At 70.9% G+C, this 57671-nt stretch carries 45 protein-coding genes and 2 tRNA genes (1 of these 47 running past the window's edge); 24 read left to right on the top strand and 23 right to left on the bottom strand.

What is annotated here, in order from left to right:
* A protein-coding gene (locus ABZT49_RS31165; RefSeq protein ID WP_355292070.1) for a DUF2244 domain-containing protein crosses the window boundary here: on the top strand, window positions 1-248 show its final stretch. The gene continues 289 nt to the left of window position 1, outside the view; only the last 248 of its 537 coding nucleotides appear in the window; the start codon falls outside the window, past its left edge; it ends in the stop codon at window positions 246-248.
* Between the two features lie 174 nt (window positions 249-422).
* Here the strand turns inward: ABZT49_RS31165 and ABZT49_RS31160 are convergent, their stop codons facing one another.
* On the bottom strand, window positions 423-2759 hold the full coding sequence (locus tag ABZT49_RS31160) for an ATP-dependent RecD-like DNA helicase (protein ID WP_355292106.1): 2337 nt from the start codon (window positions 2757-2759) through the stop codon (window positions 423-425).
* 238 nt (window positions 2760-2997) lie between these two features.
* Between ABZT49_RS31160 and ABZT49_RS31155 the strand changes: the two genes are divergently transcribed.
* Both ABZT49_RS31155 and ABZT49_RS31150 read left to right on the top strand, forming a co-directional pair.
* Entirely contained in the window at window positions 2998-3222 is a 225-nt protein-coding gene (locus ABZT49_RS31155; protein WP_355292068.1) for a DUF2188 domain-containing protein, read from the top strand.
* Window positions 3223-3225: 3 nt separating this feature from the next.
* The gene (locus tag ABZT49_RS31150) at window positions 3226-3861 is read left to right on the top strand and encodes a hypothetical protein (protein ID WP_355292067.1); all 636 of its coding nucleotides are present in this window, start codon (window positions 3226-3228) and stop codon (window positions 3859-3861) included.
* A gap of 108 nt (window positions 3862-3969) precedes the next feature.
* Here the strand turns inward: ABZT49_RS31150 and ABZT49_RS31145 are convergent, their stop codons facing one another.
* Window positions 3970-4803, bottom strand: coding sequence for an FkbM family methyltransferase (locus ABZT49_RS31145; protein WP_355292065.1), 834 nt, complete (start codon window positions 4801-4803; stop codon window positions 3970-3972).
* A gap of 179 nt (window positions 4804-4982) precedes the next feature.
* Entirely contained in the window at window positions 4983-5624 is a 642-nt protein-coding gene (locus ABZT49_RS31140; protein ID WP_093566862.1) for a DedA family protein, read from the bottom strand.
* Between the two features lie 290 nt (window positions 5625-5914).
* Here ABZT49_RS31140 and ABZT49_RS31135 point away from each other — a divergent pair, with 290 nt between their 5' ends.
* The 8 genes from ABZT49_RS31135 to ABZT49_RS31100 all read left to right on the top strand — a co-directional run bounded on the left by ABZT49_RS31135 (window position 5915) and on the right by ABZT49_RS31100 (window position 21047).
* Window positions 5915-7306, top strand: coding sequence for an MdtA/MuxA family multidrug efflux RND transporter periplasmic adaptor subunit (locus ABZT49_RS31135; RefSeq protein ID WP_355292063.1), 1392 nt, complete (start codon window positions 5915-5917; stop codon window positions 7304-7306).
* Between the two features lie 223 nt (window positions 7307-7529).
* The gene (locus ABZT49_RS31130; RefSeq protein WP_355292062.1) at window positions 7530-10649 is read left to right on the top strand and encodes an MdtB/MuxB family multidrug efflux RND transporter permease subunit; all 3120 of its coding nucleotides are present in this window, start codon (window positions 7530-7532) and stop codon (window positions 10647-10649) included.
* A gap of 274 nt (window positions 10650-10923) precedes the next feature.
* Complete coding sequence (locus tag ABZT49_RS31125) at window positions 10924-14208, top strand: efflux RND transporter permease subunit (RefSeq protein ID WP_355292060.1); 3285 nt, start codon at window positions 10924-10926, stop codon at window positions 14206-14208.
* A 239-nt stretch (window positions 14209-14447) separates the two neighbouring features.
* A complete protein-coding gene (locus ABZT49_RS31120) occupies window positions 14448-15908 on the top strand; it encodes an efflux transporter outer membrane subunit (RefSeq protein WP_355292058.1) in 1461 nt (486 codons plus the stop codon).
* A 179-nt stretch (window positions 15909-16087) separates the two neighbouring features.
* Entirely contained in the window at window positions 16088-17707 is a 1620-nt protein-coding gene (locus ABZT49_RS31115) for an ABC transporter ATP-binding protein (RefSeq protein ID WP_355292057.1), read from the top strand.
* Window positions 17704-18912 (top strand): phosphopentomutase, encoded by a 1209-nt coding sequence (locus tag ABZT49_RS31110; protein WP_355292055.1) that lies wholly within the window; start codon window positions 17704-17706, stop codon window positions 18910-18912. The genes ABZT49_RS31115 and ABZT49_RS31110 overlap by 4 nt, the downstream gene beginning before the upstream one ends.
* A gap of 43 nt (window positions 18913-18955) precedes the next feature.
* Window positions 18956-20326, top strand: coding sequence for a cytochrome P450 (locus tag ABZT49_RS31105; protein ID WP_355292053.1), 1371 nt, complete (start codon window positions 18956-18958; stop codon window positions 20324-20326).
* A gap of 82 nt (window positions 20327-20408) precedes the next feature.
* On the top strand, window positions 20409-21047 hold the full coding sequence (locus tag ABZT49_RS31100) for a TetR/AcrR family transcriptional regulator (protein WP_355292051.1): 639 nt from the start codon (window positions 20409-20411) through the stop codon (window positions 21045-21047).
* A 38-nt stretch (window positions 21048-21085) separates the two neighbouring features.
* On the opposite strand, the gene ABZT49_RS31095 is transcribed toward ABZT49_RS31100, so the two are convergent.
* Both ABZT49_RS31095 and ABZT49_RS31090 read right to left on the bottom strand, forming a co-directional pair.
* Window positions 21086-22561, bottom strand: coding sequence for a SulP family inorganic anion transporter (locus ABZT49_RS31095; RefSeq protein WP_355292049.1), 1476 nt, complete (start codon window positions 22559-22561; stop codon window positions 21086-21088).
* Between the two features lie 340 nt (window positions 22562-22901).
* On the bottom strand, window positions 22902-25544 hold the full coding sequence (locus ABZT49_RS31090; RefSeq protein WP_355292047.1) for an MMPL family transporter: 2643 nt from the start codon (window positions 25542-25544) through the stop codon (window positions 22902-22904).
* Between the two features lie 407 nt (window positions 25545-25951).
* Between ABZT49_RS31090 and ispH the strand changes: the two genes are divergently transcribed.
* Both ispH and hpnH read left to right on the top strand, forming a co-directional pair.
* On the top strand, window positions 25952-26917 hold the full coding sequence (gene ispH, locus ABZT49_RS31085; protein WP_355292045.1) for a 4-hydroxy-3-methylbut-2-enyl diphosphate reductase: 966 nt from the start codon (window positions 25952-25954) through the stop codon (window positions 26915-26917).
* 122 nt (window positions 26918-27039) lie between these two features.
* Window positions 27040-28194, top strand: a complete 1155-nt coding sequence (gene hpnH, locus ABZT49_RS31080; RefSeq protein WP_048449925.1) for an adenosyl-hopene transferase HpnH — start codon at window positions 27040-27042, stop codon at window positions 28192-28194.
* On the opposite strand, the gene ABZT49_RS31075 is transcribed toward hpnH, so the two are convergent.
* The 4 genes from ABZT49_RS31075 to ABZT49_RS31060 form a co-directional block, all read right to left on the bottom strand.
* On the bottom strand, window positions 28117-28857 hold the full coding sequence (locus ABZT49_RS31075; protein WP_355292043.1) for a phosphorylase: 741 nt from the start codon (window positions 28855-28857) through the stop codon (window positions 28117-28119). The genes hpnH and ABZT49_RS31075 overlap by 78 nt on opposite strands.
* Window positions 28858-28963: 106 nt before the next feature.
* Entirely contained in the window at window positions 28964-29527 is a 564-nt protein-coding gene (locus ABZT49_RS31070; protein ID WP_355292041.1) for a DNA-binding protein, read from the bottom strand.
* Window positions 29528-29529: 2 nt separating this feature from the next.
* Window positions 29530-29862, bottom strand: a complete 333-nt coding sequence (locus tag ABZT49_RS31065; protein WP_407943604.1) for a hypothetical protein — start codon at window positions 29860-29862, stop codon at window positions 29530-29532.
* 97 nt (window positions 29863-29959) lie between these two features.
* Window positions 29960-30853 carry a 3'-5' exonuclease gene (locus ABZT49_RS31060; RefSeq protein WP_355292039.1) on the bottom strand — a complete coding sequence of 298 codons (894 nt, stop codon included), beginning with the start codon at window positions 30851-30853 and terminating at the stop codon, window positions 29960-29962.
* A gap of 472 nt (window positions 30854-31325) precedes the next feature.
* Here ABZT49_RS31060 and ada point away from each other — a divergent pair, with 472 nt between their 5' ends.
* A complete protein-coding gene (gene ada / locus ABZT49_RS31055) occupies window positions 31326-32444 on the top strand; it encodes a bifunctional DNA-binding transcriptional regulator/O6-methylguanine-DNA methyltransferase Ada (protein ID WP_355292037.1) in 1119 nt (372 codons plus the stop codon).
* A gap of 234 nt (window positions 32445-32678) precedes the next feature.
* A complete protein-coding gene (locus ABZT49_RS31050; protein ID WP_093566849.1) occupies window positions 32679-32894 on the top strand; it encodes a hypothetical protein in 216 nt (71 codons plus the stop codon).
* A gap of 22 nt (window positions 32895-32916) precedes the next feature.
* Here the strand turns inward: ABZT49_RS31050 and ABZT49_RS31045 are convergent, their stop codons facing one another.
* The 7 genes from ABZT49_RS31045 to ABZT49_RS31015 all read right to left on the bottom strand — a co-directional run bounded on the left by ABZT49_RS31045 (window position 32917) and on the right by ABZT49_RS31015 (window position 40131).
* Window positions 32917-33633 carry a ribonuclease activity regulator RraA gene (locus ABZT49_RS31045; RefSeq protein WP_355292035.1) on the bottom strand — a complete coding sequence of 239 codons (717 nt, stop codon included), beginning with the start codon at window positions 33631-33633 and terminating at the stop codon, window positions 32917-32919.
* A 243-nt stretch (window positions 33634-33876) separates the two neighbouring features.
* Window positions 33877-34350, bottom strand: coding sequence for a hypothetical protein (locus ABZT49_RS31040; protein WP_355292033.1), 474 nt, complete (start codon window positions 34348-34350; stop codon window positions 33877-33879).
* 79 nt (window positions 34351-34429) lie between these two features.
* On the bottom strand, window positions 34430-36049 hold the full coding sequence (locus tag ABZT49_RS31035; RefSeq protein ID WP_355292031.1) for a dipeptide ABC transporter ATP-binding protein: 1620 nt from the start codon (window positions 36047-36049) through the stop codon (window positions 34430-34432).
* Window positions 36046-37158 (bottom strand): ABC transporter permease subunit, encoded by a 1113-nt coding sequence (locus ABZT49_RS31030; RefSeq protein WP_355292030.1) that lies wholly within the window; start codon window positions 37156-37158, stop codon window positions 36046-36048. Before ABZT49_RS31030 ends, ABZT49_RS31035 begins: the two co-directional genes overlap by 4 nt.
* The gene (locus ABZT49_RS31025; RefSeq protein ID WP_355292028.1) at window positions 37155-38078 is read right to left on the bottom strand and encodes an ABC transporter permease subunit; all 924 of its coding nucleotides are present in this window, start codon (window positions 38076-38078) and stop codon (window positions 37155-37157) included. The genes ABZT49_RS31030 and ABZT49_RS31025 overlap by 4 nt, the downstream gene beginning before the upstream one ends.
* Window positions 38075-39688, bottom strand: coding sequence for a peptide ABC transporter substrate-binding protein (locus tag ABZT49_RS31020; protein ID WP_355292026.1), 1614 nt, complete (start codon window positions 39686-39688; stop codon window positions 38075-38077). The genes ABZT49_RS31025 and ABZT49_RS31020 overlap by 4 nt, the downstream gene beginning before the upstream one ends.
* An 8-nt stretch (window positions 39689-39696) precedes the next feature.
* Window positions 39697-40131: a heme-binding protein gene (locus tag ABZT49_RS31015; protein ID WP_109974789.1), complete on the bottom strand. Its 435-nt coding sequence runs from the start codon at window positions 40129-40131 to the stop codon at window positions 39697-39699.
* 146 nt (window positions 40132-40277) lie between these two features.
* Between ABZT49_RS31015 and ABZT49_RS31010 the strand changes: the two genes are divergently transcribed.
* On the top strand, window positions 40278-41108 hold the full coding sequence (locus ABZT49_RS31010) for a hypothetical protein (protein ID WP_355292025.1): 831 nt from the start codon (window positions 40278-40280) through the stop codon (window positions 41106-41108).
* Window positions 41109-41152: 44 nt separating this feature from the next.
* Window positions 41153-42133: an alginate O-acetyltransferase AlgX-related protein gene (locus ABZT49_RS31005; RefSeq protein WP_355292023.1), complete on the top strand. Its 981-nt coding sequence runs from the start codon at window positions 41153-41155 to the stop codon at window positions 42131-42133.
* Here ABZT49_RS31005 and purU read toward each other — a convergent pair.
* From purU to ABZT49_RS30975, 6 genes are all read right to left on the bottom strand, one after another.
* Window positions 42123-42986: a formyltetrahydrofolate deformylase gene (purU, locus tag ABZT49_RS31000; RefSeq protein WP_355292021.1), complete on the bottom strand. Its 864-nt coding sequence runs from the start codon at window positions 42984-42986 to the stop codon at window positions 42123-42125. The two genes, ABZT49_RS31005 and purU, sit on opposite strands and share 11 nt — an antisense overlap.
* Window positions 42987-43123: 137 nt before the next feature.
* Window positions 43124-43777 (bottom strand): class I SAM-dependent methyltransferase, encoded by a 654-nt coding sequence (locus tag ABZT49_RS30995; protein ID WP_355292019.1) that lies wholly within the window; start codon window positions 43775-43777, stop codon window positions 43124-43126.
* A complete protein-coding gene (locus ABZT49_RS30990) occupies window positions 43774-45642 on the bottom strand; it encodes an ABC-F family ATP-binding cassette domain-containing protein (protein ID WP_355292017.1) in 1869 nt (622 codons plus the stop codon). The genes ABZT49_RS30995 and ABZT49_RS30990 overlap by 4 nt, the downstream gene beginning before the upstream one ends.
* A 692-nt stretch (window positions 45643-46334) precedes the next feature.
* Window positions 46335-46410 (bottom strand) — tRNA-Phe (locus ABZT49_RS30985).
* A gap of 84 nt (window positions 46411-46494) precedes the next feature.
* Window positions 46495-46570 (bottom strand) — tRNA-Phe (locus ABZT49_RS30980).
* Window positions 46571-46687: 117 nt separating this feature from the next.
* Window positions 46688-49081 carry a DNA topoisomerase gene (locus ABZT49_RS30975; protein WP_355292015.1) on the bottom strand — a complete coding sequence of 798 codons (2394 nt, stop codon included), beginning with the start codon at window positions 49079-49081 and terminating at the stop codon, window positions 46688-46690.
* Window positions 49082-49296: 215 nt separating this feature from the next.
* Between ABZT49_RS30975 and ABZT49_RS30970 the strand changes: the two genes are divergently transcribed.
* The 6 genes from ABZT49_RS30970 (at window position 49297) to ABZT49_RS30945 (ending at window position 56484) form a co-directional block, all read left to right on the top strand.
* Window positions 49297-50286 carry a metalloregulator ArsR/SmtB family transcription factor gene (locus ABZT49_RS30970; protein WP_355292013.1) on the top strand — a complete coding sequence of 330 codons (990 nt, stop codon included), beginning with the start codon at window positions 49297-49299 and terminating at the stop codon, window positions 50284-50286.
* 35 nt (window positions 50287-50321) lie between these two features.
* The gene (gene metF / locus ABZT49_RS30965) at window positions 50322-51236 is read left to right on the top strand and encodes a methylenetetrahydrofolate reductase [NAD(P)H] (protein ID WP_355292011.1); all 915 of its coding nucleotides are present in this window, start codon (window positions 50322-50324) and stop codon (window positions 51234-51236) included.
* Between the two features lie 105 nt (window positions 51237-51341).
* The gene (gene metH / locus ABZT49_RS30960) at window positions 51342-55091 is read left to right on the top strand and encodes a methionine synthase (RefSeq protein ID WP_355292009.1); all 3750 of its coding nucleotides are present in this window, start codon (window positions 51342-51344) and stop codon (window positions 55089-55091) included.
* Window positions 55092-55151: 60 nt separating this feature from the next.
* Window positions 55152-55409, top strand: a complete 258-nt coding sequence (locus tag ABZT49_RS30955; RefSeq protein ID WP_355292007.1) for a hypothetical protein — start codon at window positions 55152-55154, stop codon at window positions 55407-55409.
* Window positions 55410-55475: 66 nt separating this feature from the next.
* A complete protein-coding gene (locus ABZT49_RS30950) occupies window positions 55476-55901 on the top strand; it encodes a hypothetical protein (RefSeq protein ID WP_355292005.1) in 426 nt (141 codons plus the stop codon).
* Between the two features lie 88 nt (window positions 55902-55989).
* Window positions 55990-56484 (top strand): DUF3016 domain-containing protein, encoded by a 495-nt coding sequence (locus ABZT49_RS30945; RefSeq protein WP_355292003.1) that lies wholly within the window; start codon window positions 55990-55992, stop codon window positions 56482-56484.
* Between the two features lie 112 nt (window positions 56485-56596).
* Here the strand turns inward: ABZT49_RS30945 and ABZT49_RS30940 are convergent, their stop codons facing one another.
* Window positions 56597-56809: a hypothetical protein gene (locus ABZT49_RS30940; RefSeq protein WP_355292001.1), complete on the bottom strand. Its 213-nt coding sequence runs from the start codon at window positions 56807-56809 to the stop codon at window positions 56597-56599.
* A gap of 156 nt (window positions 56810-56965) precedes the next feature.
* Here ABZT49_RS30940 and ABZT49_RS30935 point away from each other — a divergent pair, with 156 nt between their 5' ends.
* Window positions 56966-57511, top strand: a complete 546-nt coding sequence (locus tag ABZT49_RS30935; protein ID WP_355292000.1) for a formaldehyde-activating enzyme — start codon at window positions 56966-56968, stop codon at window positions 57509-57511.
* The last annotated feature ends 160 nt before the right edge of the window (window positions 57512-57671 follow it).

Here is a 57671-nt window from a genome sequence, read left to right as displayed (position 1 = left end):
TGGTGATCAGCCAGATCGAGGTGCTGGTCGCCCGCGTCAGCCACCGCGGCGAGCGGGCCGAGTGGCGCTTCAACCCGCTCTGGACCCGGCTGCACAAGGTCGAGGACGAGGAATACGGGCTTCTGTCCCTGTCCTTCGTCTCGCGCGGCCAGCGGGTGCTCGTCGCCCGCGACGCCTCGCCGACGGAACGGCAGGTGGTGGCCGACGGGCTGACGCGGGCGCTCGCCGAGGTGAAGAAGGGGTATTGAGCCGTCGATCTGAAATGGTACGCGCCTTCTCAGTCGAGTGAAGCGCCCGGCACAAGCATAGCCAACTCTCCGCGTCATCCCGGGGCTCGCCGAAGGCGAGAACCCGGGATCCATAACCGCTGAGGTTCACGAAAAAGGCGACTAGCGTTCCGCTCTATCCTGTACCATCGGCGGTTATGGATCCCGGGTTCCGCTCCGCGGCCCCGGGATGACACGGTGGGCGTCATGACCGACTTCTGAGTCGCGGTCCGCTCCGCTCCAGTCGTCCGGGAAAGGGGAGGGAGTGGTCGCGGCCAGGCTCCGTCGGGAACCGCCGGCCCGCTTCCTCGCCGGCTTCCGCAACCACTCCGCCAGTTTCGTGAACCGCGGCCGTGCCCCACCCCGCACGGCGATCGCCACCGCCCGCGTCTGCGCCACCAGCACCACCAGCCGCTTGCCCCGGGTCACGCCCGTATAGAGCAGGTTGCGGGCGAGCATCGTGTAGTGCTGGAGCGCGACCGGGATCACGACCGCCGGATATTCCGACCCCTGCGACTTGTGAATCGTGATCGCGTAGGCGGGGCTCAAGGCGTCGAGCTCCTCGAACGGCCAGGTCACCTCCCGCCCGTCGAAGCCTGCGACCAGCAAGCCCGCCTCGGGATCGACCCGCAGCACCACTCCGAGATCGCCGTTGAAGACCTCGCGGTCGTAGTCGTTCTGCCCCACCATCACCCGGTCGCCGGGGGCGAAGACCCAGCCGAACCGCTCGACCGAGACGGCCGGGTTCGGGTTCAGCACCCGCTGGAGCGCCTGGTTGAGGTGGCGGCTCCCCAGGGCCCCGCGGGTCATCGGGCAGAGCACCTGCACGTCCCGGACCGGATCGAGGCCGAAGCGGCGCGGGATGCGGCGCGTGACGATCTCGACCAGCTTCTCGGCCCCGATCTCGGGATCGTCGATCCGCACCACGAAGAAGTCGCCGTCCGGCGTGTCCGCACCCTCCGGCATCTGCCCGGCATTGATCCGGTGGGCCCCGGTGACGATGCGGCTTTCGGCCGCCTGGCGAAAAACCTCCGTCAGGCGCGCCACCGCGACGCGGCCCGAGGCGATCACGTCGGCCAGCACCCGGCCCGGGCCGACGGAGGGCAGCTGGTCGACGTCGCCGACGAGCCAGAGGGCAGCGTGGCGCGGCAGGGCCCGGGTGAGGGCGTTCATCAGCGGCACGTCGATCATCGAGGCCTCGTCCAGCACCAGGAGGTCGCAGGCGAGGGGAGAATGCTCGTTGCGCTGGAAGCCGCCGTGGCGCGGGTCGATCTCGAGCAGGCGGTGGATCGTCTTCGCCTCGCGCCCGGTCTGTTCGCTCATCCGCTTGGCGGCCCGGCCGGTGGGGGCGGCGAGCAGTACCCCGGCCCCCGCCTCGTCGAGCATCCGCAGGAGCGCGTCCAGCGTGCTGGTCTTGCCGACGCCGGGCCCGCCGGTCATCACCGCGACCTTGGCATCGAGCAGCGTCGCGGCGGCGGCGCGTTGCGAGGGCGAGAGCGGCCGGCCGGTCGCGGCCTCGACCCGCGCCAAGGCCGCCGGCGCGTCGATCGCGTCCCAGGGCAGGGGCGCGTCGTCGAGGGCGACCAGCCGCTCGGCGATCGCCTGTTCCGCCGCGTGCAGGCCGCGCAGGAACAGGTGGGGCACGTCTTGAATCGTGTCCATCACCACCGACTCGCCGCCGATCTCCTCGACGAGGGCGGTGCGCAGGAGGCTCGCATCGACCGCGAGCAAGTCGGCCGCGCGCGCGATCAGGTCCGGCACCGGCAGGGCGCAGTGGCCGTCATCCATCGCCGCCTGGAGCGCGTAGGCGAGGCCGGCGCGCAGGCGCTCGAGCGCGGTCGGCGACAGGCCGAGCTTGGCCGCGATGGAATCCGCGGTGCGAAAGCCGATGCCGCGCACGTCGCGGGCCAGCCGATAGGGATCCTCGGTCATCACCTGGACCGAGTCGGTGCCGTAGGTCTTGTAGATGCGCACCGCCCGGGCGGTGCCGACGCCGTGGGCGTGCAGGAAGACCATGATCTCCCGCACCACCTTGTGCTCGGCCCAGGCCGCCGTGATCCGGGCGGCGCGGGTTGGGCCGATCCCCGACACCTCGGTCAGGCGCTCAGGGTTCGCCTCGATCACCGCGAAGGTGTCGGCCCCGAAGGCCGCGACGATGCGCTTGGCCATCTCGGGGCCGATGCCGCGCATCTGGCCCGAGGCGAGGTAGCGGCTGATGCCCTCGACGCCCGTCGGCGGCGTCGCCGCCAGCGTGTCGGCGCGGAATTGCAGCCCGTGCTCGCGGTCGCTGACCCAGGCGCCGGTGGCGGTCACCCACTCGCCCGCCGCCACCGCCGGGGCGTGCCCGATCACCGCCACGAGGTCGCGCCGGCCCCGCGCCTTGACCTTCAGGACGCAGAACCCGCTCTCGGTGTTGTGGAAGGTGACGCGCTCGATCGACCCGGCGAGGGCATCGGGGGAGCGGGAGCGCGGGGGAGCGGCGAGGGCGGCCATCGGCACCCTGGAAGATCGGGAGGGGGCGGGAGTCCCGCAAGGGCGACGGGGCGGATGCGCGACGCCGGACCGGGCCGAATTCGGGTTCGGGAACGATGGGCGAGGCGTTCGCCGCACCGTGAGGGCACGGGGCCGGCCTCCCGTGGTCGACGCGCCTTGCGGCAAGGCTCGTGCTGGAACCGGATCCGCAACGCATGTAAGATGACGGGAGAGATTTCTGACCCGAGGTTCGTGAGCGATGACCAAGAAGGGGCAGCATGTCGTTCCAATGGGCGGAAAGTGGAGCGTGATAAGATCCGGTGCTTCGCGCGCCTCTGCCGTATTTCCCACTCAGCAAGAAGCAATCGAGCGTGGCAAGAAAATTGCACGTGCGCAGAAGACAGAATTATACATCCATGGCAAGGATGGCCGAATTCGCGAGCGGAATTCTTACGGCAACGATCCCCTCCCGCCGAAAGGCTAGGACTTGCCGGATCCCGCGTTCGAAGAGTGCGTTTTCATCAACTGCCCCTTCGACGCCGATTACGACGCGATGCTGCAGGCGATACTTTTCTGTATCGTCTATCTCGGCTTCACGCCCCGCATAGCCAAAGAGAGGAATGACTCGGGCGAATACCGTCTCGACAAGATCAAAAGTCTTATTGAAGGATCAAAGTACTCGATCCACGATCTGAGTCGGATTCAAGCCAGTGAGAAAGGGGAGTATTATCGGCTAAATATGCCGTTCGAACTAGGTATCGATTATGGCTGTCGGCAATATTATGGTAAAGATCGAAATCAAAAAAAGATACTCGTTTTGGAAGAGAAAAAATTCCGATACCAAACTGCAATTTCAGATTTAGCGGGATGTGATATCGAGGCACATAACGGCGAAGTTGACGTTGCGATTCGAAAGATTCGCAACTGGTTGTTGGGTGCAGCCGGCATCCAGCAAGCGGATGGTGCCTCAGGTATATACATCGCATACACCACCAAATTCCAACAATGGTATTTCAAAAGACAAAAATCCGCAGGATTCTCCGACGCTGATATCACCGATTATCAGACGTCGGAACTGCTCGCGGCGATGAAGGAGTGGGTCGCACTCGGCAAGCCGGTCTAGCGTCGTACGGATGCAACCGGCAGCGGGCGCCGGGTCGACGCTTTTGCCAGAGAGGCGGCCCGCCGATCCGGCGATGTCGCGGTGCTCGACGAGGATCGGGCCCTCCCGCTACCCCTCCCGCTCGAAGATCAGGTTCAGCCGGGTCTTGGCGATGCGGCGGTAGCCGTGGCGGGTGAGGAGGGCGGAGAGGTCGGTCTGCCATAGGTCGGTGCCGTCCTCGACGACGAGGAGGCGCGGGAGCAGGGACGGGGGCGCCTGGCGCAGGAACGGCTCGAGGATCAGGTCCTCGGCGCCCTCGACGTCGAGCTTGACCGCGTCGAGCCGGGTCAGGCCCTCACCGCGCACCAGGTCGAGGAGCGAGACCGCCGGCACCCGGATCGCCGCGCCCTCGCTGGTGCCCACCACCTTCAGGCTCGATTCGCCGCGGTTGCGGGGATCGACGAACAGGGTCATCTCGCCGGCCTTGTCGGCCACCGCGCAGGCCACCGCCTTGATGCTCCCGAACGGGTTCTGGGCGATGTTGAAGGTGAGCTTGTCGAAGATATCCGGCTGCGGCTCCACCGCCAGGATCCGCGCCCCGGGGCCGGCGGCGGCGGCCACGAACAGCGCGTATGCGCCGACATTCGCCCCGATATCGAGGAAGACGCAGTCCGGCCCGATCCGCTCGGCGAGAATCTTGCGCTCCAGCGGATCGAAGAACTGCGGGGTGAAGAGCACCTTCTTCTCGCAGTTGTTGTTGTAGGGGTGCAGCCGCATGCGGGCGCCGTAGCGCTCGACGTCGAGGGGCCGGCCGCGCAGCAGGCGGATGGCGCAGCGGCGCAGGAACAGGGCGAGGCGCCGGGCGCGCCAGCTCTCGTCGGGCAGGCGTTCGGTGCGCGAGACGATCCAGCGCACGAGCCCGGCGGGCGCGTAGGTGCCGAAGGGATGGGTGGTCTGTGTCATCGGGCCGGTTCGACGCCGCGGCGCACCGCGGCCGCCCCGCGCGGCGGCGGGGCGGATGAGGAAGTATCGTGGCGCGTCTCATGCCACCCGCGGGCGCGGGCGGCAATGTGCGATGCCACCCGGCGGGCGGGGCGAAATTGTGCGAGGCCACCCCGCAGGCGGGGCAGCCATGCGCGGTGTCAGGCGAGGGGCCCGGGAATCGCCGCTTCCGCCTCGTCCGTCAGCCGTGCCTCGTGCCGGCGCACGAACAGCCACAGGGCGATGCCGCCGAACACCACGAAGGCCAGCAGCCCCAGGCCGATCGGCCCGACGACGTGCTCGATCGAGCGGCCGCACAGATAGGCGCCGAAGCCCATCAGCGAGGCCCAGGCGATGCCGCCGGCGGCGTTGAACAGGAAGAAGCGGCGGGCGTCGAACTGGTTCACCCCGGCGAGCAGGGCCGCGTAGGCGCGCAGCATCGCGGTGAAGCGGCCGAAGAACACGATCTTGCCGCCGTGGCGCTGGAACAGGTACTGGCCGAGCTTGAGCCGGCGGTGGTCGAGGGCGATCTTCGAACCGTGCTTGAGCAGCAGCGGCATGCCCCAGCGCCGGCCGACCCAGTAGCCGACATTGTCGCCGATGATTGCCGCCAAGGCTGCTGCCAGCACCACGAGCCCGATGCGCAACTGCCCGGTCGAGCCGGCATAGACGGCCGCCGAGATCAGCGCGGTCTCGCCCGGCATCGGCACGCCGGCGCTCTCGAGGGTGATGACGAAGAAGATCGCCCAGTAGCCGTACTGGGAGATCAGGTCGGCGATCGGCAGGTCGTGAAGGAAGTGCATTCTGGTACCGTGGACGATCGATGCAGGGCGGCGCCGTGTCGCGCCCCCACCCCCTCAGATAGGCGTGGGGATCGTGGCTCTTCCAGGGCGCCGCTCGGGCGGCGTTCAGCAATCGTGAGGCAACATCGCGGTCGTACTGGCGACGCATTGCCGTGCGGAAAGGCGGGATGGGGCATCGATGGCGGGGCTTCGGGGGCGACGTGCCGCAGGCGGCGTTCGCAGGGCCGGCACGACATGAGGGGCATCGCGGGGGCGCTGCGTCAGGTTTCTAGTCCGGGTTGTCCAGGTCGATGAACGAATTGTCTCCCATCCGCACCGACGACGCGGTCGAGGCGCCGCGCCGCCGGCGCGGCCGCGGGCTGGTCTGGTTCCTGGTCCTGCTGGCGCTCGCGGGCGGCGGCACCTGGGCCTATCGCACCCACTTCCCCGATGGGTTCAAGCGCCCCGAGACGCAGCAGGCCGCCACCGGCCGGCGCGGCGGTCGCCGCGGCGGGGGCGGGGAGGGGCCGCAGGCGGTCGGCGTCGCCATGGTGCAGAAGGGCGAGATGCCGGTGGTGCTGTCGGGCTTGGGCACCGTGACCCCGCTCGCGACCGTGACGATCCGCTCGCAGGTGAGCGGCTACCTCACCCAGATCGGATTCCGCGAGGGCCAGACCGTCAAGGCCGGCGACTTCCTGGCCCAGATCGACGTGCGCCCCTACGAGGCTCTCCTCGCCCAGTACCAGGGCCAGCTCCTGCGCGACCAGGCGCTCTTGCAGAACGCTCGCCTCGACCTCGCACGCTACCAGACCCTAAACCGGCAGGATTCGATCTCGAAGCAGAACGTCGATACGCAAGCCGCCACGGTCAAGCAGTACGAGGGCGTCGTCGCCTCCGACCAGGCGCAGATCGACCAGCAGAAGCTCAACATCAATTATGGCCGCATCACCTCGCCGGTCGAGGGCCGGGTCGGCCTGCGCCAGATCGACCAGGGCAATTATGTCACCGCCGCCTCGACCGGCATCGTCGTCGTGACCCAGCTTCACCCGATCTCGGTGCTGTTCACCCTGCCCGAGACCGTGCTGCAGCGGGTGATGGACCGCCTGCGCGCCGGTGCCACCCTGCCGGTGCGGGTCTTCGACCGCTCCGACACCACCGAGATCGCGCGGGGCAGTCTCGACACCGTTGACAACCAGATCGACGTCACCACCGGCACGGTGAAGCTGCGGGCCTTGTTCCCCAACAAGGACGACCGGTTGTTTCCGAACCAGTTCGTCAACGCCCGCCTCGACGTGGATACGGTGCGCGACGCGGCCCTGGTGCCGGCCGCCGCCGTTCTGCGCGGCACGCCCGGTACATACGTCTATCTCCTGACCGGTGAGGACAAGGTCACGGTGCGTCCGATCGAGATCGGCGAGAGCGACGGGGTGCGGACCGTGGTGACCAAGGGGCTGGCGGTCGGCGACCGGGTGGTGGTCGACGGCACCGACCGGCTGAAGGACGGGGCGCAGGTCCGGGTGACCGGCGGGCGGCCGGAGAAGGCGGCCGGGCCGGAGGCTGAGGCGAAGCCGGCGTCGGAGGGGGAGGGCGCTGCGGCCCCTGCGCGTCCGGAAGGGCCGCGCCAGGAGGGTCAACGTCCGGAAGGCCAGCGTCCCGAGGGCGAGCGCCCGCATCGCCGCCGGCAGCAGAGCCAGAACCCGTGATCATGAACTGGAGCGCCACCCTGAACCCTCCCCCCTCTGCGGGGGAGGGTGCCCCGCGGAGCGGGGCGGGAGAGGGGAACCACGCTTCCGGATATAGCGGAGCCGTCCTGACGGGCGCCCCCTGGATCGGCGTCGCGCTGCCCCTCTCCCGCCCCGCTTCGCGGGGCACCCTCCCCCGCAGAGGGGGGAGGGTTGAGGCCGTGCGCCTTGTGGGGGACGGCGCATGAACCCCTCCCGCCTGTTCATCCTGCGCCCGGTCGCGACCACGCTCCTCATGCTGGCGATCCTGCTGACAGGCATGATCTCCTACTTCAACCTGCCGCTCTCGGCCCTGCCCTCGGTCGATTACCCGACGATCCAGGTGCAGACCTTCTATCCCGGCGCCAGCCCCGAGGTGATGACCTCCGCAGTGACGGCGCCGCTCGAGCGGCAATTCGGCCAGCTCGCCAACCTCAACCAGATGACGTCGCAATCCTCGGCCGGCGCTTCCGTCATCACGCTCCAGTTCAGCCTCGACCTCGGCATCGACATCGCGACGCAGGAGGTGCAGGCCGCGATCAACGCCGCCGGCAACCTTTTGCCGAGCGACCTGCCGGCGCCTCCCGTCTACGCCAAGGTCAATCCCGCCGACGCGCCGATCCTGACCCTCGCGCTCACCTCGAAGACCCTGGCGCTGACGCAGGTCCGCGACCTCGCCGAGACGCGGCTCGCCCAGAAGATCAGCCAGGTCTCCGGCGTCGGCCTCGTCTCGATGGCCGGCGGGCAGCGGCCGGCCGTGCGGGTGCGCTTCAACGCCTCGGCGCTCGCGGCCTACGGGCTCAACATCGACGACCTGCGCACCACCATCAACAACCTCAACGTCAACACCCCGAAGGGCTCGATCGACGGGCCGACTCAGTCCTTCACCATCAACGCCAACGACCAGATCCGCGACCCGGCCGCCTATCGCGACGCGGTGATCGCCTACCGCAACGGCGCGCCGGTGCGGCTCTCGGCGGTGGCCGAGGTGGTGGAGGGGGCGGAGAACACCCAGCTCGGCGCCTGGATGGACACCACTCCGGCGGTGATCCTCAACATCCAGCGCCAGCCCGGCGCCAACGTCATCGCGGTGGTCGACCGGATCAAGGCGCTGCTGCCCCAGCTCCAGGCGACCCTGCCGGCGGCGATCCAGGTCACCCCGCTCACCGACCGCACGGTGACGATCCGGGCCTCGGTCGAGGACGTGCAGTTCGAGCTCTTGCTCGCCATCGCCCTCGTGGTGCTGGTGATCTTCCTGTTCCTGCGCTCGCTGCCCGCCACCCTGATCCCGAGCCTGTCGGTGCCGCTGTCGCTCGTCGGCGCGCTCGCGGTGATGGACCTGTGGGGCTTCTCCCTCGACAACCTGTCGCTGATGGCGCTCACCATCGCGACCGGCTTCGTCGTGGATGATGCGATCGTGGTGATCGAGAACATCGCCCGCCACGTCGAGGAGGGCGACAGCCCGATGGAGGCGGCGCTGAAGGGCTCGCGCGAGATCGGCTTCACCATCATCTCGCTCACTGTGTCTCTGCTCGCGGTGCTGATCCCGCTGCTGTTCATGGGCGAGGTGGTCGGCAGGCTCTTCCATGAATTCGCCATCACGCTGGCAGCCACCATCGTCATCTCGGGCGTCGTCTCCCTGACGCTCGTGCCGATGCTGTGCGCGCGCCTCTTGCGCCACCAGCCGCCCCAGGCTCGCGCCGCCGGGCGGATCGCCAGCGCCGGGCGCCGGCTGATGGAGGGCGGCATCGCCTTCTACGGTCGCACCTTGCGCGGCGTGCTGGCTTGGCAGGGCGTGACGCTGCTCGTGGCTTTGGGCACCCTGGTCCTGACCATCTACCTCTACGTGGTGATCCCGAAGGGCTTCTTCCCGGTCCAGGACACAGGGCTGATCCAGGGCATCACCCAGGCCGACCAGACCGTGTCGTACCGGGCGATGGCCGAGCGCCAGCAGCGCCTGGCGGAGGAAGTGCTCAAGGACCCGGACGTGGTCAGCCTGTCGTCGTTCATCGGCGTCGACGGCCAGAACGTGACGCTGAACTCGGGTCGCTTCCTCATCAACCTGCGCCCGCGCGAGGAGCGGGCGGAGAATGCGAGCGCGATCATCCGGCGGATCTCCGCCCGGGTCGCCGACGTGCCGGGCATCGCGCTCTTCATGCAGCCGGTGCAGGACCTCACCATCGACACCGCGGTGAGCGCGACGCAGTACCAGTTCATCCTGGAGAACCCGGATCTCGGTGCCTTCGACACCTGGGTCCCGCGCCTCGTCGAGCGCTTGAAGCAGATCCCGGACCTCGCCGACGTGGCGAGCGACCGACAGGCGAGCGGTTTGGCGGCCTACGTCACCATCGACCGGGCGACGGCGGGGCGCTACGGCATCACCCCGGCTTCCGTGGACAACGCGCTTTACGACGCCTTCGGCCAGCGCATCATCTCGACGATCTTCACCCAGTCGAACCAGTACCGGGTGATCCTGGAGGCCGATCCCGACCTGCACCGGACGCTCGATTCGCTGCAAAGGATCTACCTGCCGTCCGCCACCGCCACCAACGGGCAGGTGCCGCTCACCGCCATCGCCCAGGTGAGCGAGCGGCGCGCGCCGCTCCTCATCAGCCATCTCGGCCAGTTCCCGGCGACGACGATCTCGTTCAACCTCGCGCCCGGCGCCTCGCTCGGGCCGGCAGTCGCGGCGATCAAGGCGGCGGAAGCGGAGTTGGGTATGCCCGACAGCTTCCGGCTGATCTTCCAGGGCTCGGCGCTCGCCTTCCAGGCCTCGCTCGACAACACCCTGTTCCTGGTCCTCGCCGCCATCGTGACGGTCTACATCGTGCTCGGCGTGCTCTACGAGAGCTTCGTCCACCCGATCACGATCCTGTCGACGCTGCCGTCCGCCGGCATCGGGGCGCTCGCCGGCCTGATGCTGTTCGGGCACGACCTCGACATCATCGGCATCATCGGCATCGTCCTCTTGATCGGCATCGTGAAGAAGAATGCCATCATGATGATCGACTTCGCGCTCCAGGCCGAGCGCGAGGAGGGCATGACCCCGCGGGACGCGATCTTCGATGCCTGCATCCTGCGCTTCCGCCCGATCATGATGACGACCTTCGCGGCCCTGTTCGCGGCGATCCCTCTGATCCTCGGCACCGGCACCGGCTCGGAGCTGCGCCAGCCGCTGGGCATCTCGATCGCCGGCGGCTTGATCGTGAGCCAAGTGCTGACCCTCTACACCACCCCGGTGATCTACCTCGCCTTCGACCGCCTGGGCCGGTGGTTCTCCGGGCGCCGGCGGAGTGGGCTGGCGCCCGGGGAGGCGGTGCCGTGATGAGCGCGAGGTCTGAGCGGATTTCTACTCCCGCTCGTGCGCATCCCCTCTCCCCGCGGGCGGGGAGAGGGCTGCTGACCCCTTGTCGGGTCAGCAGCGAGGCGGCAGCCGATGGTGAGGGGGTGTTTCCGGAGGAGCCTCACTCGGCACCACCCCCTCACCCTCGCTCCGGCTTCGCCTGCGCTCACTTCATCGACGACAAGGTCGATGAAGTCCTCTCCCCGCACGCGGGGAGAGGGGAAAGCCTGCCGCGCGTCCCCCGGCTCAACCACCCGTGAACCTCTCCGCCCCCTTCATCCTGCGCCCGGTCGCGACCACGCTCCTCACGCTGGGCGTGCTGCTCGCCGGCCTGTTCGCCTTCGTGCGGCTGCCGGTGGCGCCGCTGCCGCAGATCGACTTCCCGACCATCCTGGTCCAGGCGCAGATGCCCGGCGCCAGCCCCGACACCATGGCGACCACCGTGGCCGCGCCGCTCGAGCGGCGCCTCGGCCAGATCGCCGATGTCGACCAGATGACCTCGACGAGCTCGGTCGGCTCGACCCGGATCGTGCTGCAATTCGGCCTCGACCGGGACATCAACGGCGCCGCCCGCGACGTGCAGGCGGCGATCAATGCCGCGCGGGCCGACCTGCCGACGGCGCTCCGCTCGAATCCGACCTACCGCAAGTTCAACCCGGCCGATGCGCCGATCCTGATCCTCGGCCTGACCTCGAAGACGCTGAGCCCCGGCGCGCTCTACGATTCCGCCGCGACGGTGCTCGCCCAGAAGCTGTCGCAGCTCGAAGGCATTGGCAACGTCGATATCGGTGGTTCGTCGCTGCCGGCGGTGCGGGTCGAGCTCGATCCGCACGCCCTGTTCCATTACGGCATCGGGCTCGAGGGCATCCGCGCGGCGCTCGCCAGCGCCAACGCCAACTCGCCCAAAGGCGCGATCGAGGCCGGCGAGCGGCGCTACCAGCTCTACGCCAACGACCAGGGCCGCAAGGCCGCCGACTATCAGGATATCGTGGTCGCCTACCGCAACGGCGCGGGGGTGCGCCTGCGCGACGTCGGCCAGGTGGTCGACGGCGTCGAGGACCGGCGCAACCTCGGCCTCGTCAACGGCCAGCGCGGCGTGCTGCTGATCGTCTACAAGCAGCCCGGCGGCAACGTCGTCGAGACGATCGACCGGTTGAAGGAGGCGCTGCCGCAGCTCAAGGCGGCGCTTCCGGGCGATACCGAGCTCATCGTCACCGGCGACCGCTCGCTCACCATCCGGGCGTCGCTGGCTGAGGCCGAGCGCACGCTTCTCATCTCGGTCGGCCTCGTGATCCTGGTGGTGTTCGGCTTCCTGCGCTCCGCCCGCGCGACGCTGATCCCGGCGGTCGCGGTGCCGATCTCGCTGGTCGGCACCTTCGCGGCGATGTGGCTGTGCGACTACAGCCTCGACAACATCTCGCTGATGGCCCTCATCATCGCCGCCGGCTTCGTCGTCGACGACGCGATCGTGGTGCTGGAGAACATCCAGCGCCACATCGAGGATGGGCGCTCGCGGGTCGAGGCGGCGCTCCTCGGCGCGCGCGAGGTCGGCTTCACGGTCCTGTCGATGAGCCTGTCGCTCATCGCGGTGTTCCTGCCGATCCTGCTGGCGGGCGGCATCATCGGGCGCTTCTTCCAGGAATTCGCCGTCGTCCTGTCGCTGGCGATCCTGATCTCGCTCGTCGTCTCGCTCACCACCACGCCGATGATGTGCGCCCGGTTCCTGAAACCGGAGGTCCACGGCGCGCGGCCCAACCTCCTGGCGCGGATCCTCGAAGGCGCGTTCACCGGGCTCCTGTCGGGCTACCGCGTCACCCTCGATTGGGCGCTCCGCCACGGCGTGACCGTGATGCTGGTGCTGCTCGGGGCGGTGGCGCTCAACGTCTACCTCTACGTGATCGTGCCGAAGGGGTTCTTCCCCCAGCAGGATACCGGCCAGATGATCGGCGGCATCCAGGCCGACCAGCGCATCTCGTTCCAGGCGATGAGCGCGAAGCTCCGCCGCGCCGCCGCGATCGTCCAGGCCGACCCGGCGGTCGAGAGCGTGGTCGGCTTCACCGGCGGGCGCGGCACCAACTCGGCCAGCGTGTTCGTCGGCCTGAAGCCGCTGGGCCAGCGCGACCCGATCAGCGAGGTGATGGCCCGCCTGCGGCCGAAGCTGTCGGGGATCCCGGGCGCCCGGCTCTACCTGTTCCCGCGCCAGGACTTCATGGTCGGCGGGCGCCAGAGCTTCTCGCAGTACCAGTACACCCTGCAGGGCGACACCAGCGAGGACCTCTACACCTGGACCCCGAAGCTGCTGGAGGCCCTGCAGAAGGACCCGACCTTCACCGACGTCACCTCCGACCAGCAGCAGGGCGGCCTCGAGACGCGCCTCGTCATCGACCGGCCCACCGCATTCCGCTACGGGCTGACGCCGGACCAGATCGACAACACCCTCTACGACGCCTTCGGCCAGCGCCAGGTCTCGACGATCTACAATCCGCTGAACCAGTACCACGTCGTGATGGAGATCGCGCCGCGCTACCTCGACAACCCCGAGACCCTGAAGCTCATCTACGTCTCGACCTCGGGCGCCCGGGCCCGCGGCTCGGCCACCTCCAACGCGGTCGCCGGCACCGTCACGAGCGCCGCCACCGCGACCACCGACGCCAGCACCGCCGCCGCCCAGGTCGCGACCGATTCGGCCCGCAACGCCGCCACCAACTCGATCGCCTCGGCCGGACGCTCCAGCGCCTCGTCGAGCGCCGCGGTCAGCAGCGCCAAGGAGACGATGGTGCCGCTCTCCGCCTTCGCCAGCTTCGAGGCCGGCTCGACCCCGGTCCAGGTCAGCCACCAGGGCCTGTTCGTCGCCACAACGCTCTCGTTCAACCTCGCGCCGGGCAAGAGCCTGAGCGACGCCACCGCGGCGATCGACGGCCACATGCGCGACTTGCGGATGCCCGCCACCATCCACGGCGAGTTCGCCGGCGCGGCCAAAAGCTTCCAGTCCTCGTCCTCGCGCCAGCCGCTGCTGATCCTGGCGGCCCTGCTCGCCGTCTACGCCGTGCTCGGCATCCTCTACGAGAGCTGGGTCCACCCGCTGACCATCCTCTCCACCCTCCCGTCGGCCGGGATCGGGGCGATCCTCGCGCTGATGCTGGCCGGGGAGGAGTTCGGGGTGATCGCCCTCATCGCCGTCATCCTGCTCATCGGCATCGTGAAGAAGAACGCGATCATGATGATCGACTTCGCCCTCGACGCCGAGCGCACCCGGTCCCTGAGCCCACGGGAGTCGATCCGCGAGGCCTGCCTCTTGCGCTTCCGGCCGATCATGATGACAACCCTGGCCGCACTCCTCGGCGCGCTGCCGCTGATCTTCGACGGCGGCGAGGGCTCCGAGCTGCGCCGTCCCCTCGGCATCGCCATCGTCGGCGGCCTCATCGTGAGTCAGGTCCTGACCCTATACACCACCCCCGTCGTCTACCTGTACCTCGACCGGTTCCGGCTCTGGGTCGGCCGCCGCCGGGGCTCCGCCACGCGGGCGCTGCCGGCCGAATGATTCTTCTCGACGATCTCATTGTACTGAATGACCGCGCCCCGCCGAACCCTCCCCCCTCTGCGGGGGAGGGTGCCCCGCGAAGCGGGGCGGGAGAGGGGACCGCGACGGTGCAGGATGTGGCGCCCTTCATGATGGTCGCGATCTCTCCGGAAGCGGTGTCCCCTCTCCCGACCCGGCCTCACGGCCGGGCCACCCTCCCCCGCAGAGGGGGGAGGGTTCGGCGGGGGGCTCCGCATCTGGTGGCGGCAACCCTGCTTCCCCTTGCTCTCGCCGGCTGCCTCGTCGGGCCCGACTATGCCCGCCCCACCGTCGAGACGCCCCCCGCCTTCAAGGAGGGCGGCGCCCGGCCGATGCCGCCGCGCAACTGGCGGCCTGTGCGGCCCCTCGACGAGGCGGAGCGCGGCGACTGGTGGCGGGTGTTTCGCGATTCCACCCTCGACCGGCTGATCCGCCTGATCGACGTCGACAACCAGAACCTGCGCGCCCAGGTCGCCGCCTACCGGCAGGCCCGGGCCCTGGTGCAGGAGGCCCGCGCCCAGCTGTTCCCGACGGCGCTCGGCGCGCCCTCAATCGCCCGCTCCAGCACCGGCGGGATCGAGCGCACCACCCTGACGCTGCAAGGCTCGGCGACCTGGGAGCTCGACCTGTTCGGGCGCATCCGCCGCCTGATCGAGAGCGACGTCGCCGCCGCCCAGGCGAGCGCCGCCGACCTCGCCTCGGTACGCCTGGCGCTCCAGACGCAGCTTGCCACCGCCTATTACCAGCTGCGCTATCAGGAAGCGCTCCAGAGCCTGCTCGAACGCACCGCCCGGGCCTATCAGCGCTCCCTCGACATCGCCCAGAACCAGTACAATGCCGGCGTCGCCGCGCGCTCCGACGTCATCACCGCCCAGACCCAGCTCCAGACCACCCAGGCCAACGCCATCGCGGTCGGGTTGCAGCGGGCGAACCTGGAGCACGCGATCGCGACGCTGATCGGCCGCCCGCCCTCCGAGATGTCGCTCGCCCGCGGCAGCCTTCCGGCGCGTCCGCCCGCCGTGCCGGTCAGCCTGCCCTCCAACCTGCTGGAGCGCCGGCCCGACATCGCGCTCGCCGAGCGGACCGTGCAGTCCCAGAGCGCCCAGATCGGCGTCGCCGTGGCGGCGTTCTTCCCGACCGTGACCCTATCGGCGAGCGGCGGCATCGCGGGCGATCCGGCGCGCAATTTCTTTGCTGCCGCCAACTCGTTCTGGTCGGTGGCGGCCTCCGGCAGCCAGGTGCTGTTCGACGGCGGCGCCCGCACCGCGGCGCTTCAGGCCGTCGAGGCCGCCTACGATGCGGCGGTCGCCAATTACCGCCAGACGGTGCTCACCGCCTTCCAGCAGGTCGAGAACGGTCTCGCCGGCCAGCGCATCCTTGCCCGCCAGCAGGCGGCGCAGGAACTGGCTGTGCAATCGTCGCGCCGGGCGGTCGAGATCGCGCTGAACGAGTACCGGGCCGGCACCCAGAACTACACCACCGTCGTCACCGCCCAGGCGCTGGAGCTCAACAACGAGGTCACGGAGCTGCAGGTCCGCCTCAACCGCTTCACCAACGCGGTGTCGCTGATCGGCGCGATCGGCGGCGGCTGGGACACGCGCAGCCTGCCGAGCGGCGAGGAGCTGAAAGCTTTCCGGCCGCTGCCGATCGACAGCGGCCAGGCCCCGCGGGTGGATGAGTGAGGGGAAGGGGCAGGGCGGTGCTTCATCCTATCCCACCCTCCACCTCAGGATGAGGTGGAGGGTGAGAAGGATCTCCTAGATCCGCACCCAATGCCCCCCGAGTCGCCGTGCCGGTTCCCGGCTGCCGGGGAATGGCCTACACCGGTCCACCGGCGCGTCGCCGCCCTATCTCCGAGCCGATGACCGACCCGCTCCTCTCCGTCCAGGACCTCTCCGTCGCCTTCCGCCAGGGCGGACGCGAGACCCGCGCCGTCGATCGCGTCTCCTTCGCCATCGCGCCGGGCGAGACCGTGGCCCTCGTCGGCGAGTCGGGCTCGGGCAAGTCGGTGACGGCGCTCTCGATCCTGCGCCTCGTCGACGGCGCGGTGCCGGAGGGGCGGATCCTGTTCAAGGGTCGCGACCTGCTGACGCTCGCAGAACCCGAGATGCGCGCGGTGCGCGGCGCCGACATCACCATGGTGTTCCAGGAGCCGATGACCTCCTTGAACCCGTTGCACCGCATCGCCGAGCAGGTCGGCGAGGTCCTGCGGCTGCACAAGGGGATGAGCGGCGAGGCGGCCCGAGCCCGCACTCTCGAACTCTTGAACCTCGTCGGCATCCGCGACGCCGAGCGGCGCCTCGGCGCCTATCCGCACGAACTCTCGGGCGGGCAGCGCCAGCGGGTGATGATCGCGATGGCGCTCGCCTGCGAGCCCGACCTGCTGGTGGCCGACGAGCCGACGACGGCCCTCGACGTCACCGTGCAGGCCCAGATCCTCTCGCTGCTCGCCGAGCTGAAATTGCGCCTCGGCATGGCGATGCTGTTCATCACCCATGATCTCGGCATCGTGCGCCGCGTCGCCGACCGGGTCTGCGTGATGCTGCAAGGACGCATCGTCGAGACCGGCCCGGTCGCCGAGGTCTTCTCGAATCCGCAGCACGAGTACACGAAGCGCCTGCTCGCCGCCGAGCCGCGGGGCCGCGGCAACCCGGTCCCGGACGGTGCCCCGATCCTGGTCGAGGCCGGGCCGATCCGGGTCCACTTCCCGATCAAGACCGGCCTGCTCCGGCGCACCACCGGCCACGTCAAGGCGGTGGACGGCGTGCGGTTGAGCGTCCGCGAGGGCGAGACCGTCGGGGTCGTCGGCGAATCGGGCTCCGGCAAGACGACGCTCGGCCTCGCCATCCTGCGGCTGACCGCCTCGGAAGGACCGGTGGTCTATCTCGGCCGGCGCATCGACGGGCTGTCGTCCCGCGCCATGCGGCCCCTGCGGCGCGAGATGCAGGTGGTGTTCCAGGATCCCTACGGCTCGCTCTCGCCCCGGATGTCGGTGGCCGAGATCGTCGCCGAGGGGCTGGAGGTGCAGGGGACCGGCCGCAGCGACGCCGAGCGCCGCGGAATCGTCGCCCGGGCGCTCGACGATGTCGGGCTCGATCCGGCGGCGATGGACCGCTATCCCCACGAATTCTCCGGCGGCCAGCGCCAGCGCATCGCCATCGCCCGGGCCATGGCGCTCGATCCGCGCTTCGTCGTCCTCGACGAGCCGACCTCGGCCCTCGACATGTCGGTCCAGGCTCAGATCGTCGAATTGCTGCGCGAACTCCAGCGCAGGCGCGGCCTCGGCTACCTGTTCATCAGCCACGACCTCAAGGTGGTGCGGGCGCTCGCCAACCGCGTGATGGTGATGCAGGGCGGCCAGGTGGTGGAGGAGGGCGCGGCGGAGGAGATTTTTTCCGCTCCCCGCACCGAATACACCCGCGCCCTGTTCTCCGCCGCCTTCGACCTGGCGGCGGCCCCGACGGGGGCGGTGCGCGAGTGAGCCGGGCACTCCTCATCGTCCTCGATTCGGTCGGCATCGGCGGCGCGCCCGACGCGGCCGCGTTCGGCGATGCCGGCGCCGACACGCTCGGCCACATCGCCGAAGCCTGCATGGAAGGCCGCGGCGACCGGGCGGGCTTGCGCGCCGGCCCCCTGCACCTGCCGCACCTCGCCGATCTCGGCCTGGGGCTCGCCGCGCAAGGCGCGAGCGGGCGGATGCCGCCCGGCCTCAGCCCCTCCGGAGCGGTCGCAGGCGCGTGGGGCCACGCGGTCGAGACGGCGCAGGGCAAGGACACGGTCTCGGGCCACTGGGAGATCGCCGGGGTGCCGGTGGATTTTACCTGGGGCCATTTCCCGGCGACGCGGCCGGCTTTCCCGGCCGAGCTGACCACGGCCCTGATCGAAGAGGGCGGGCTGCCGGGCATCCTCGGCGATTGCCACGCCTCCGGCACCGCGATCATCGAGGAGCTTGGCGCGGAGCACATCCGGACGGGCAGGCCGATCTGCTACACCTCGGTCGACAGCGTTTTTCAGATCGCCGCCCACGAGGAGGCGTTCGGGCTCGACCGGCTCTACGCCCTCTGCGCGATCGCGCGCCGGCTCTGCGACCCCTACCGGATCGGCCGGGTCATCGCCCGGCCGTTCACCGGTGACGCGGCGTCGGGCTTCGCCCGCACCGCGAACCGGCGCGACTACGCCGTGCCGCCCCCCGCCGACACGCTCCTCGACCGCCTGACCGCGGCCGGCCGGCCGGTGGTGAGCGTCGGCAAGATCGGCGACATCTTCGCCCACAGCGCGACCGGTCGCGAGATTAAGCCCGGCGGCAACGATGCCTGCCTCACCGCCGCCCTCGCTGCCCTCGCCGGGCTGCCCGATGGCGGCCTAGTCTTCGCCAACCTTGTCGAGTTCGACACCGAGTACGGCCACCGCCGCGACGTGCCGGGCTACGCCGCGGCGCTCGAGCGCTTCGACGCCCGGGTGCCGGAGATCCGGGCGGCCCTACGGCCCGGCGACCTCTGCCTCGTCACGGCCGATCACGGCAACGATCCGACTTGGAGCGGCACCGACCATACCCGCGAGCAGGTGCCGGTGATCGCCTTCGGGCCGGGCATCGCCCCCAGCCCCCTCGGGCAACTGGGCTTTCCGGAGATCGGCCGGATGGTGGCCCGCCATCTCGGCGTGGCGGAAGCGGAGCGGCTCGCTTAAAAGCTCACGGGCCCGCCATTCGGGCGCACCGGAGAACCGCCCCTTGTCCGATGCCCTCTCGTCCCTGACGGCGCCCGGCTACGTGCCGCCGGTGCCGCCCCTCGCCGAGCGGGTCGGTTGGCTCAAGCTCCTCGGCGCGTTCCGGCGCAACACCCTGGAGGCGTTTCCCCGCGCCTGCCTCGACGCGCCGGCGGTGACGATCCCGCTGCCCGGGGGTGGGCGGATGGTGCTGCTCTCGACCCCGGCCGGCGCCCGGCAGGTCCTCCTCACCGCCACCGACGATTTCGTGCGCCTGCCCGCCGGGCGGCGGGTGATCGGGCCGATCGCCGGGCGCGGCCTGGTGCTCGCCGACGGCGAGGCCTGGCGCCACCAGCGCAAGGTGCTGGCCCCCGCCTTCACGCCCCGCACCCTGCCGATGATGCTGCGCTTCGTCGCCCGCAGCGCGGAGGAATCCTGCCGCCGCCTGGAAGCCGGCCTCCGCGCACCCGCGGATCTGCGCAGCGAGATGCAGCGTGTCGCCCTCGACATCGCCACCACCTCGATGTTCTCGCTCGAGACCGGGGCGCTCGGCGCCGAGATCCGGGCGCTGGTCTCCGGCTATCTCGACCGTCTGGGCAAGCCGACCGTGGCCGATTTCCTGCTGCCGCCGGGCTGGCCGACCCCGTCGAGCCCGCGCCGGGCTCTGTTCCGGCGCCGCTGGCTGCGGCTGGTGCGGGCGGTGTTGGAGGCGCGGCGCGGGCAGGGTGTAACGGGCGCGCCGCGCGACCTGTTCGACCTCCTGATCGAGGCCCATGGCGACGCGCCGGGCGGGCTGCTGGCCGACGAGGTCGGCACCCTGATCGTCGCCGGCCACGAGACCACCGCCTCGACGCTGTTCTGGGCCTGCACCCTGCTCGCCCGCGACCCGGGGATGCAGGACGCCCTGGCTGCGGAGGCCGCCGGGCTCGACCTGTCGGAGACGGGCGCCGCCGGGGCGCTGCCCGCGTTGCGGCTGGCGAAGGCGGTGGCGCAGGAGACCCTGCGGCTCTACCCCCCGGTCTACGTCATCGCGCGCCGCGCTGCGCGGCCGAGCGTGGTCGAGGGCGCGGAGATCCCGGCCGGCAGCATCGTGATGATCCCGACCTGGGTGCTCCACCGCAACCCGCGCTGGTGGGACCGGCCGGAGACCTTCGACCCTGGCCGCTTCCTCGACCGCCCGGAGCCCGACCGCTTCGTCTACTTGCCGTTCGGCGCCGGCCCCCGGATCTGCATCGGCGCGCAGCTCGCCTTGTCCGAGGCGACCCTGGTGCTGGCCCGCCTCGCCCGCACGTTCCATCTGAGGCTCGCCGACGACCGTCCGGTCCTGCCGGTGGCGACGACGACGGTGCGGCCGGACCACGTGCCGCGGTTCCATCTGGCGCGCCGCGCCGGTTGAGCCTGCCGCCCGCGGAAAAATGCTCTATGGGGCTGTGCAGGCGGCCGGTCCCCGGCCCGGCGATGCAAGAGACAGTGACACGGTGCGACCCTGGCGCAGCGGCCCGTCCGACCGGCGCGGCTATCATCACGGCAACCTCAAGGAGGCCCTGATCGAGGCCGCACGCCGCTTCATCGCGGAGCGCGGGATCGGCGGCTTCACCCTGGTCGATGCGGCGCGCCTCGTCGGCGTCTCGCCGGCGGCGCTCTACCGCCACTTCCGCGGCCGCGAGGCGCTGCTGGAGGAGGTGGCCGAGCGCGGCTTCACCGAGCTCGCCGCCCGCCTCGCCCGGGCACTGCGCGGCCCCGGCACGCCGCTCGAGCGCTTCACCCGCATGGGCGAGGCCTACCTGACCTTCGCCGAGGAAGAGCCCGGTTACTACGCGGCGATCTTCGAGGCCCGGCCGCTGGGCCCCGACGGCTGCCCGCCGGCCCAGGCCCCGCGCGACCGCGACGCCTTCGGCCTCCTGGTCGAGGCCCTGAAAAGTACGTTCCCGGACGGTTTTTCCGCCGGGGTCGATCCGCGCTTCATCGCCCTGGAGGTCTGGGCGCTCTCCCACGGCATCGCGACCCTGTCCGCCGCCGGCCGGCTGCCGACCGGCCCGGGACTGCCGACGAAGTACGATCTGCTGCGCGCCGGCGTGCTCGCGATGGTGCACGGGGCGACAGCGCGGGCTGGGTAGGGCGACGGTCGTTCCGTCGCCCACGCGTCAGGAACGGCTCAATGCCCCGACGCCAGCGCCGCCCCCGGCTTGTCGTGGGTCCCGAGCGTCTCGACCAGCGTCGCCGAGGCCGCGTTGAGCCCGACGATCTCCACCGGCACCCCGTGGTGGCGGAACTTCAGCACTACGCGGTCGAGGGCGTTGACGGCGGTGAGGTCCCAGAAATGGGCCTGCGTCACGTCGATCACGACGCCCGTCAGATCATCCTCGCGGAAGTCGAAGCCGGCATGGAAGGCTTCCGCCGTGGCGAAGAAGATCTGCCCGGTGACCCGGTAGGTGCGGGTGCCGCCCTCGCGGGTCGAGGCGACGGCGAAGAAGCGGGTGACCTTGTGGGCGAAGAACAGCCCACTCAGGACGACGCCGAACAGCACGCCCTTGGCGAGGTCGTGGGTCGCGACCACGACGGCGACGGTGCCGAGCATCACGATGCTCGACGTGGTCGGGTGGGTGACGAGGGTGCGGATCGAGCGCCACTGGAAGGTGTTGATCGACACCATGATCATCACCGCGACGAGGGCCGCCATCGGGATCTGCGCCACGTAGGGGCCGAGCACCACGATCAGGAACAGCAGGAAGGCGCCGGCCCACAGGGTCGAGAGCCGGCCGCGGCCGCCCGAGGAGACGTTGATCACCGACTGACCGATCATCGCGCAGCCGGCCATGCCGCCGAACAGGCCGGCGGTGACGTTCGCCAGACCCTGCCCGGCGCATTCGCGGTTCTTGTTCGAGGTGGTGTCGGTGCGCTCGTCGACGATCGCGGCGGTCATCAGGCTCTCGAGCAGGCCGACCATCGCGAGGGTGAGCGAATACGGCAGGATGGTCCGCAGGGTCTCGAGGGTGAGGGGCACGGAGGGCAGGGCGAAGGTCGGCAGCTCGCTCGGCAGCGCCCCCATGTCGCCGACGGTTCGGATGCCCAGCCCGAAGATCATCGAAACGGCGGTGAGCAGCACGATGGTGACGAGGGCGGACGGAACGGCTTTCGTCAGGTAGGGCAGGCCGTAGATCAGCGCGAGGCCGGCGGCGGTCATGGCGTAGACGAGTGGCCCGCGGCCGATCAGCTCCGGCATCTGCGCGAGGAAGATCAGGATCGCCAGCGCGTTGACGAAGCCGGTGACGACGGAGCGCGAGACGAAGCGCATCAGGTTGCCGAGCTTGAACGCCCCGGCGGCGATCTGAATCAGGCCGGTCAGGATCGTCGCGGCGAAGAGGTGGCCGAGGCCGTGATCCTTGACCAGCGTCGTCATCACCAGCGCCATCGCGCCGGTGGCCGCCGAGATCATCGCCGGGCGCCCGCCGGCGATGGCAGTGACCACCGCGATGCAGAACGAGGCGTAGAGCCCGACCTTCGGGTCGACCCCGGCGATGATCGAGAAGGCGATCGCCTCCGGGATGAGGGCGAGCGCCACGACGGTGCCGGCCAGGATTTCGCGCGTGACGTCGGGCGCCCATTCGCGCCGCAGGCGGACGAGGTTCATGAGGAAAGCTTTCAGGATGGCGCGACGAGGCGCGCGAGACCGGCCGGCCGCGCGGGGCGGACGGGCGCGAGACAATGGACGTGCGAAGAAGACGCGGGAGAGCGGGGCGCTACGGCGGCGTGGGCCGCGAGACCGGTATGGCTCGATCCTGCATCATGATTCGTGGCCTAGCACGGGCCTTCGCTGCGCCGCAACCGGGCTGGGCGACTTTAATCCCGAAACGACAAAGCGCGCGGCCCTTTCCGGGCCCGGAAAGGGGCGAGGCGGGACGGCCGGTCGCAAAAAACCCGCCCCTCGGTCGAGGAGCGGGTTTGTTTCGATCGCGTAACTCCGTCCGGCGTCAGGCCGGGATCAGCGGATCCCGCCGGGCCGCGTTCTCCGGCACGCCGTCCTTGGCCTTCTGCTTCGGCGGCGGGCCGAGGAAGGCCGGCACGATGAAGAACGCCGCGACGAGGGTGAAGAACAGCGATAGGGCGAGCAGCTTGCCCATGCTGGCGGTGCCCGGGTGGCTCGACAGCACCAGCGAGCCGAAGGCGGTGCCGGTGGTGAGCGCCGAGAAGAAGATCGCCCGGGTCAGGCTCGAGGCCAGCATGTCGGCGACGCCGGCCCGCCAGGCGATCACGTAGTAGATGTGGAAGGCCACGCCCACCGCCAGCATCAGCGGCAGCGCGATGATGTTGGCGAAGTTCAGCGGCATGCCGATCAGGTAGAGCGCCTCCAGCGTCCACAGGGTGGCGAGCACCAGCGGTCCGAGCGCCATGGCGACGTCCCAGGGCCGGCGCAGGGCCACCGACAGGATGATGAAGATCGAGAGGAGCGCCAGCAGGCCCGCCTCGATGAAGGCGCCGAGGATGGTGTGGCTCGACCGGGTGGTGGCGACCGGCGCGCCGGTGGCGTGCGGGGCGACGCTCAACACTTCCTTCGAGAAGCGCCGCAGCACCGCGTTGTCGTTCGAGTTGCCCTTCGGCTGGACCTCGATCCGGGCCTTGCCGTCGGCGGCGATCCAGTCGGAGCGGATCTGCGCCGGCAGGTTCTCCAAGGTGATCTTGGCCGGCGCGAGCAGGCTGCGCAGGCGGGTGAGCAGCGCCTTGAGGTTCGGCACCACCGCGTTGGCGGCGGCCTCGCGCACCGGCGGCTCGGCGCCGGCGAGGCGGTCGAGGGTGTCGGTGAAGCTCTGGATCGTGGCGAGCGGCCCGGAGGCATTCGCTCCTTGGGCGCCCTGCGAGATGCCGCGGAGCGCCGTCACGGCGTTGCGGATCGCCGTCACCACCTCGCGGTCGTTCGGCGGCGGCGCCACGCGGGGCGGGCTCAGCACCGGCCCCATGACCTGCGCGGCGTCCTCGATGGTCGCGAGCTTCTGGTCCTGGTCGGCGGGCACGAAGGTGTCGATGTCGATCACCCCGGACACGCTCGGCAGCGCCATCAGCTTCTTGACCATCGGGGCGATGGCGTCGCGGTTGGGCACCACCACGTCGATGGTGTTGGGGCTCGTCTTCGGGTCCTTGGTCAGGTCGAGATAGGTCGCGACCGATTCCACCTTCGCGCTGCGCAGGTGCATCGGGTTCGAATCGAAGGGCAGCCAGTAGAGCAGCGGCAGGCCCGCCACCGTCACGAGGCCGGTGAGCACCAGGACCAGCTTGCGGTTGGCGAGGATCCAGTGATCGACCGAGGCCATGCTGGCGGTGCCGACCTCCTGCTTCTCGCCCGGCGGCCGCAGCACGGCGATTAGCGCCGGCAGCATGGTGAGGGAGGCGAGGTAGGCGACGATCATGCCGACGCCGGCGATCAGGCCGAGCTCGGACACGCCGCGGAAATCGGTCGGCAGGAACGAGAAGAAGCCGGCGAGCAACGACACCGCCGCCAGCGTCAGCGACCAGCCGACGCCGCGGGCCGCCGAGCGGATCGCCCCTTCGAGATTGGCCTCGGCGAAGCGGTCGGCGCGGTAGCGCACGGCGAACTGGATGCCGAAATCGATGCCGAGGCCGACGAACAACGCCGCGAAGGCGACAGAGATCGGGTTCAGCTCCCCGACCATCAGGAGGCCGAGGGCGGCGGTGACGATCAGGCCGGCGAAGGTGGTGATGAGCACCGCGACGACGAGGCTGCCCGAGCGCAGGGCCAGCCACAGGAACAGCACGATCGCGCCGCCGGTGACGGAGTAGTTCAGGCCCGCATCGTCGGCCAGCGTCGCGAACTCGTCGTCGGCCACCGCGACCTGGCCGGTGAGCCGCACCCGCACGCCGTTGGCCTCGGTCAGGCCGAGGTTGCGGGCGGTCTCGCGGATCAGCTGGGTCGCCTTCTCGCCGGGCTGGAGGGCGTCGTAGTCGAGCACCGGCTGGGCGATGACGAAGCGGCGCAGGTCGCTCGGCTCCGCCTTGCCGCCGGCGAGCAGCAGCTGCCACGAGAGCTGCGCCGGCTCACCCTTCAGAACCTTGTCAAAGACGTCCTTCATCTGGCCCATCGGGCCGACGAGGTCCTCGGGCTTGGCCTGGCCGGCCTTCACCCCCTGGGCCCCCATCACCATCGCCTGCATGATGCCGCGCAAGGACGGGTCGGCGGCGAGCGGCCCGAGCAGGCCCTGCTGCTGGATCAGCTTCTCGGTGGTCTGCTCCAGGTCCTTCTGGGGCATCAAGAGCAGGCCGTTCTTGTCGAAGAACGGGCCGCCGTCGGGCCGGTAGACCACCGGCAGCAGGTCCTTGCGCGAGGACAGGGCCTGGGTCAGGCGGTTCGCCGCCTCCTCGGCCTGTTCCGGCGTCTGCCCGTCGATGACGGCGACGAGGAGGTTGCTGCGCTGCGGGAAGGTCTTCTCGAACTGGATCTCGTCCTGGCGCCAGGGCACGTCCGGCGTGATCAGGCGCTCGACGTCGGTGTTGATCCGGAAGAGGTGCGCTGCCGTGACGGCGCTCGCGACGGTGAGCAGCAGCGCCGCCACGAGGACGAGCCAGCGCCGGTGTACGGAAAACGCCACGAGCCGTTCGATCACGATGCGAAGCCTGCCTCTAGCTCGCGGGCCACGCGGCGGCCCGGTGAAATCCTGATGATCGGCCCGACGGCCCCGCCGGGACGGCTTTGTCCCGTGCAAGGCCCGCACCGGCCGGGACCAAGGTAGCGCGCGGGGCGGCGGCGCCCATGGTCGCGGGGTGCGTCGGCGTCACGGCCACGCTCGAAGAAGCCCGTCCGTGGCGCGCTAGGTAATGACCCGCAGGCCCGATTGCAACGCATTGGTCCGAAACGGATCCCCGATCCGGGATGCGTCCGTCGCCCACAGGAGCCGCGCGGGCTCGGCTTTACGCCGTCGCGGCGGGCGCCCTACACCTCGGGGCGAAAAAGGGTTTTGCCCGGTGGCGGCCGGGCCCGGACCGGGGTCGCGGCGAGAGGGACGGAGGACAGGTGGCGGGAACGGGTGAGAACGGTCTCGACCTCGTGCTGGCCCAGCCGAGGGGCTTCTGCGCCGGTGTGGTGCGGGCGGTCGACATCGTCGAGCGGGCGCTCGCCAAGGCCGATCGCGCGGTGGGTGATCCCGGGGTCTATGTCCGCCACGAGATCGTCCATAACGGCCGCGTCGTCGCCGACCTGACGGCCAAGGGCGCCCGCTTCGTCGAGATCCTCGACGAGGTGCCGGACGGGGCGACCACGATCTTCTCGGCCCATGGCGTGTCGCGGGCGGTGGAGGCGGAGGCCGCGCGCCGGGGTCTGCCCGTGATCGACGCGACCTGCCCGCTGGTCGCGAAGGTGCACAAGCAGGGGCAGCTCTACGCCGCGCAGGGGCGCACCGTGATCCTGGTGGGTCACGCCGGCCACGCCGAGGTCGAGGGCACGCTCGGGCGGATCGACGGCGAGGTCCACCTCGTCGGCAGCGTCGCGGAGGCCGAGAGCCTCGACCTGCCCGCCGACACGACGCTCGCCTACGTCACCCAGACGACGCTCAGCGTCGACGACACCCGGGCGATCATCGCGGTGCTGGCCCGGCGCTTCCCCGACCTCGTCGGGCCCGAGACGAAGGACATCTGCTACGCGACCCAGAACCGCCAGGCCGCCGTGCGGGCGCTGGCCGAGGTCGCCGACGTGATCCTGGTGGTCGGCGCGCGCAACTCCTCGAACTGCAACCGCCTGCGCGAGGTCGCCGCCGAGGCCGGCCGGCCGAGCCACCTCGTCGAGGGGGCGGAGGATCTGGACCGAATCGATCTCGGCGGGGCCCGCACCCTCGGCCTGACCGCCGGCGCCTCGACGCCGGAGGTGGTGATTGCCGAGGTGATTGCTGCGCTGCAGCGTCGCACCCCCCTGCGGATTTCCACTCTTCCGGGCGTTATCGAGAGCGTGAGCTTCCCGCTCCCGTCGAGTTTGGGCCACACTTAGTCGCTTCCGCGCGCAGCCTGGACCCTTTCGAACCTAGCTTGCTGGAAATCCGCCACTTTTCGGGCTAATCAGCCCGCTTGGCACAGCACTCGACACGAACCACGACACAAGGAGCCTTGGTCTTGGGCATTCCTCTCCGGTACGTCGCGAAGATCGGCGGCTACATCCTCAAGCAGCACCTCACCGGCCGCAAGCGTTACCCGCTTGTCATGATGATGGAGCCGTTGTTCCGGTGCAATCTCGCCTGCGCAGGCTGCGGCAAGATCGACTATCCGGATGAGATCCTCAACAAGCGCCTCCCGGTCGACGAAGCACTCGAGTCGGTCCGCGAGTGCGGTGCACCCGTCGTGGTCATCGCGGGCGGCGAGCCGCTGCTGCACAAGGACCTGCCGCAGATCGTCGAGGGCATCATCGCCCAGAAGAAATTCGCGATCGTCTGCACCAACGCGCTGCTGCTCGAGAAGAAGATCGCGCAGTACAAGCCGAGCCCGTATTTCACCTGGTCGATCCATCTCGACGGCGACAAGGAGATGCACGACCAGTCGGTGTGCCAGCGCGGCGTCTACGACAAGGCGGTGGCGGCGATCCAGAAGGCCAAGGAGATGGGCTTCCGGGTCACGATCAACTGCACCTTCTTCAACAACTCCTCGGCCGACAAGATCGCGGACTTCTTCGACAGCGTGACCCGGATGGGCATCGACGGCATCACCGTCTCCCCGGGCTACGCCTACGAGCGCGCCCCCGACCAGCAGCACTTCCTCAACCGCCGGGCGACCAAGGACCTGTTCCGCGGCGTGTTCCGCCTCGGCAAGGAGAAGGGCCGCGAGAAGTGGACCTTCCAGCAGTCGGGCCTGTTCCTCGACTTCCTGGCCGGCAACCAGACCTACCATTGCACGCCGTGGGGCAACCCGACCCGGACGGTCTTCGGCTGGCAGAAGCCGTGCTACCTGCTCGGCGAGGGCTACGCCAAGACCTTCAAGGAGCTGATGGAGACCACGGACTGGGACGCCTACGGCACCGGCAACTACGAGAAGTGCGCCGACTGCATGGTGCATTCGGGCTACGAGGCCTCCTCGGTGGTCGATTCGGTGAAGAAGCCGTGGAAGCCGGTGATCTACGCCCTGCGCGGGATCAAGACCGAGGGCGAGATGGCTCCCGAGATCTCCCTCGAGAACCAGCGCCCGGCCGAGTTCGTGTTCTCACGCAACGTCGCGCAGAAGCTCTCCGAGATCCGGGACGCCAAGGCCGACGCCAAGAAGCGCGCGACAGCGGCCTAACGCGGCGAAGGCCGCCGACGAGTCGCGGGCGAGGCGAACCAGCCCGCCCACGCTCGCCTGGCGGCGCGCCAGAGCCGCCAGGACGGCGAGGATATCGGGCTCGCCATCCGGCTTGAGGGCCTTGGCGATCGCCGCCGGCAGGGCGCGGTCGGCGGGGTCGCACACCACCCGCACGGCGCAGAACGGCAGGCCATGGCTTTCGGCGAAGGCCGCCGCGACCTGCGATTCCATATCGACCGCCGCGGCACCGGTCTCGGCGCGAAGAAGTGCCTTGGCGTGCGGCGACAAAACCGCCGCCTCGACCCCCGCCACATCGGCCCGGATCACCCGCTCCGGCGCGTCCGCCAGCCGCCGGGCCAACGCCGCGACGATCTGGGGATCCGCGGCGATCCGCTGCCCGCCCGACACCACCCCGGTCGCCACCACGACGTCGCCCGGCACGAGGTCGGGATCGAGCCCGCCGGCGATGCCGATGCTCATCACCGCCCGGCAGCCCAGCCCGTCGCGCCCCTTCAGCAGGTCCCGCAGCCGCTCCGGATTGCCCCCGGCCCCCACCGTCGCCACGCCGGGGCCCGCGGCGAGCCGCGCCTCGCGGGCGAGCCCGGTCACGGCCAGCACGGGATGGGGCCCGGTCGGACCCTGGGTGTCCTCGACGACGATCATGCGGGGCTCTTGAGGAGATTCGGCGGGGGAGGGAGGGTGTAAGGCGTCCCTCATACCAGAGCGGATGCGGCAGTCCTGTGGCGCCGGTGTCACGGCTGTGGCCCGGTCAGACCGTCTCGTAGAACAGGACCCGTCCCTCGGGCCGCAACTGCTGCAAGCAGTCGAAGTCGACGACGTTCGCGGTGAGCAGGGCGCAGCCGAGACGGCGCGCCTGAAAGAACAGCGTGCAATCGTGCAGCGCCTTCATGCGCCTGTCCTTGGCGTAGCCCTGGAGGCGGCACAGGAGGCCGGCATAGATTGCGGCGTCGGTCATCACGTCCTGGGCGGGCAAGTGCAGGCGGTGCGAGGGAATCCCGTCGAGGATTCTGCGGATGGCCGCGACATTCGCCTTCGTGCGGGAATCGGCGGGATCGAGGACGCCGATGGCATGCAGCATCTCCTGGACGGCAACGATGCTGTGATGGATCTGGCGCAAGCCCAGAAGGGCATCTAGCGGGAGCGGCGTCCGGCCCTTGAGCTGGTGGATATAGACCCCGGTATCGAGCAGCAGCGGCCCGCCAGCCGACAGCGCGTCCTCGACGAAGGCGAGTTCGCTCCGTGGCCGCGGCGAGAGCCGCGCGAGGTCGAGGCGCGAACAGACCTTCTCCGCGTGCTTCGAGAGCAGGGACACGCTCAGAAGCCGATATCGAGGTCCGGATCGAGCGTGCCGCGTGCCTCGGCGAAGACTGTCGCGAAGTCGTCATCGACCGCGACGTTGGCGAGGGCGAAGGCCAGGAGATCGGTGGTCGATCCGATTCCGGTCCGCCGCCTGGCCTGCTCCAACAGTTTGACGGGAAGCCGCGCACCGACCTGATGAGTCTCCGCGCCCAGGAGGCCCATCTCCGCGGCCCGGTCCATCACCCCGGGAACCATCGCGGCGACCTGCGCCTCAGAAGCCTCCTTGAGGGGAAGCCCGTTCGTCGCGCCCACAGGATCACGAGTCGGCACCGGCACCATGGCGTTCACCGTGTTCGTAAAACAAAATATCGCTTTTGTTCAACATACGGGCGAACGGCCATATCCGCAACGCGCGCCGCTACCGGTCGCGCGACCCGCACCCCCCTCACGATTCCGGATCGGCCCGCGTCGAGAACCGGTCGCGGGCGGTGAAGCGGTCGGCCGGCAGGCCGGAGGGCAGGGTGCCGCGGTAGATCTCGCGCGAGAGGAACGAGCGCTCGATCTCGATCTGCTCCTCGTCGAGGTCGACGTACCAGCAGCGGCGCCGGGGCGACCAGCGGTAGTTGCGGTCCTTGAGCCGGTCCTTGAGGGCGATCGGCGCGTCGGAGGCCCAGAGCCGCACGGTCGGCCGGCGCGCCGCCTCGAGGAGGGCGGCGAGCGCCAGGCGCCCCGAGGCGCGCAAGGGCCGGGCGAGGATTGCCAGCAGCGCCTCGCAATCGTCGATCGCCCGGTGTCCGTTGTGGAAATGGCCGTGATCGGCGAGCAGGTGGCCGAGCCGCATGCCCTCGTGCCCTTCGTTCCGCCACGGGATCTGGTGGCAGGAACAGGCCCAGTTGCGCGAGACGAAGATCGGCCAGCGCCGCTCGCACATCTGCCGGTCGAAGCGGGCATTGTGAGCGATGACGACGCGGGCCTCGGCGGCGAGCGCCGCCACTGCCGCGTCGTCGATGCGCTGGCCGGCGACGTCGGCATCGGTGATGCCGGTGAGGCGCACCACCGCCTCGGGGATCGGGCCGGAGGGCTGGTGGAGCTGGTTGAACCGCTCCAGCACCCGGTAGATCCGGCCGCTCGCCCCGTACTCGAACTTGATGATGCCAAGCTCGATGACCTCGTCCGCCGTGACGTCGATGCCGGTGGTCTCGGTGTCGAGGATCAGCCCGACGAAGGTCGGCTCGTCCGGCGTCTCGTCCGGCGGCACGAAGGAGCCGAGACGGCGCAGCACCCGGTACTCGCCGGTGCGCTCCAGGATGGCGGCGATGTCGTCGAGCGCGTCGGTCAAGCGGCGTCTCACCCTGGCCTGAACGGCCGCGCGGCGGCGGCGCGTGTCGTTGCTTGCAAGCCGGATTAAACCCGGGCCCGCCGCCGGGCCAAGAGCCCCGGCGCCACGCTCCACCGTATTTGCATCCGGCAAACGAACCGTCGCCGGCGCCGTGGCGAGGGTCCCGCCACGCGAAAAAATGCCCCGCTGCCGTGCGGCAGCGGGGCAGTCGAGGAGATCCGAGAGACGAGCACCGGCAGGGGGAGAGGGGAGGGCCGGCGGGTGTGACGGGCCGCCTCCTGCCGCCCGATCGAGGGTCCAACCTCCCGCCGCTGGCCGGGTTTCGGGGGGCGGCGCCGGAAACGCGTCCGGAGTAAACCTGTGGCAAGACGCGGCCGGAATCCTGCGCGGAATTCGGCAGCAAGCGCCGGGATGCGCAAGCGGGCCGAGCGGAGCGAGGATGGCGCCATCGCCAGACAGGAAGGCAGACCTCATGCGCAACCCGGAGACCGACCTCGCGGCCTCGAGCGCGAATTCGGGCGCGGCCTCGGGCCGCGTCCCGTTCCTCGACGACGCGGCGCGCTTCGCCGCCATCGCCCGCCGCGACCGGGCGGCGGACGGCCTCTTCGTCTACGCGGTGCGCAGCACCGGCGTGTATTGCCGGCCGAGTTGCGCCGCCCGCCCGGCCCGGCCGGAAAACGTCAGCTTCCACCCGACCTGCGCGGCGGCGGAACGCGCGGGCTTCCGGGCCTGCCGGCGCTGCCGGCCGAACGAGGCGAGCCTGGCCGAGCGCCAGGCCGAGGCGGTGGCCCAGGCCTGCCGGCTGATCGAGGCGGCGGAGGCGCCGCCGCCGCTCGCCCACCTCGCGGCGGCGGCGGCTCTGAGCCCCTACCATTTCCACCGGGTGTTCAAGCAGGTCACCGGGGTGACGCCGCGGGCCTACGGCGCGGCGCACCGCGCGGCGCGGGCGGCGGAGGGGCTGCGGCAGGGCGGAACGGTGACCGCGGCGATCTTCGAGGCCGGCTACGGCGCGGCGAGCCGGTTCTACGCCGCCGCGCCAGAGCGCCTCGGCATGACGCCCACAGCCTATCGCCGGGGCGGGGAGGGCGCGGCGATCCGCTTCGCGGTCGGCGCCTGCTCGCTCGGCCACGTCCTGGTGGCGGCGACGGAGACCGGCGTGTGCGCGATCCTCCTGGGCGACGATCCCGACGCCCTGCTGCGCGACCTCCAGGATCGCTTCCCGAAGGCGGCCTTGACCGGGGGCGACCGGGAGTTCGAGGCGGTGGTGGCGCAGGCCGTCGGCCTCGTCGAGGCGCCCGGACAAGGCATGGCCCTGCCGCTCGACATCGGCGGCACCGCCTTCCAGCAGCGGGTGTGGCAGGCCCTGCGGGCGATCCCGCCGGGGCACACCGCAACCTACGCGGAGGTCGCCCAGGCGATCGGCGCGCCCGCGGCAGCCCGGGCGGTGGCGCTCGCCTGCGGCGCCAATCCGATCGCGGTGGCGATTCCCTGCCACCGGGTGGTGCGGCAGGACGGCAGCCTCTCGGGCTACCGCTGGGGCGTCGACCGCAAGCAGGCGCTCCTCGACCGGGAGCGGGGGGACCGGACCTGATTGCGGACCGCTCCCCGGACGCCGCCTCGACGTTCCGCCCGGACGGCCCGCGATGCGGAACGGCTCAGGCGGCGGCCTCAGCCTTCCTTTGAGGAACACGGGACGGAATTTGCGCCGGCGACGGATCGACGGGCCAAGACGGGCGTTCTGTGACTGACCCCTTCCGCAAAGGTTGTGGCCGGGGTCGAGGGGACCATCCACCGCGCGAGCCTCCCCGCCTGGAGCGCCCAACCCATGTCGTGCCGCCACAACGCCGTTGCTCCCCTGCCGCACATGATCGCGACGGCGCCCTCGCACCTGCGCAAGTGGCGCCGCTTCCCGCGGACGTTGCCGCCGGCAGCCAACGACAATGTGCGCCGGGGCAGCGCCGCCGAGGCCGGGCTGTGGGCCGCGGCGCTCGGCGCTACCGCCACGATGGTGGCGGTGCTGCTCGTCGGGATGATGGTGTGAGGCGCGGTACGATGCGCCCGGCTCAGCGGCCGGTCTTCTGCCGCCAGGCCGCGAAATCGGCCTTGGCCTGCTCGTCGATCAGCGGATAGAGGCCGATCACGGCGCGGCCGTTCTGGACCTCCTCCAGCACGAAATCCTCGAACACCGTCATCTCGGCCGCTTCCGCCGCGACCTCGTCGGCGATGTTCGCCGGGATCACGATGACGCCCTCGGCATCGCCCACCACCACGTCGCCGGGCCACACCGCGACGTCGCCGCAGCCGATCGGCACGTTGATGTCGAGGGCTTGGTGCAGGGTCAGGTTCGTCGGCGCGGAGGGGCGGTTGTGGTAGGCCGGGAAGGGCAGGGCGCCGATCTCGGGCGAATCGCGAAAGCCGCCATCGGTGACGACGCCCGCCGCGCCCCGTTTCATCAGACGCGTCACCAGGATCGCGCCGGCGGAGGCCGCGCGTGGGTTCTTGCGGCTGTCCATCACCAGCACCGCGCCCTCGGGGCACTGGTCGACGGCGACGCGCTGCGGGTGGGCGGGATCGCGGAACACCGCGAGCGTGTTCAGGTCCTCGCGGGCCGGGATGTAGCGCAGGGTGTAGGCCTCGCCGACCATCGTCCCGGCATTCGGGTTGAGGGGGCGCACGTCCTGGATGAACTGGTTGCGCAGGCCGCGCTTGTACAGGGCGGTGGCCAGGGTCGCGGTGCTGACGGTCTTCAGCGTCGCGCGGGTCTCGGGGCTCAGGGGCATCGTTGCTCTCCGGTCGGGGGCGCGGCCGGGGAACGATCCGGGAAGTCCGGCCGTCGCGGGCCGTGCCGCCCGCGTCCGCTCCTCCCCACCGCACCGGACGGCTTCGCCGCTCCGCGGCCACCCGGGGGCGGCCTGTTGACCGGCGCATTGAAGCACTAATGTTTTAGTACATCAACTAGGACGGTGCAGGATGTGGCGTGGATGAGCCCTCCCCCGCAAAGGGGGGAGGGTTCTGTCCGCACCTCACTTCTTGCGCGGCGCCGGCGGCGGGGGAGCCGAGGGCTCGTCGCCGCCCTCGTCGGCCTCGCCGCCGCCGATGGTGGATTTCAGCGCGAAGGCGACGAGGGGGCTCGCGACATCGACGACCTCGGCCTTGGTCAGGCCGTCCTTCGGGTCGTAGGTGCCGACCAGCATCACGGTGCGGTTCTCGGTCTTGGCGAGGTCGAGCCCGTCGCCGGCGACCGCCATCGGCTTGCCGGCGATCTCGTCGGCCTTGCGGTCGTTGGTGAACAGCACCGTGACCTTGCCGCCCTTGACCACGCCGACGTAGCAGGTCTCCTCCGGCGTGCGGCAGGGGAAGAGCATCGCGGCGGCCGGGTCGGGCTGCGGCGCCTCTCTCTGTGGCGGAGGCGCCTTCGGGCCCTTCGGGGCCGGCTGGGCGGCAGCCGGGGTCGCGGCGGTGAGCGCGAGCAGCGTGAGGGCGAGCGCAGGGCGCATGGTCTCGGTCTCCAGAAAATTGCCCTTTCGGAAGGCGCCAAGTGGCGCGGATTCCAGGGACGTTCAAGGCTCGGGGCGTTCAAGGCTCGGGACGGCTCACGCCTGCGAGAGAGGCGTCGAGGTCGGCCGCCGTGACGAGATCCCGCGTGTAGGCCTCGCGCGGGCGCTCCAGCACGGCGGCGGTCGGGCCGCGCTCGACCTCGCGGCCGTGGCGCAGCACCAGCACCGTGTCGGCGAGCGCCCGGACCACCGCAAGGTCGTGCGAGATGAACAGGTAGGCGAGGCCGTGCGCCGCCTGAAGGTCGCGCAGCAGGGCGACAATTTCGCGCTGCACCGTGCGGTCGAGGGCCGAGGTCGGCTCGTCGAGGACGACGAGGCGCGGGCGCAAGACCAGCGCCCGGGCGATGGCGATGCGCTGGCGCTGCCCGCCCGAGAAGGCGTGCGGGAAGCGGTGGCGCCAGGCCGGATCGAGGCGCACCTCGGCGAAGGCCGCCGCCGCCCGGGCGTCGCGCTCCGCGGCACTCAAGCCCGGCTCATGGACCCGCAGGCCTTCCGCGACGATCTCCCCGGCGGTGAGGCGGGGCGAGAGCGAGCCCATCGGGTCCTGGAACACCGGCTGGAAGCCGCGGCGCAGGGGCCGCAAGGCGGCCCGGTCGAGCGCCGTCAGGTCGCGGTCCTCGAACCGCACCAGGCCGTGGGCGGCGGGTTCGAGGCGGATCAGCGCCCGGCCGAGGCTCGACTTGCCCGAGCCCGATTCGCCGACCACGCCGAGGGTCTGGCCGGCCCGCAGGGTGAGATCGATGCCGGAGACGGCGAGGCGCGGCGCCTCCGCCCGCAGGAATAACCGCCTTCCCGGATAGGCGACCGCCACGCCCCGCGCCTCCAGCACCACCGGGGCCGTGTCGGGCACCAAGGCCTTCTGGCCGGCGGGCTCGGCGCCGAGGAGGTCGCGGGTCTCAGGCGCCTGCGGCGCGCGAAACAGCTCCGCCGTCGGCCCGGCCTCGACGAGGCGGCCGGCGCGCAGGACCGCGGTGCGCTCGGCGATGCGGCGCACCAGCCGCAGGTCGTGGGTGATGAACAGGAGCGCGAGGCCGAGGCGTGCTTTGAGGTCGGCGAGCAGCGCCAGGATCTGCGCCTGCACGGTGACGTCGAGGGCCGTGGTCGGCTCGTCGGCGATGAGGAGGTCGGGTTCGCCGGCGAGCGCCATCGCGATCATCACCCGCTGGCGCTCGCCGCCCGAGAGTTCGTGCGGATAGGCCGTGAGGCGCGAGCCCGCGTCGCGCAGGCCCACGAGGTCGAGGAGGTCCCGCGCCCGCCCGTCCGCCGCGCGCCGGCCCATGCCGCGATGGGCCCGCAGGGGCAGGGCGATCTGGTGGCCGATCGAGAAGAGCGGGTCGAGGGCGGTCATCGGCTCCTGGAACACCAGGCCGATGCGGGCGCCGCGGATCCGGTCGAGGGCGGGGCGAGGAAGCGTCGTCAGCTCGGTCCCGTCGAAGCGCACGGAGCCCGACACCCGCGCCTGCGGCGGCAGGAGGCCCATCACGGCGAGCGCGACCTGGCTCTTGCCCGAGCCCGACTCGCCGACGAGGGCCAGGGTCTCGCCCCGCGCGAGGTCGAGGTCGAGGCCGTCGAGCGCGGTGACGCCGGAACCGGGATAGCGCACGGTCAGGCCGCGCAGGGACAGGAGGTTCGCGTTCATGCGCCCTCCCGCGGGTCGAGGGCGTCGCGCAGGCGCTCGCCGAGCAGCGTCAGGGCGACGAGGGTGACGACCAGGAACCCGGCCGGCACCACCAGCATCCACGGCGCGGTCTCGAGGCTGCGGGCGCCGTCGGCGATCAGCACGCCCCAGCTCGTCGCCGGCTCCTGCACGCCGAGGCCGAGGAAGGACAGGAAGCTCTCGAGCAGGATCACCCGGGGCACCATCAGGGCCGCGAAGGCGACGACAGGCCCGAGCAGGTTCGGCACCACGTGCCGGCGCAGGATCGCCGCCGTCGAGAGGCCCAGCGCCTCCGCCGCCCGGACGTAGTCGCGCCGGCGGATCGCCTGCGCCTCGGCCCGGACGATGCGCGCCATGTCGAGCCACTCGACGGCGCCGACCGCGACGAAGATCAGCGCCACCGAGCGGCCGAAGAACACCACCAGCATGATGACGAAGAACACGAAGGGCAGCGAGTACAGGATGTCGACGAGGCGCATCATCGCCGCGTCGACCCGTCCGCCGACGGTGCCGGCGAGCGCGCCGTAGACGACGCCGATGCCGAGCGCCACCGCACTCGCCATCAGGCCGAGCGCCAGGGACAGTCGCCCGGCGACGAGGGTGCGGGTGAGGAGGTCGCGGCCCAGCGCATCGGTGCCGGCGAGGAAGCGAAGCGAGCGCAACGGGGCGCCCACGGTGAGCCGCTGACCGTCCTCGGAGCGGGCGAGGATGCGGGTCTCCCCGAACGTGTCGGAGCGGGAGAAGAAGGTCAGCACCCGCGGGTCCACCGGCTTGTCGGAGGCGAGCGTCAGGCGGACCGACCCGGGAGCCACCGACACGTCCTCGGCCCGGACCCGCATGCGGAAGGCGAGCCGGTCGAGGGCCGGGCGCACGGAATCCGGCTTCGGGTAGAGCGCGAGCGAGGGCGGGGTGCCGGGATAATCGTAGTAGAGCCGGTCGTAGGGGTGGCCGGTGAGGAACGGGCCTAGGGTACAGGCGAGGGCGACGAGGAGCAGCAGAGCCGCGCTCGCCCGCGCCAGGCGATCGCCGACGAGGCGCCTTCGGGCGCGAGCGAGGAGCGAGGCCTCGGCGAAGGCCGGGCCGGCACTCACCCGAAATCCCTCAGGCGGGGGTCGATGAGGGCGCAGGCGAGGTCCGACAGGAGGTTGAGCACGAGGACGAACACCGCGATCAGCACCACCGTGCCGAGCACCAGCGTGTAGTCGCGGTTGATCGCCCCATCGACGAAGTAGCGCCCGACTCCCGGCAGGCCGAACACCGTCTCGACCACCACCGACCCGGTGAGCAGGCCCGCGGCGGCCGGACCGAGATACGACACCACCGGCAGGGCCGCGCCGCGCAACGCATGGAGCGCCAGGACACGCGGCGGCAGGCCGAGGGCCCGCAGGGTGCGCCAGTGCGGCCGGTCGAACACCTCGACGAGGCCGGCCCGGGCGAGGCGGGCCACCACCGCGACCTGCGGCAGCGCCAGGGTGACGACCGGCAGGACGAGGTGTCTGGGAGCGCCGTCGTCCCAGCCGCCGACGGGGAGCCAGCGGAGCGACAGCCCGAAGGCGATCTGGAGCAAGGGCGCCACCACGAAGCCCGGCACGGTCAGGGCGAAGGTGCCGAGCGTCGTGACCGCGTGATCGAGCCACGAGCCCCGCCGCAGGGCCGCGAGGCCGCCCAGCAGCGTGCCGAGGACGAGGGAGACGACGAGCGCCAGGCCGCCCAGGGTCATCGAGACCGGCAGGCCGCGGGCGAACAGCTCCGCCACCGAGAGGTCCCGCACCGAGAAGGACGGCCCGAGATCGCCCCGCGCCAGGGCCGCGAGGTAGCGGCCGTACTGGACGAGGAGCGGCTGGTCGAGGCCGTAGACCCGCCGCAGATTCTCCATCGCGGCGGCCGGCAGCGGCCGCTCAAGGTCGAAGGGCCCGCCGGGCGCGAGCCGCACCAGGAAGAACGACAGGGTGACGACGAGGAACAGCGTCGGGACCGCCTGGGCGAGGCGGCGCAGGACGTAAGGAATCATGCCAGCGACAGCCAGCGCGTCGGCGAGACGCCGCGCAGGTTCGGCACGAAGCCGCGCAGGCGCGGCCCGATCAGGTGCTTGTGCCGGTAATGCAGCAGCGGGATCCAAGGCAGGTCGGCGAGGAAGAGCTCTTCGGCCCGGTAGAGGATCCGAGCCCGGGCTTCGAGGTCGGTCTCGCGGGCGGCGTCGCGCATCAGGGCGTCGTAGGCCGGATTGGCGTAGCGGCCGGAATTGAAGCCGTCATTGTCGCTCTCGACCAGGAACAGGAAGTTCTGCGGGTCGGCGTAGTCGGCGAGCCAGCTCATCCGCGCGATGTCGAACGGCCCGCCGTCGCGCAGGTAGGCGAAATGGGTCTTGGCGTCGGTGGCGGCGAACGCGGTCGCGACGTTGAGCGGGCGCCATAGATCGGCGATCGCCACCATGGTGTTCCGGTTGTTGTCGGTGATGTTGTAGCGTAGCTCGACCGCGAGCGGTTTTCCGCCCGGGCCGTAGCCGGCCTCGCGCAGGAGCGCCACCGCCGCATCCTCGCGCTCCAGCGGCGAGAGATCCCGGCCCGGCATCACCGGCGGCGGCAGCGCGTTGTCGAGCCCGGCGGGGGTGAGGGAATAGGCCGGCAGCATCGTGTCGCCCCACACCGTCTCGGCCAGGAACTCGCGGTCGAGGGCGAGGGAGAGGGCGCGGCGCACCCGTGCATCGTCGAGGGGGCGCTTCCTCACGTTCACCATCAGCGCCAGCACGCCGAGGGCGGGGTTGAGCACCACGGCCTCGCCGAAGCGCGACTTGAGGGACTTCACCTGATCGGCGGGCAGATCCTCCAGCGAATCGATCTCGCCGGCGGCGAAGCGGCGCACCGCGGCCGCGAGGTCCGGGGTCGGGATGTACTCGACCTGGGGAATCGCGACCTGGCCGGCCTCGCGGTAATGCGGGTTGCGGATCGCCGTGATGCGGTCGTTGGGCGAGAAATCCTTGAGGCGATAGGCGCCGTTCGACACGAGGTTGCCGGGCCGGGTGAAGGCCTCGCCGAAGCGGGCGAGCGAGGGCCTGTGGACGGGCGTGCTCGCCTGGTGGGCCATCAGCTCGACGAAGTAGGGCGTCGGCTGCGCGAGCTGGATCTCCACCGTGCCGGGGTCCGGCGCGGCGACTCCGACGGCATCGACCGGCATCGCCCCGCGGTTGACCGCGTCGGCATTGCGGATCGGCGCCAGCACGCTGGCGTATTTCGCCCCCGTCGCCGGGTCGAGCATGCGGCGAAAGCCGTGGACGAAATCATCGGCGACGACCGGGTCGCCGTTCGACCAGCGCCCGTCGGGCCGCAATCGGAAGGTCCAGGTCAGGCCGTCGGCGGAGGTGGTCCAGTTCTCGGCCGCGCCCGGCATCAGAGCGCCGTCGGAGCCGTAGGCGCTCAGGCCCTCGTAGAGGTCGAGGAGGATCGTCGCCTCGGCGACCGTCGAGGTCTTGTGCGGGTCGAGGGTCTCGGGATCGGCGCCGTTGCCCCGCCGGTAGGCGGCCGGCCCGGCGGCTTGAGGACCGGCGGCTTGGGGATCGGCAGCTTGGGCCGGGCGCACCAGGCCCGCGGCGCCGAGACCCGCCAGAAGATCGCGGCGCCGCATCGTGCGCCTCAGGCGCCGGTCTCGGCCTGGAGCCCGGCGGCCGCGATGCCGGCCAATGCCGCCTTCTCGTCGTTGTCGGAGGTGTCGCCCGAGATGCCGACGGCGCCGACGAGCTTGCCGTCGCGCTTGATCAGCACGCCGCCCGGCACCGGGATCAGGCCGGCCGGGCCCGCCACGTGCGTCACCGCGGCGACGAAATAGGCCTGCTCTTCAGCCCGCTTGGCGATGGCGCGCGAGCCGATGCCGAGCGCCAGCGCGCCGTTGGCCTTGCCGGTGGCGATCTCGGACCGCTTCAGGCTGGTGCCGTCCTCGACCCCGGCCGCCTTGAGGGCGCCGCGGGCATCCAGCACCACGACGGCCAGAGGCTTGAGCCCGAGCTCGCGGCCGGCCTTCAGGGCGGCGGTCACGATCGTCGAGGCGGCGTCGAGGGTGAGGTCGGACATGGCTTCTCTGAACTCCGGGTCGCGGTCATGGATCCTCGGGGCTTACCCTGCCGGGCCGGGCGACGCCAGCGGGGGCCCGGAGCTCCGCGTTGCCGCACCGAAACCGCCGTGATACCGGCCCGCGCACCACCGGTGCCCGAGGGGACATGAAGGACCGCGACCCCGCTGCCGCGGGCCTCTCCGAGGGCCTGCACCTCACCCACACGATCGACGTGCCCGGCCACGGGACCCTGGCCGGTGAGATCGATCTGCGGGACGATTTTCCTGCCTGCCTCGGCCACGTGCCGCTCGGCGGCAAGCGGGTGCTCGACGCCTGCGCGCAGAGCGGATTCACCAGTTTCGCGATGGAGGCGCTCGGCGCCGAGGTGGTGTCCTACGACAGGGCCGAGGGCCGGCACTGGGACCTGGTGCCGTTCTGCGACAGCCTGCCCGCTTCACATCTCGGGCCACTCCTCGACGCGCACCAGATCCGGATCGCCCGGGCCTACCGGGTCTGCCACGCGGCGCTCGGCTCCCGGACCGAGCGAGTCGAGGGCGATCTCTACGCTATTCCCGAGACGATCGGCCCCGTCGATCTCGCCCTGGTCGGGGCGCTTGCGCAGATCCGCGACCCGTTCCGGGCGCTGCACAATACGCTCCGCCTCGTCCAGGAGACCGCCATCGTCACCGGCACGCTGCCGCGCCGGCCGTGGTTCGATCCCGCCCGGCTCGTCGAGGCACGGAATGGGCCGTTCTGGCGCGAGCGCCTGGCCGACCGGCGCGCCGACGCGCCCCTGACCTTCCTGCCCCGGACCGGCGAGGGCAATCCGTTCGCGGCCTGGTGGCGGATCCCGCCGCGGACGATCGTGCGTTGGCTTTACGTCATCGGCTTCGGCGAGACGCGGATCGCGTATCACCGCCGCCCGCTCGGCGGCCGGATGCGCACGCTCTACACGGTGATCGGCCGCCGGACGCGGGCGAACCACGCCGCGCTCTGAGCGGCTCTCGGGATCCGGCGGCACCGGGGAAGGAGGCCCTGACGATGTTCCATATCGGGCAAGACGGCTGGCTGTTCCTGACCGTCGGGACCAACCGGGCGGCGGACCTCTACGCCAACACCCCGGAGGTCTGGCGCCTACTGCGGGACTGGCGCCGGCTGCTGCTGGCGCGCGCCGCCTGCGCCGAGCGGCTCGGCGCCCGTTACCTGCACCTGTCCTCGCCCGAGAAGCTCAGCGTCTACGACCACAAGTTCGTCGGCGCCGGTCCGGTCCGGGCGTCGCGCTCGCCGACGCGCCGGCTCGGGCAGCTCCTGCGTCTCTCGCCGACGGGGCGCCGGCTATGGGTCGACGCCCTCACGCCGCTGCGGGCCGGGCGCGACGCGGCGGAGCTGTACTACCGCACCGACACGCACTGGACCTCGCACGGCACCTTCGTCGCGTACCGGGCGGTGTGCGAGGCCTGCGGCGCGGCGCCGATCGACGACCTCCTGGAGACGCGGCCGGTCCATACCGCCACCCTCCGGATGGATCTCGGCGAGAAGCTGCAATTCCCGGTGACAGAGACCGCGCCGTACCGGGAGATCCGGCAGCGAGCCCGGATCGCGCAGGAGAACCGGCTCCACGCCCTCGCCCGGCGCGATCCGGACCTCGCCCTCCATACCGGCGTGCAGGTCGGCTTCCGCACCGACGACCCGGCGGCGGACCCGCGCACGCTGCTGGTCTTCGGCTCGTCCTATTCCGGGTACAACGCCCTCGGGCTCACCAGCATGCTCGGGGAGACCTTCCGATGCGTGCACTTCGTCTGGTCGGCGGATATCGACTGGGGCCTCGTCGCGCGGCTGCGCCCGGCGATCCTGCTCACCGAATCGGCCGAGCGCTACATGACCCGGCTGCCCACCGACGGATTCGACGTCGCGCGCTACGAGGACGAGAAGATCGCCCGGCTCCTCGCGGAGAAGCCGGGCCTCGACGTGCCTCGAGCACTGTCCGATTGCGGCGCGATCGTGAGGTGCCCTAGTCCGTGAACACCACCGTCTTGCGGCCGTTGGCGATCACCCGGTCCTCCAGGACGTAGCGCACGGCCCGGGCCAGCACCCGGCGCTCGATGTCGCGGCCCTTGCGCACGAGGTCGTCGGGAGTGTCGCGGTGCGAGATGCGCTCGACGTCCTGCTCGATGATCGGCCCCTCGTCGAGGTCGCCGGTGACGAGGTGCGAGGTGGCGCCGATCAGCTTCACGCCGCGCTCGTGGGCCTGGTGATAGGGCTTGGCGCCCTTGAAGCCGGGCAGGAACGAGTGGTGGATGTTGATGCAGCGCCCCGACAGCTTCTGGGCGAGGTCGTCCGACAGGATCTGCATGTAGCGGGCGAGCACGACGAGCTCCGCGCCGGTCTCCTCGACGAGCCGCCACAGGGCGGCCTCCTGCTGCGGCTTGGTGTCGGCGGTGATCGGCAGATGGTGGAACGGGATTCCGGCGAGGTCGGCCGCGCCGTAGATCTCGCGCGGGTAGTTCGAGACCACGGCGCAGACCTCCATCGGCAACTCGCCGATGCGCCAGCGGTAGAGGAGGTCGTTGAGGCAGTGGTCGAAGCGCGAGACGAGCAGCATCACGCGCCGTCTCTCGGCCCGGTCGCGCAGGGTCCAGTCCATTCGGAAGCGCTGCGCCACCGCCTCGAAGCCCGCGGCCAGCGCGTCCCGCCCCGGCTCGCTCTGCACGGGGTTGAACACGATCCGCATGAAGAAGCGGCCGGTCTCGACGTCGTCGAATTGCTGCGCGTCGAGGATGTTGCAGCCGGCCTCGAACAGGTAGGCCGACACGCCGGCCACGATCCCCGGGACGTTGGTGCAGGAGAGGGAGAGGACGTAGGAGGGGGTGGTCATGGGGATGCGGGCCGGAACGAGGACGTCGCTACGCCCTAGAGCATTTTCCGACGAAGTGGAAACCGGTTCGTCGAAGAAAATGCGGCAAAATCAGAGGCCTAGAGCAGCGCCTGGTTGCAACGTGATCGGGCGCTGCTCTAGGCGATCGTCCCGGGCGTGTGAAGCTCCGGAATGCCCTTACCGACGCCGTCCTTGACGAAAGCCACCCGGTCCCAGGTCACGCCGGGCCGGCGGAGCTGGGCATCCTCGTCCGTCCGGCACAGGAGGCAGCGCAGGCCGTGCACCTCGGCCAGCGCGATCGTCTCGGCGGCGGAGACGTCGAACATCCGGCGCCCGGGCGGCACCGGGCCGTGGCGCAGCGACAGGGCTGCCACGCCGCCGGGCCGCAGCAGGGCGGCGAGGCGCGACATCGCGCGGCAGCGCTCGGCCGCGTCGAGATGCATCCAGACGGCGGTGAGCATCACGACGTCGTAGGCCGCAGCCCGCCCGGCAAGTGCCGGCAGGTCGGGCAGGCCGTCATCCAGCCAGTCGATCAGCGGCGAGGGATGCAGGGCGACCGCCCGCTGGCGCAACTCGGCTGTCGGCTCGACGGCGGTGACCCGGTAGCCGAGGGCGGCGAAGCCCGCCGCATCGCGCCCGGTCCCGGCCCCGATGTCGAGGACGTGGCCCGGCGGCGCGGGCAGGAGCGGCAGGATCGCCGCGTGGATGTCCGAGAAGGCGATGCTCTCGTAGCGCGAGACCAGCGCCTCGGCCTCCGCGGCGTAGCCGGCCGTGCCGCTCGCGCCCGTCATCCGTCCGCCTCTAGCTCCCCGCTCACCATCAGCCATTCCTCCTCCGCGGTCCCCAACGCCGAGGCGGCCTCCGCGCGCATGCGGGCGAGCTCGCCGGCCTTGGCGGCGTCGGTGCGGAAGGCGGTGCCGTCGGCGAGAGCCGCGTCGATCTTGGCGATGGCGGCCGAGAGCTTGGACATGCGCGCCTCCACCGCCTCGAGCTTGCGGCGCAAGGGGGCGAGCGCCGCCCGGCGCTCGGCGTTGGACCGGCGCTCCACCGCCTTTGCGCCGCCAGTGGCTTCCTGGCTCTTCGCCGCGTCCGTCTCCGGGCCGGAGAGCACCAGGCGGCGGTAATCGTCCATGTCGCCGTCGAAGGGCTTCACGGTGCCGTTGCCCACGAGCCAGAGCCGGTCGGCGCAGGCCTCGACCAGGAAGCGGTCGTGGCTCACCAGGATCACCGCGCCCTCGTAGTCGTTGATCGCCTCGACGAGGGCTTGGCGGCTCTCGATGTCGAGGTGGTTGGTCGGCTCGTCGAGGATCAGCAGGTGCGGGCCGTTGAAGGCTGCGAGCCCCATCAGCAGCCGCGCCTTCTCGCCGCCGGAGAGCTGCGAGACCGGGGTGTCGGCCTTGTGGCCGGGGAAGCCGAGGCGGGCGGCCGCGGCGCGGGCCCGCGCCTCCGGCACGTCGGGCATCAGGTCGCGCACATGGGCGTAGGCGCTCTCGGCGGGCCGCAGCTCGTCGAGCTGGTGCTGGGCGAAGTAGGCGACGTTCATCTTGCCCCAGCGCCGCACCTCGCCGGAGAGCGGATCGAGCCGCCCGCCGATCAGCTTGCAGAAGGTCGACTTGCCGTTGCCGTTGGCGCCGAGCAGCGCCACCCGGTCGTCGGGGGCGAGGGTGAGGTTCAGGCCGGTCAGCACCGTGCGGTCGGGATAGCCGGCCTGGACCCGCTCCATCGCGACCAGCGGCGGGGAGAGGGCGCGCTCCGGGCTCGGCAGGTGGATCACCGGCACGTCGTCCTCGATGAGCGCCGCGATCGGCTCCATCTTGGCGAGCCGCTTCATCCGCGACTGGGCCTGGCGCGCCTTGGTGGCCTTGGCCTTGAAGCGGTCGACGAAGCTCTGGAGATGGGCGCGCTCGGCCTCCTGCTTCACCCGGGCCTTGGCCTGGAGCATCCGCTTCTCGGCGAGCTGGCGGGCGAACGAGGTGTAGCCGCCGCGATAGAGCGTGAGCTTGCCGCGGTCGAGGTGGAGGATGTGGTCGACGGAGGTGTCGAGCAGGTCGCGGTCGTGGCTGATGATCAGCGCGGTGCGGGGGTAGCGCTCGAGGTAGTCGTAGAGCCAGAGCGTCCCTTCGATGTCGAGGTAGTTGGTCGGCTCGTCGAGCAGGAGCAGGTCCGGCTCGGAGAACAGCACGGCGGCGAGCGCCACCCGCATGCGCCAGCCGCCGGAGAAATCGGAGCAGGGCCGCCCTTGCGCCTCCGCGTCGAAGCCGAGGCCGTGCAGGATCGCGGCGGCCCGGGCCGGGGCCGAGTGGGCGTCGATGTCGACGAGCCGGGTCTCGATCTCGGCCCGGCGCAAGCCATCGGCGGTCTCGGCCTCGGCGAGCAGCCGCGCCCGCTCGGTATCGGCGGCGAGCACCACCGCGTGCAGGGTCTCGGGACCGGCCGGCGCCTCCTGGGCGACGCCGCCGACCCGCGTGCCCTTCGGCAGCCCGATCGTGCCGCCTTCCGTGGGGATCTCGCCCTGGATGATGCGGAACAAGGTGGTCTTGCCGGCGCCGTTGCGGCCGACGATCCCGACCCGTGCCCGCTCGGGCAGGGCGAAGCCGGCTTGGTCGAGGATCAGGCGGTCGCCGATCCGGTAGGTGAGGTCGTTCACGCGGAGCATGGCCGGCGTTGTGGCGGCGGCGGGCGTGGGAGGCAAGGGGCGGTGCGTCGCGCCGCACGGTCTACGGCGACGGAGGTTGCTCGCGGGCGCTCGCCGGTTCGGTGGGACCGGTTCGGGTGAGACCGCGGGTTTGATCGAGGCGATCGGATCTCGCGATCCCGCCTGCGCTCTCACGCCGTGGACGTCATCCCTTCTCCATAAGGGCAGGGCTGTCCGGGGAGAGACGAGGCGCGGATATTCTCCTCTCCCCGCGGGCGGGGAGAGGCCTGAGCTCCGAAGGGGCTCAGGGAGCCCGAAGGGCGGGGGTGAGGGGGTATCTCCGGATGAGGCTCCTCCGGAGACACCCCCTCACCCCCGCTCCGGCTTCGCCTGCGCTTGCCGTGTCCCCTGGACGGCGACACGGCCCTCTCCCCGCCCGCGGGGAGAGGGGAAACCCGAGCTTCGGCTTTCCCCGGACAGCCCCGCGCTATGTCGTTTCCTCGGACAGCCCTGCCACGGGGGAAGAGGAGGCTCGCTCAATCTTTATCTGGCAGCCGGATCAAGCAGAATTGGTCTCATTCCGGCGCAGTGCCGCAGAGTTCGGTCGATATCAGCTTGATCAAGAAAGTCGGACGACGTCTATCCGTCGCCGATCGGAGCAGCGGATGGTTAAAGTTGAATCTGTCGATGGAGAAAGAAACGCTCAAGAAGAATGGTGCCCGGGGACGGAGTCGAACCGCCGACACTGCGATTTTCAGTCGCATGCTCTACCAACTGAGCTACCCGGGCGCACCGGCCGCGCAGGGCGACGGTCCAAGCACCAGAGATCGTCCTTATTCAAGGACGGCACCACTCACGTCAGGGACGAGGAAGTGGTGCCCGGGGACGGAGTCGAACCGCCGACACTGCGATTTTCAGTCGCATGCTCTACCAACTGAGCTACCCGGGCCCGCCGGCTGCGTGGGGCAGCGGCGTTGAGCGGGGGTATAGAGACGCTCGGATCGCCTGTCCAGCCGTCTCCTGCGGGCGCGCGGGGGATTGTTTGCCGGCGCCCGGCACGTCGCCGTCACCCTTCTGCTGCCCGGCGCCGGCGGGGCGCGCGGCCCGGGCTCGCCGGGCTGCGCGGGCGGCGGGTGCGGGGCTTCTTCGCCGAGGCGTCCCGGGTGGCGGCGTCGCGGGCGGGGGCCGCCTGGGTGCCGGAGCGCGGACCGTCGTCGCCCGCATGGGCGTCGAGGAAGGCGCGGCAGGCGGCGAAGTCGGTTTCGATCTCGGGCGGCAGCGCCTCCAGGCGCTTCGCCCGGGCGAGCGAGGCGGCGAAGCGCAGCATCGCCGGGGTCGGGGGCCGGGTCGCGCCGTTGCCGGACGGCGCCATCTTCGGTCCCGCATGGGTGTTGAGGAAGACCCGGCAGGCGCCGGCATCCCGCTTGGCCTCCGGGGGGAGGGGGATTCCCTTGCGGGCGGCGAGCGAGGTGGCGAACGACACCATCGCGGCAGTCGGCGCGCGGCCGCTGCGGGGCGGAACCTCGCCCTCCACCGCCAGGCGCTCGGCGCCCGAGACCGCGCCGATCAGCGCCTCGACCCGCTCGCGGGTGCGCTGGCGGAAGGCGTTCGCCCGGCGCAACGCCTCGTCCTTCGTCGTCGCCCGGCCGATCTCGGCCAGCTCCGATTCGAACACCGCCCGCCCGACCGGATCGCCATAGGCTGGAAAGACCCGGCGCACCGCGGCGACGAAGGCGAGGCCGACCTCCGTCACGGTGATCGCCGGATCCTTGCCCTTCAGCAGCGTGACGTAGTGGCTCTTCATCAGCTTCGGCAGCACCGCGTCGCGGGTCGCCGCGGTGCCGAGGCCCTTCGGCTCGGTCGGGTTGGCGGGGTTCTCCAGCGCCCGCTTCAGGGCCGGGTCCTCGATCTGGTCGATCAGACGGCCCATCACCACCGGCAACTCGCCCCGGGTGATGCGCCGGGGCGGCTCGGTCCGGGCAGTCTCGACCTTCGGCTTTCCGCCGGTGCCGGCCTCGCCGTCGCGGACCGGCGGCAGGCGGCCGGTGGTCGGCTCGTCGTCGGCCTTGGCCTTGCCGGGCACGACCTCGTCGTCGTCGGCCTCGGTGCCGTAGAGGGCGCGCCAGCCCGGCACCTTCACCACGCTGCCGGTGATGACGAAGCGCTTCGCGCCCAGCGGCGTCGGGACGTCGGCCGTGACCGTGGTGCGGGCGTCGATCCCGTCGGCCATGTGCGCGGCGAGGAAGTTCTTGGCGACGAGCAGCCAGAGCTTCTGCGCGTCGGGCGCGACGTCGCCCGGCCCCGGCACCTTGCGCAGGGGCACGATGGCGTGGTGCTCGCCCGGATCCTTGACGTAATGGCCCTTCGGCCCGCGGCGGATCTGCGGCGTCGCAGGGATATGCGCGGCGAGGTCCTTGTCGACGGGGGCGATCGCCGCGAGCACCGCGGCGGCGTCCTTGGCCTGCGATTCGGGCAGGTGCACCGATTCGGTGCGGGGATAGCTCAGGAAGCCCTTGTCGTAGAGCGCCTGCGCGTGGCGCGCCGTGACTTGCGGGTCCCAGCCGAAGCGCTTGGCGCAGGCTCGCGCCAGGGTGTCCTTCGAGAAGAGTTTTGGCGGTGCCCGGCGCACGTCCTTCTGGACCACCGCGAGCGGGCCGGCCCAGCCCTCGGCCGCATCGCGGATCGCCTCGGCGTCCTTGATGTCGAAGATCTTGTCCTTCGGCGCGTGCCAGAGCGTCAGCTTCGCACCGCTCTCCGTCGTCACCGGCAGGGCGATCTTGTAGAAGTCCCGCGGCACGAAATTCCGGATGCGCTCCTCGAGATCGGCGAGGATGGCGAGCGTCGGCGTCTGCACCCCGCCGAAGCGCCACGGCTCGCGGAAGGCCGGCGGGCGCAGGCGCAGGGACACCGCCCGCGTGCCGTTGAGGCCGAGATGCCAGTCCTCGTATTGCCGGCACAGGGCCTCGAGATAGGCGGCGTAGTCGCGCTCGCCGGAATCGTCTTCTTTCGCCAGCAGCCCGAAGGCGCGGCGGATCGAGATCTCGTCGAGGGCGCCGAGGCGCAGGCGATCGACCCGGCCGCGCCAGCCGAGATGCTCCAGCACCTCCCAGGCGATCATCGAGCCCTCGCGGCCCGGATCGGTGGCGATGATCACCCGCTCGACCCCGTCGAGCGCCTGGCGGATCGCCGCGAGCTTCGGGGCGTGCGACTGGCCCGAGCGGCCGTGGCCGGGGGCGACCGGCAGGCGCTCCATCGCGATAGGCAGCGCGTCGAAGCGCCAGGGCTTCCAGTCCGGCCGGATCTCCCCGGGCTCGGCCACCTCCAGGAGATGCCCCTCGGCGGCGACGCAGACCGTGCTCGGCGAGCGGAAGAACCGCTGCACCTGGCGCATCGCCGAGGGCTTCTCGAAGAAGAAGAGGGTTTTGCCGGACGCTCGACCGGCGGAGGTGGCCTGCGCCATGGAAGCGGGTCGCTCCTGGACGGGCGGGCGGCCCGAACGAAGCAGGAACATACCGGAGGGGCCCCGGAGCGGTCAACGGTCGGATCCCATGTTCCCCGCTAGGCTGGTCGCCCAAGCGCCGGTCACGCGCTGCCCCGAAACACCGCTTGCGCCCCGCCCATTCCTCACATAAAGATATCTTTATGTTTCAAGTCGGAGGCGAGGAACCCCTCGATATGATCCCCACCGTCCCCTTCGCCGACGCTCTGGGCGTGCTGCGCGCCGCGGCGGAGGAGACGCGCCTGCGCATCCTGGTGCTGCTCGGCGAGGGCGAGCTGTCGGTCTCCGACCTCACCGACATCCTCGGCCAGTCGCAGCCGCGGATCTCGCGCCACCTCAAGCTCCTGGTCGAGGCCGGGCTGGTGGTGCGCCACCGCGAGGGCGCCTGGGCGTTTTTCCGCTTGCGCGAGGGCGCGGCGGGGCTGGTGGCGCCCCTGGTCGCGGCGCTCGACGTCGCCGAGCCGCCGCTCTCCGAGGACCGGGCGCGGCTCCAGGCGGTGCGGGCCCAGCGCGCGGACGCCGCGCAGAACTTCTTCGCGCGGCTCGCGCCGCAATGGGACCGGGTACGCTCGCTCCACGTGCCGGAGGCCACCGTCGAGGCGGCGGTGCTCGACGTGCTGGGTGGAGGGCCCATCGGCAGCCTCGTCGATCTCGGCACCGGCACCGGGCGCATGCTCGGCCTGCTCGCGCCCCGGGCCGCCCGGGCGACCGGGCTCGACGCCAACCACGCCATGCTGTCGGTGGCCCGCGCCAACCTGGAGCGGCAGGGCTTGACCCGGATCGACCTGCGCCAGGGCGACATCCACGCGCCGCCCTTCGGGCGGGCGAGCTTCGACCTCGTGCTGATCCACCAGGTGCTGCACTACCTCGACGACCCGGCCCGGGCCCTGCGCGAGGCCGCCCGCCTCGTCGCTCCCGGCGGACGCCTGCTGGTGGTCGATTTCGCGCCCCACAGCCTCGAATTCCTCCGCGCGGACGAGGCGCATCGCCGCCTCGGCTTCGCCCCCGAGCAGGTCGCCGGCTGGCTCTCCGAGGCCGGCCTCACCGACGTGCGGCTGCGCCATCTCGCGCCCTCCGGGGCTGCGGAGCACCAGCTCACCGTCACGCTCTGGCTCGCCCATCACCCGGAAGCGGCCGCCGGTCTGCCCGACCGCGCCGTCGCCTGACCCCCGCTTCTCCGATTTTCTGCCCGAGGCCGCCGATGTACCCCACCGCCTTCCGCCCGAGCCGCGAGAGCCGCCGCCCGATCCGGGTGTCGTTCGAGTTCTTCCCGCCCAAGTCCCCGGAGATGGAGGCGACCCTGTGGTCGTCGATCGAGCGCCTGGCGCCGCTCGGCCCCAGCTTCGTCTCGGTGACCTATGGCGCCGGCGGCTCGACCCGCGAGCGCACCCACAATACCGTGTCGCGCCTGGTGCGCGAGACCGACCTGAAGCCCGCCGCCCACCTCACCTGCGTGGCGGCGACGAAGGGTGAGGTCGACGACGTGGTGCGGGCCTATCACGAGGCCGGCGTGCGCCACATCGTGGCCCTGCGCGGCGACCCGGCGGAGGGCGTCGGCACCGCCTACACGGCGCATCCGGGCGGCTACGAGCGCTCCTGCGACCTCGTCGCCGGCATCAAGCGCATCGGCGACTTCGAGGTCTCGGTCTCGGCCTACCCCGAGCGCCACCCGGAGGCCGGCTCCCTCGACCAGGACCTCGACGCGCTGAAGGCCAAGGTCGATTGCGGCGCCGACCGTGCCATCACCCAGTTCTTCTTCGACAACGACCTGTTCTTCCGCTACCTCGACCGGGTGCAGTCGCGCGGCATCGACATCCCGATCATCCCGGGCATCCTGCCGGTGCAGAACTTCAAGCAGGCGGCCAACTTCGCCCGCCGCACCGGCGCCTCGGTGCCGGACTGGCTCGCCGCCCGCTTCGAGGGGCTGGAGGACGACGTCGCCACCCGCAAGCTTGTGGCCGCGGCGGTGGCCGCCGAGCAGGTTCTGGACCTCGTTGACCGTGGCGTCACCGACTTCCACTTCTACACCATGAACCGCGCCGACCTCGTCTACGCGATCTGCCATCTGCTGGGCTTGCGTGCGGCGCCGGTGGCGGCGGAGAAGGCGGCGGCCTGACCATTCTCGCTCCCTCGCTATTAAAAGGTTCCCGGGCCGCGTGATGCGGCCCGGCTCGATTCTGTCTCGACCGCACTGCCCGACATTCGCTGGAATCCCACCCCGATGACCGACTTCCCCCCCGCCGACGGTGCCGAAATCCTGACCGCCCTGCGCCGGCGCGCGGCGGAGAAAATCCTCGTCCTCGACGGGGCGATGGGCACGGTGATCCAGCGCCTCGGCCTGACCGAGGCCGATTTCCGCAGCGACCGGTTCCGCGATCACGCCCACGACCAGAAGGGCAACAACGACCTCCTGATCCTCACTCAGCCCGACGCGATCCGGCAGATCCACCTCGATTACTTCCTCGCCGGCACCGACGTCGTCGAGACCAACACCTTCTCGGGTACCACGATCGCTCAAGCCGATTACGGCATGGAGCCGATCATTCATGAGCTGAACGCGCAGGGCGCGCGCCTCGCCCGCGAGGCGGCCTTGCTCGCCGAGAAGGAGGACGGGCGCCGCCGCTTCGTCGCCGGGGCGATCGGCCCGACGAACCGCACCCTGTCGATCTCGCCGGACGTCAACAATCCGGGCTATCGCGCCGTGACCTTCGACCAGGTCCGCGAGGCCTATGCCGAGCAGGTGCGCGGCCTGATCGCTGGCGGCGCGGAACTCATCCTGATCGAGACGGTCTTCGACACGCTGAACGCCAAGGCGGCGGTGGCGGCGGCCTGGCAGGTTTTTGACGAGACCGGCACCCGCCTGCCGATCATGATCTCGGGCACCATCACCGACCTCTCCGGCCGCACCCTGTCGGGCCAGACCCCGACCGCCTTCTGGCACTCGCTGCGCCACGCCGAGCCGCTGACCTTTGGCCTCAACTGCGCCCTCGGCGCCCGCGAGATGCGCGCCCATATCGACGAGCTGTCGCGCACCTGCGACACCCTGGTCTGCGCCTACCCCAATGCCGGCCTGCCGAACGAATTCGGCCTCTACGACGAGAGCCCGGAAGCGATGGCAAAGCTCGTCGGCGAGTTCGCCGAGAGCGGCCTCGTCAACATGGTCGGCGGCTGCTGCGGCACCACGCCGGACCACATCCGCGCCATCGCCGGGGCGGTGGCCGGCAAGGCGCCGCGCCGGGTGCCGACCGTGAAGCCCCTGATGCGCCTGTCCGGCCTCGAGCCCTTCACGCTGACGCCCGAGATCCCGTTCGTGAACGTCGGCGAGCGTACCAACGTCACCGGCTCGGCGCGCTTCCGCAAGCTCGTCACCAACGGCGACTACGCCGCCGCCCTCGACGTCGCCCGCGACCAGGTCGCCGCGGGCGCCCAGGTGATCGACATCAACATGGACGAGGGCCTGCTCGACTCCCAGAAGGCGATGGTCGAGTTCCTCAACCTCGTCGCCGCCGAGCCCGACATCGCCCGGGTGCCGGTGATGATCGATTCCTCGAAATTCCCGGTCATCGAGGCCGGCCTCAAATGCGTGCAGGGCAAGGCGATCGTGAACTCGATCTCCCTTAAGGAGGGAGAGGAGAAGTTCATCGCGGAAGCCAAGATCTGCCGCGCCTACGGCGCCGCCGTGGTGGTGATGGCCTTCGACGAGCAGGGCCAGGCCGATTCGCTGGAGCGCAAGGTCGCGATCTGCATCCGCGCCTACCAGGTTTTGACCGAGAAGGTCGGCTTCCCGCCCGAGGACATCATCTTCGATCCCAACGTCTTCGCGGTGGCGACCGGCATCGAGGAGCATGACGGCTACGGCGTCGCCTTCATCGAGGCGGCGCGGATCATCCGCGAGACCCTGCCCCACGCCCATATCTCGGGCGGCATCTCGAACCTGTCCTTCGCCTTCCGCGGCAACGAGCCGGTGCGCGAGGCGATGCACGCGGTGTTCCTGTACCACGCGATCAAGGTCGGCATGGATATGGGCATCGTGAATGCCGGCCAGCTCGCGGTCTACGACGAGCTGCCGCCGGAGCTGCGCGAGCTGTGCGAGGACGTCGTCCTCAACCGCCGCTCGGACGCGACCGAGCGCCTGCTCGACGCCGCGGCCCGCTTCAAGGAGGGCGGGCAGGCGCGCGACAAGGGTACCGACCTCGCCTGGCGCGAGGCGCCGGTCGAGAAGCGCCTGGAGCACGCGCTCGTCAACGGCATCACCGAGTACATCGAGGCCGACACCGAGGAGGCCCGCGCCAAGGCCGAGCGGCCGCTCCACGTCATCGAGGGCCCGCTGATGGCCGGCATGAACGTGGTCGGCGACCTGTTCGGCGCGGGAAAGATGTTCCTGCCGCAGGTGGTGAAGTCGGCCCGCGTCATGAAGCAGGCGGTGGCCTACCTGATGCCGTTCATGGAGGCGGAGAAGGCCGCCAACGGGGGCGTCGGCGGGCGGCAGGCCGCCGGCAAGGTGCTGATGGCGACCGTGAAGGGCGACGTCCACGACATCGGCAAGAACATCGTCGGCGTCGTGCTCGCGTGCAACAACTACGAGATCATCGACCTCGGCGTGATGGTGCCGGCGGCGAAGATCCTGGATACCGCGCGGCGTGAGAACGTCGACATCGTCGGCCTGTCGGGCCTGATCACGCCCTCCCTCGACGAGATGGTCCACGTCGCGGCCGAGATGGAGCGCGAGGGCTTCGACGTGCCGCTGCTGATCGGCGGCGCGACGACGAGCCGGGTCCACACCGCGGTGAAGATCCACCCGGCCTACGCCAAGGGCCAGGCGGTCTACGTGACGGATGCCAGCCGCGCCGTCGGCGTGGTCTCGAACCTGCTCTCGCCGGACTCGAAGGTGCAGACGATTCAAGCGGTGCGCGCCGAGTACAAGCGCGTCGCCGAGGCCCATGCCCGCTCGGAGGCCGACAAGCAGCGCCTGCCGCTCGCACGAGCTCGCGCCAACGCCTTCAAGGTGGACTGGTCGGCGTGCACGCCGGTCAAGCCGACCTTCACCGGCACGCGGGTGTTCCGCAGCTACGACGTGGCGGAACTCGTCCCTTACATCGACTGGACGCCATTCCTGCAGACCTACGAGTTCAAGGGCCGCTACCCGGCGATCCTCGACGATCCCGAGCAGGGGCCGGCCGCCCGCGCCCTGTTCGAGGACGCGCAGGCCATGCTGCGCCAGATCGTCGAGGAGCGCTGGTTCAACCCGAAGGCGGTGATCGGCTTCTGGCCGGCCAACGCGGTCGGCGACGACATCCGGCTGTTCACCGGCGAGAGCCGGACCGACACGCTCGCGACCTTCCACGGCCTGCGCCAGCAGCTCTCGAAGCGCGACGGGCGTCCGAATACCTGCCTGTCGGACTTTGTGGCGCCGGTGGAGAGCGGGCTCCCCGACTATGTCGGCGGCTTCGTCGTCACGGCGGGCCTGGAGGAGGTGCGGATCGCCGAGCGCTTCGAGCGCCAGAACGACGATTACAAGTCGATCCTGGTCAAGGCGCTGGCCGACCGCATCGCCGAGGCCTTCGCCGAGCGGATGCACGAGCGGGTGCGCCGCGAGTTCTGGGCCTACGCGGCGGACGAGTCCTATACGCCGGCCGAACTCGTCACCGAGCCCTATGCCGGCATCCGCCCGGCGCCGGGCTACCCGGCCCAACCCGACCACACCGAGAAGACGACCCTGTTCGATCTGCTCCAGGCGGAGCCGCGCATCGGCGTCAAGCTCACCGAATCCTACGCGATGTGGCCGGGCTCCTCGGTCTCGGGCCTCTACCTCGCCCATCCGGACGCACATTATTTCGGCGTCGCCAAGGTCGAGCGCGACCAGGTCGAGGATTACGCCGCCCGCAAGGGCATGGACGTGGCCGAGGTCGAGCGCTGGCTCGGGCCTGTGCTGAACTACGACACGGCGCGGTATCGGGCGGCGGCGGAGTAGGGGGTGCTTGCCTTCGGGGGCGGCCCGTCGTCACGATGGGTCGTCATCCCGGAGGTGCGCATGAATGCAAAAGACGAATCGGTGCCGGGACGCTGGGATTGGCTCCAGGCGCGTATTCGGCCGCTCGAACCCGATGTGGAGGCGGCTCTGAACGAGCTGGTGCCCGAGCCCTCCGAGGTGCCGATCGAAATCCCCGAGAACTGGGACTGGATGCGCCGCGTCGTCGGCCCGCTGGACGACGATTTCGAGCGGGCGGCGACCGAGGAGTTGCCTCTGCCTCCGGACGACCCGGTGGAGGACCCGGACTCCACCCCCTGACCCGGGCTTGACCGCCGCCGCCGGCCCGGCTCAAAGCTGGGCTTGAGGATGCGGGAAGGACCGGGAATGCGGACAGGACCAGGGAGGCTCGCCCTCGTCGCCGTGGCGGGCGCCGTCGTGGCGGCGGCCGGCTGCACCGAATTCTCCTACATCTCGAAGACCTATGTCGGCCTCCAGCCGCAGGTGGTCACGATCGGCTGCAACGACCCCTACGAGGTCTACGACCAGCGCCAGCAGCGCAAGGTCCTGATTGTTTCTAATCACCTCCGCGAGGTCGCCGGCTGCGGCCTGGAGGGCAAGGACCCGGCCCTGACCCGGCGGCGCCGCTTCTCCGAGGCCGCCGCGAGCTACCTGCGCGAAACGGCGCGGGAGACCTGCACCATCGTCGGCGAGACGGTGTTCACCGATCTCCAGACCGAGTTCGTCTATTCCTGCGCCGAGCCGATCGAGAAGCCCGGCACCAAGGTGCCGCGCCTGCCGGGCCGCTACTGAACCCTGCACCTGCTTTCCGAACCACGCTCCCCTCGCGGCGTTGGCCCCTGACGGCGGTTCCGCGCCAGATCGAGGGAGGGGTTGAGCCTTGCGTCGCGTCCTGGCTGCCAGTCTGCTGCTCTGTCTCGCTCAGGCGGCGAGTGCGGAGGCGCCGTTCGCCCTCCGCTTCGTCGCGCCCGAGCGCTACACCGACGCGGAAAGCCGCCTCGGCTCCGGGCCGACCCTGCGGGCGACGATCGGCGGATTGGACCGGATTTTTCGCGAGCTTGCCGGGCGGACGCTCCAGCCCGGGCAGAGCCTGACCGTCGACGTCCTCGACGTCGATCTCGCCGGCACCGACCTGCCGGGCGCCGGTCCCACCGCCCCGCGCCTCGTCACCGACGTCACCCCGCCGCGCCTGCGCCTGCGCTACGCCCTGAGGGAGCGTGGCCGCCTCGTCCTGGAGGCGGAGGAGACGGTGACAGACATCAACTTCCTGCTCCGCGCGCGGCCGGGCGGGCAATCCGCCCTCGCTTACGAGCGCGACATCCTGGCCGACTGGTTCACCGCGCGGATCGGTCGGCGGGAGCCGCCGCGAGGATGACGGCCACCGGCCAGAGCCCTTCACGATCGCGCTGCAATCGCGAAGGGCTCTGGGTCTTTGATTTCGCCGCATTTCCGGCGACGAACCGGCATCGACCTCGTCGAAAAATGCCCTAACCCTCGTCCGGGGCCGGCGGATGCGGGAAGGTGCGCTCGGCCGCGTCGCCGGCCGCCGCCAGCATCGCCCGGGCGAAGCGGCGCGCCTCGGCCCGGTCGAGGGCGATCGCCGCCGTGACCGGCGCGCCGTCGAGGTCGGCGAGGTCGAGTTCGAGCCGCACGCCCGCCTCGGTCGGCGTCACCCGCAGGGTCCAGTCGCGATCGCTCATCCGTCCGCTTCAGCTGTTCGAGGGCGCAAGGCCCAATCCTCGGCCCTATAGACCAATTTCCGGACAGGTCGATGGGTCCGCCGCCGTTGACGGCACGGCGGTCGCCGTGGTCGACCCGCGCCGGGACACCCCCTGCAGCGAACCGAGGAATCGCAGATGAGCGAGATCGTCTTCCGCACCGGCGAGGCCACGGTGCTGGCCGCCGAGGGCCAGTATACCGACGCGATGCCGGAGGTGCTGATCGGCTCGGTGCGCGGGCCGGTCGGCCAGGCCTTCGCCTCGATGATGGGGCAGGTCCAGGGCCACACCCGCATGTTCGTGGTGCGCGACATCAATCAGCTGGTCCGCCCGGCCACGATGATGACCACCAAGGCGACGATCCACACCGCCGAGTACGTCGAACTGCTCGGCGGCGTGGTCCAGGCCGCGACCGGCGACGCCATCGTCGATTGCATCATCGAGGGCATCCTGCCCCGCGACGGGCTCGACGAGCTGTGCATGATCATCATGATCTGGCTCGACCCGCGCTGCCCCGAGGACCCGAACCTCGACCGTAAGGACCTCTACCGCACCAATTACGAGGCGACGAAGCTCGCCATCGCCCGGGCCTTGAGGGGCGAGCCGACGGTCGACGAGCTGATCGCCAACCGCCGCACCGTGCGCCACTACGCCCTCGAGGGCGTGCTCGACGAAGACACCTAGAGCGGCGGGGGGGGGGGGGGGGGGGGGGGGGGGGGGGGGGGGGGGGGGGGGGGGGGGGGGGGTTGGGGGGGGGGGGGGGGGGGGGGGGGGGGGGGGGGGGGGGGGGGGGGGGGGGGGGGGGGGGGGGGGGGGGGGGGGGGGGGGGGGGGGGGGGGGGGGG

It is taken from the genome of Methylobacterium sp. EM32 (assembly GCF_040593685.1).
Taxonomy (GTDB): Bacteria; Pseudomonadota; Alphaproteobacteria; order Rhizobiales; family Beijerinckiaceae; genus Methylobacterium.
This window is presented reverse-complemented; position numbering and strand designations above follow the sequence as displayed.

What these genes read in the sequence shown, in the direction of transcription:
- ABZT49_RS31160 (WP_355292106.1), bottom strand. Translation starts at nt 2,759, where the DNA reads ATGGCCGCCCTCGCCGCTCCCCCGCGCTCCCGCTCCCCCGATGCCCTC.
- ABZT49_RS31155 (WP_355292068.1), top strand. Translation starts at nt 2,998, where the DNA reads ATGACCAAGAAGGGGCAGCATGTCGTTCCAATGGGCGGAAAGTGGAGC.
- ABZT49_RS31145 (WP_355292065.1), bottom strand. Translation starts at nt 4,803, where the DNA reads ATGACACAGACCACCCATCCCTTCGGCACCTACGCGCCCGCCGGGCTC.
- ABZT49_RS31140 (WP_093566862.1), bottom strand. Translation starts at nt 5,624, where the DNA reads ATGCACTTCCTTCACGACCTGCCGATCGCCGACCTGATCTCCCAGTAC.
- ABZT49_RS31135 (WP_355292063.1), top strand. Translation starts at nt 5,915, where the DNA reads ATGAACGAATTGTCTCCCATCCGCACCGACGACGCGGTCGAGGCGCCG.
- ABZT49_RS31130 (WP_355292062.1), top strand. Translation starts at nt 7,530, where the DNA reads ATGAACCCCTCCCGCCTGTTCATCCTGCGCCCGGTCGCGACCACGCTC.
- ABZT49_RS31115 (WP_355292057.1), top strand. Translation starts at nt 16,088, where the DNA reads ATGACCGACCCGCTCCTCTCCGTCCAGGACCTCTCCGTCGCCTTCCGC.
- ABZT49_RS31095 (WP_355292049.1), bottom strand. Translation starts at nt 22,561, where the DNA reads ATGAACCTCGTCCGCCTGCGGCGCGAATGGGCGCCCGACGTCACGCGC.
- ABZT49_RS31075 (WP_355292043.1), bottom strand. Translation starts at nt 28,857, where the DNA reads ATGATCGTCGTCGAGGACACCCAGGGTCCGACCGGGCCCCATCCCGTG.
- ada (WP_355292037.1), top strand. Translation starts at nt 31,326, where the DNA reads ATGCGCAACCCGGAGACCGACCTCGCGGCCTCGAGCGCGAATTCGGGC.
- ABZT49_RS31050 (WP_093566849.1), top strand. Translation starts at nt 32,679, where the DNA reads ATGTCGTGCCGCCACAACGCCGTTGCTCCCCTGCCGCACATGATCGCG.
- ABZT49_RS31045 (WP_355292035.1), bottom strand. Translation starts at nt 33,633, where the DNA reads ATGCCCCTGAGCCCCGAGACCCGCGCGACGCTGAAGACCGTCAGCACC.
- ABZT49_RS31040 (WP_355292033.1), bottom strand. Translation starts at nt 34,350, where the DNA reads ATGCGCCCTGCGCTCGCCCTCACGCTGCTCGCGCTCACCGCCGCGACC.
- ABZT49_RS31035 (WP_355292031.1), bottom strand. Translation starts at nt 36,049, where the DNA reads ATGAACGCGAACCTCCTGTCCCTGCGCGGCCTGACCGTGCGCTATCCC.
- ABZT49_RS31025 (WP_355292028.1), bottom strand. Translation starts at nt 38,078, where the DNA reads ATGATTCCTTACGTCCTGCGCCGCCTCGCCCAGGCGGTCCCGACGCTG.
- ABZT49_RS31020 (WP_355292026.1), bottom strand. Translation starts at nt 39,688, where the DNA reads ATGCGGCGCCGCGATCTTCTGGCGGGTCTCGGCGCCGCGGGCCTGGTG.
- ABZT49_RS31015 (WP_109974789.1), bottom strand. Translation starts at nt 40,131, where the DNA reads ATGTCCGACCTCACCCTCGACGCCGCCTCGACGATCGTGACCGCCGCC.
- ABZT49_RS31010 (WP_355292025.1), top strand. Translation starts at nt 40,278, where the DNA reads ATGAAGGACCGCGACCCCGCTGCCGCGGGCCTCTCCGAGGGCCTGCAC.
- ABZT49_RS31005 (WP_355292023.1), top strand. Translation starts at nt 41,153, where the DNA reads ATGTTCCATATCGGGCAAGACGGCTGGCTGTTCCTGACCGTCGGGACC.
- purU (WP_355292021.1), bottom strand. Translation starts at nt 42,986, where the DNA reads ATGACCACCCCCTCCTACGTCCTCTCCCTCTCCTGCACCAACGTCCCG.
- ABZT49_RS30995 (WP_355292019.1), bottom strand. Translation starts at nt 43,777, where the DNA reads ATGACGGGCGCGAGCGGCACGGCCGGCTACGCCGCGGAGGCCGAGGCG.
- ABZT49_RS30990 (WP_355292017.1), bottom strand. Translation starts at nt 45,642, where the DNA reads ATGCTCCGCGTGAACGACCTCACCTACCGGATCGGCGACCGCCTGATC.
- ABZT49_RS30975 (WP_355292015.1), bottom strand. Translation starts at nt 49,081, where the DNA reads ATGGCGCAGGCCACCTCCGCCGGTCGAGCGTCCGGCAAAACCCTCTTC.
- ABZT49_RS30970 (WP_355292013.1), top strand. Translation starts at nt 49,297, where the DNA reads ATGATCCCCACCGTCCCCTTCGCCGACGCTCTGGGCGTGCTGCGCGCC.
- metF (WP_355292011.1), top strand. Translation starts at nt 50,322, where the DNA reads ATGTACCCCACCGCCTTCCGCCCGAGCCGCGAGAGCCGCCGCCCGATC.
- metH (WP_355292009.1), top strand. Translation starts at nt 51,342, where the DNA reads ATGACCGACTTCCCCCCCGCCGACGGTGCCGAAATCCTGACCGCCCTG.
- ABZT49_RS30955 (WP_355292007.1), top strand. Translation starts at nt 55,152, where the DNA reads ATGAATGCAAAAGACGAATCGGTGCCGGGACGCTGGGATTGGCTCCAG.
- ABZT49_RS30950 (WP_355292005.1), top strand. Translation starts at nt 55,476, where the DNA reads ATGCGGACAGGACCAGGGAGGCTCGCCCTCGTCGCCGTGGCGGGCGCC.
- ABZT49_RS30940 (WP_355292001.1), bottom strand. Translation starts at nt 56,809, where the DNA reads ATGAGCGATCGCGACTGGACCCTGCGGGTGACGCCGACCGAGGCGGGC.
- ABZT49_RS30935 (WP_355292000.1), top strand. Translation starts at nt 56,966, where the DNA reads ATGAGCGAGATCGTCTTCCGCACCGGCGAGGCCACGGTGCTGGCCGCC.